Raw genomic sequence first — 50,857 nt, 5'->3', positions numbered from 1 at the left:
AGGTAGGAACTAAACCCAGGACGCTTCAGGTAGATCAGCGCACACATCAGATCCGCTATATGTCTTGCCATATGGCGGGACATATGTTATAGCGTATGTTCCGCCATATACTAAAGCATATGTCCACCCGCATGGACTGCCATGGTTGGTGTGTGCTGGTGAGTGCTCTATATTTCGCGGGGGAGCAGTGGGGCGGCGTGGCTTACCCGCCAGGTGTTGGTGGCGCGGAATGCTTGACCTTGGCGCAAAATCTTGCGTCCAATTTCGCCGCGTTTGAACCCGAACAGGGAGTGGAGCATGTTCACCGTGGCGGTCGCATCGGCTACTGCCGCGTGCGCGTCCGGATTGTCCAGTCCCAGGCGGTCAAGGAGTGCGGGCAGGTTGTAGGGGCCACGGTCAAGCATTTGCTTGGCAAGGTCAATGGTGTCAATGAACGGAAAGAACTCGTCCTCGCCCTCATCATCGTCGACGCCGGACATACGGTCAAACTCAGCAACTATCATTTTCGAGTCAAACGGGGCGTTGTGGGCAAATAGCTGCATACCGTCGATGTAGCTAGTGAAGCCCCCATACACATCATTAAACGTGGGAGCAGTAGCCACCATGTCGTTGGTAATGCCGTGAATGTGGGAGTTTTTAATAGCTTTGCCGTCAGGATTCAGTAGTGTGTGCCAGGAGTCGACGGGGTTGAAATATGCGTCTGCGCGCACGGCAGCAAGTTCAATAATGCGGTCATAGCGCTTGTTAAAGCCGGTGGTTTCGGTGTCAATAACGGCAAAGACCGGCTTGCCTGACATACGTGGGGTATAGCGGTTGAGGAGGTTTTCTAAAAAGCCCATGGCCCCAAGCCTAGAGGCCCATACCGACATGGAAGCCTAAACGCTATCGAACATAACGGCAGCACTGTTTTCTGTGTAGCGCCCCTGGGGCACTTAGTTACCTTTTCTGATTCTTTGCCGCTCTTTTCTTTTCCAAGACAGTCTAGAAGACACAAGGATACGTGGAGGGTCATAGGACTGCGGTTGTGGTGGGGTGTTTTGGTGGCAACCAAATCGCTTGCGATTTGGGCGGCAGCCCAACGAGCCGAAGGCGAGGCGGGAGCCTTTCGGTCTTAAGCTTCTGGCGGTGTTGGTTGATGGATCCCCTGTGGGGATATAGATCTACAGGGATATAGTTATAAGCCACCTGGGAAAATAGATAAACGTGCAGGTAAAACCCTGTGGATAACTGGGTCGGTGAGGGTAAATATGCGCATCCTCTTTTTGAGTGAGGGTAAATATGCGCAGTGTCTGCGAAATGGTTCCCCGGCGGAGAGGTAATTGTTATGACAATGCCGTGATGGAAAACTTCTTTGGCCACTTGAAAGCCGAGATGTATCACGGTGAGAAGTTCGGGTCTGTCAAAGAATTTACCGCTGCGGTAGACGCGTACATCGACTGGTACAACGCGGAAAGACTCCAGCTGGGACTTGATGGTTGCACCCCGATGAAATACCGGGATAAGGCCCTTAAGACGTTAGCCGGGTAGGATTACCCCTAGTCCAACTTTCGGGGGCAAGTTCAGTTTCAGTTCGCGGTTTTCTCGACGCAGGCGCCTGAGTTCTTCTTCCATTGTTTCGCCGCCTGAAGCGTCAGAATTATCGTGTACTGAAGGCTGTCACGGTACCAAGCCCGCAACGTGTGTTGAGATACTCCAAGGAGCTCGCCGACCTCGGTGTAGGCACGTTGCAGTGAGCAAGACTCCAGGCGGACCATTTCAATGATCTGATGGACCGCCTTCTCCTTGAACTCGACGGAATACTTTCTAGGCATAGTTCAATCCTTCCTTAGCTGAGGTAGGAACTAAACCCAGGACGCTTCATTCATCATGCCTTCCACGCTTTCCACGAGTAAACCGTATTCCGCGGAAAATAACGCGCAGAAGCCTTTGGTGTGTGGGGCGCGGTGATTTCCGGTGCGGCAGCGGTCGGACCGCTTGCCGATGGTGCACTGACGGAATGGGTGTCCTGGTATTCGCGATTATCGAGGGCCTGGCCTAGGCTGGTGGGAGCCCCAATCCTCATTCAGCTTCTTTGGCTGGACCTGATTCGAAAACGCGGCTATTTCACCGGTTCCGCTAGGGCTCGCGATCTCGGCCGTGGGCTTCGCGCTTTTTATCAGGTCGGAAGAGCACCGCGAGCGGGGTCACCGCTCGGCGCTGTTGTATCTTGAATTGTTTTTCTTATTCCACGTTCTCGTGGGGCAATATCACCGCTGGTGCGGTAGCAATCGGCGAGTTTGCCATCATCTTCGTGTTGCCGCTGTACCTGATTAATACTTTGGACCTCTGCACGACGTGGTCTGGCCTGGTGCTGGCAGCCATGGCAATCGGTGCATTCTTCTCCGTTGCATCAGCCCTCATGTCGCGGCACGGTACGGGGCGTCTGGCACCGTGCTCATTGGGCTCGGCTTGGAAGCCGTCGGCGTCCTTAGCTTCGTCCTGCTTATGGGGCCGGATACGAATGATTGGATCATCGCCGCGCCGCTGACCCTGTACGGCTTGGGCCTGGGGTTCGCCTCCGCGCAGCTGACCGGCACGATGCTGCGGGATATTCCCGTCGATGACTCCGAGCAAGCCTCCGCAACGCAAACCACCGTGCGCCTGGGGCAGTGGTGTAGGCCTTAAGCGAAGGCATGGCCAACGCCGCGCAGTGGTCGCTCGTAGCCGCTACCGCATTCTTCGCTCTGAGCCTTGTCGGTGCACTTAGGGTGCTCCGTGCTGCGGGGGGAGAGGGGGAGAGAAGGGAGTCCCCCGCAAACAATGCCGATCTCGGTGCCCGCGTTAATCGCGTCCCGAACTGATTTTCCACCCGCTTGCTGCTTTGCGTTGCTGCCAGAAGTGACGGTAGATACCGGGGACATCGGAAAGCTCAGAATGCGTGCCCAGCTGGCTGACTTGCCCGTGTTCATCCAAGACTACGATTTGATCAGCAGATTTGATTGTATCCAGCTTATGGGCGATGACAATAAAAGTAGATTGCTCCCGTAGCTCGTCCATCGCAGCAAGAATGTTTGCCTCATTTTCTGCATCGAGCGCGGAAGTTGCTTCATCAAAGAGGACAATCGGCGCTTGTTTGAGCAGCGCACGAGCAACAGATACGCGCTGGCGCTCGCCGCCGGACAGAAGCCGCCCGCCTTCACCAACAGGAGTATGCCACCCTAGGCGGTTGGCAATAGAAGTCACGCCTGAAAGATCAGCTGCGCGGAAGACTTCCTCATCGGAGGCGTCGGGACGACCAACGCGGATATTAGCGATTAACGAGTCGTCGAAGAGGTAGACGTCCTGAAAGACCATGGACAGTCTGGACATTAACTGTTCGGTTCCAAGCTCGCGGATATCTACGCCGTCAACCATGACCGCCCCGGAATCTACATCCCAGAATCGTGAAATAAGGCGCGCAATTGTGGTCTTTCCGGAGCCAGAAGGACCGACAATGGCGGTAACGGTGCCCGGTTGGGCGTGGAAGGCGACATCGACCAATACCGGCTTATCTACGTACCCAAACGTGACATCGCGCAGCTCAACACTGCCCGAACCGTCTCCTGTGCGCGGAGTAGTGGGTTCTGGCAGGGAAGGGGCATCGGTGATGAGCTCGGTTTCTGCGAGTGCGATACGGCCTGCGTCTAAACCGACGAAACAAGAGCCCAGCTGCTCAAGCGTGCGGGTAAACCTCAAGCTGATTCCGATGATCGCAATTGTTTCTAGTGGCGATAGGGTGCCTTCAACGGCAAGATCCGCGGAGACCATAATGAGAGCCACGATGAAGATCTGTACTACTATGCCGTTGAGTAGCAAAGCTAATGTGGATACCCATAGCTCGCGTATCCGTGCTCTATGATCGATTTCTAGTGCTTGCTCAAGTGGCGCAAACCCTTGTGATTTTCCCGCCGCGCGCAAGGCCGGCTGGCGGTTAGCAAATTCTACGATGCGCTGGGAGAGCTCTTTACTCGGCCCGAGTGCGCGGTTCGATGCTTTCTCACGAATCCATGCAGCCAACTGCATCACCACGAGCGCCAATGGTGCGATGATTAGAAAGACCAATCCCAACCGCGGATTCCAGAAACACGCTCCAACCAACAGGGTCATAAGTGCTGCACCATCGCGGTACACCATGCCTTGAGTATGTGCAAGAGTCTCGGCCGCCACCATAAAACGATCTGAGACGAGACGAGATAGCCCGCCGGTATTAGCCGGTATGAACCAGCCGAGCGGTAGCGTTGCCAATTTATCGCCCACAGTCGTGTGCGCGGTTCGGATGAAATCCAAGGCCGTGTGGTAAGAGGCCATGGTTGCGAAAAATCGTAGCGCAAAAGCTACGAGCGCAATTGCCAAAAGCGTCCACATCCATGGTGCGATCGTCGTATCCCCATCGAGTGCCTTTGTAAGTGGCACGAGCGTGAGAACGGCGAGGCCGTCAAGCACGCCAACGATAAGCGATAGACAAGCATGCCTTTTATTGAGCTTATGACCTACAGGACTTTGCAGCTTTTTGACACTGCGAGTAAGTAACGGATCACGAAGCCGCGAACTAGCAGGCGTGGTGGCATTAGACATGAGAATTATCCTTCACAGGCTTGAGGCGGATTATTTGGTCTGCGCCTTGGATGGACTCTGGCTTGTGGGCGATGACTAAGACGGTCTTGTCTCTGACGAGTGTGGCTAGAGCTGCTTGAATTTCTGCTTCGCAGTCAGGATCAGTTGCCGCAGTAGCTTCATCCAGGATCAAGATTGGGGCATTGGTAATAATTGCCCGGGCAATAGAAATGCGTTGCTGTTGTCCACCGGATAAAGAGATGTCCTCACCAACAACGGTGTCGAGCCCAGCCGGTAAAGCGCGAATATCAGCAGCTATGTGCGCGGCCTCTGCTGCTTGCCAGATCTCTTCATCACGAGCTTCTGGGCGTGCAAGGCGAATGTTTTCCCGAATACTCATTCGCAGTAAGTGAGGATCTTGTAAGACGAAAGCCACAGTGCGGTACAAACTGTCGAAAGTGAGATCACGGATATCCACGTTGTTGATAGTGATTGTGCCCGAATCTGGATCCTGGAAACGCGCCAGCATCGTTGCTGCTGTGGATTTGCCAGACCCGGAGGGGCCAATCAATGCCGTGACAGTGCCTGCGTTTAATTGCGCAGAAAAGTCTTGGAGGACTGGTGTGTCTGGGGCGTAGCTAAAGCTGACCTTATGGAACTCCACCTCCATGTCTTCACTACTGGCATCGAGGCTCTTTTGGCCTTCTTTCACGTGGGAAATTGTCATGACTTCATCAAGGCGCAACGCCGCATTGCCAGCGAGCTGGTAAGACCACATCATGCGGCCGACGGTTTGAATCGTGCCCGGGATCACCAGGGCAATCAATGTTGTGGCGATGACTTCAGCAACCGTGACATAGTCCCCGGCTATTAGCAGAGAACCGACTCCTACATTGATAAGGATGAGCACGGGAACCGCCACCACGGATTCTGAAACTGCGCTAACACGCAGAAGTGGACGTACCCACTCGTAATAGAATTCCGCGAATTTTTGGGCAGCTTCGCGGTACCGCGCGTGAGCTTTACCAACGGTGCCGAAAGCCTTGACGACGGAAATACCTTCGGAGAACTCCACTGCAGTGGCAGAAACCTCTCCAAGATAATCGTCCATTTCCGCAGTTTTTGTGCCCATATCTTTCATTGAATACGCCTGGATTGCTAGGAAAATGGGCACAGTGGCAATAGAAAGTAGGCCAAGGCGCCAATCCAAGATAAAGGCATAAACTAGAAGCGCAAGAGGCGTGAAGATTGCGGCAACTTGCTCTACAGGAGCATGGGCTGTCAGGGTGTGCAGAGTTAGCGTATCGTCCTCGACGGCTTTGCGGACTTTGCCGGAATTAGTCTGGCTAAACCAAGACAGCGGTGCTTTCGCAATAGCGGTAATAATTCGGCGCCGGTTGATCCCCACCAGCTTTGCATCAGCGAAGTGGGTGATCGCAAGGGCAAGGAAATAGAAGAATAGCTGGCCCAAAAATGCTGCAAGCAGCCATTTCACAATGGACGCGACGTCATCAGTATTGCCGTCGATTAGAGCATTTCCCAGTGCCACCAACGCGACGTAGGGTGCTACGGCGAGTACCGAGGATATAAGCGCGAGAAACTGTGCGAAGTAGATGGTTGTTTGCACTGGGGCCAGTAGCTTTTTTAGAGCGACCTGGCCGGCTTTTTGTTTTGCGCGAGCCTCTTCTTCCGGTGACGCATCGTGTGAATCTGGTGCGTGGGTTCCGCTTGATTCTGTGGAACTTTGTTTTACCTCAGACATTTCTTTCTCGATTCTTATTGATTTCCGTCATATCGATGATTCTGGTGACTGATTCTTGGATGAATTCGTGGTCATGGGTGATAACGATGACCACTGCGCCGCTTGCTGCAAGAGATCGAAGCAGCGCAGAGATGGATTGCAGTTGGCGCCAGCCCACTCCAGAGGTAGGTTCATCGAAGATGTAGACCTCTGCTTGCTCGGCTTGGGCTGAAGCTATGGCTAAGCGTTGCCGTTGCCCACCGGACAGAGACTGCGGATGCCGTTGGTCCATCTCTTCCAGATCGAGGCGATGGAGAATCTCGTTGACATCGATGTGGTCCCGCTTCTTCTTTGCCAGTCCGAGCGTGACCTCTTCTTCGGTGGTGGCAGCGAATAGCTGGCGGCCAACATCCTGCATCACCATGTACGCGCTGCGCCTCCGAGCTGCTGCTCCTACTCGTTTGCTGTTCAAACGGAGACTACCGCCGCGTTTGGGAGAAGCAAGACCACAAATGATCCTGGCGAGGGTGGTTTTGCCAACACCGTTGGGCCCAATCAAGGCGGTGACTTCGCCGCTGGGGAAAAATGCGTGGTCAATGTTGAGCACCTCATGCGTGCCATAAGAAAAACGGATATCGCTTAACTCGAGTCCGCTCCGCTGGGGATCGGCGTTTTCGGGCGTGGGTGGTTCGGGCACGCTCGCGGGGAGTGGAACGTGGTGTAAGCTGCGTAGCCCCAATTGTTTGCGTTCGGGTTCGTCTAAGGCATAAAACTCTTGGGCGTGGAAACTGCGCGCTATTTTTCCCTGAGTCAAGTAAATAACTTGGTCAGCGATATCTTTTAAGAAAAAGAGACGGTGATCAGCGATAATGATCGTTGTGCCTAATTCCTTCAAGCGGTGTAGCACGCGTGCAAGAATATCGATGCTTTCCATGGAGAGATTGGACGTGGGTTCATCGAGAAGCACGAGACTGCCCGGGTACACAAGCGCGCATGCGCATGCCACGGTTTGTAACTGCCCACCGGATAATTCTTTGAATCGCCGGCCCCGAAGATCGTTAATGCCTAGCAACTCGACCGCTGATTGAATCCTCGACTCAATTTCTGTGGGATCCACACCAAGGTTTTCTAGCCCGAAGGCCAATTCTGCATTGACGCTTTCAGTGAAAAACTGCGTCCGTGGATTCTGGAATACTGAGGCGCTGAACTCGATGGCGCGGGACAGCGGTTCCTGCGCAGGGTTAAAATCCTGGCCATCCTTTATAATAGTGATGGTGCCTAGTAGCTCTCCTGGATTGAAATGGGGGATGAGTCCGTTGATCAACTTGAGTACCGTGGACTTTCCCGATCCGGAATCACCGGTAATCAGTAGACACTGTCCTGGAGAGACAGAAAAAGACACATCAGATACACCTTGAATGCCTGGCCGAGCGCCCAATGGATATGTAAAAGAAACGTTATGGGCGTTTACACTGGTTGCGACACTGCGTTCGTTCATAAGTGGACCTCCGTGGGAAGCCAGACAGAGGCAACAACGAGGCCCAACCCAGCTATTGCAGTTGCATCGACAAGCTTGAAGGAAAGATCAGCGGTGGTGGTTGGGCGTGCGGGTCCTCCCAATCCGCGGACAAGAGCAGAGGCAGCGAGCTCATCACTAGCGCGGACGACGGCGCCTAACAAGGGGATGATCAACATCGCGGACGATTGTGTGGGCTGTGTGAACCAGCTTTTTACTCCAGGCTGGAGACCCCGAAGGACCATGGCATCGCGGATGGCTTTGGCTTCTGCCACGATGATCGGCAAAACACGCAGAAATACGGCCGGTGGAATGGTGGCCCAGCCTGGTAAACGCAGGTCCCGCAGTGCTGAGGTCAACGTGGATGGTGTGAGAATGAGCAAGCCGAATGCGCCGATGGACATGCTGATGACAAAACGGCTTAGCCACGAAAAAATTGCCGCCGAAAAAGCGAAAAATGTGGAGCCAGGAAGCTGTAATAGGCCCCAATACCCTAGATAGGATAATGCAAAAGCGCACAGGCAAATAAGACCATAGTGTGGCTTTACTGTAGCTAGTGCGATGGAGCTGAAGGCGATAGAAATCAGCAGTGTCGGTAGGTGGCCGTGGCTGAGAGCTACCGCATTGATTACTAGAACAGAAAGCAGCACGGTCCGTGGATCGATCGAAGATCGACGAAGCACGCCCTGTTTTTGCAGGCTCACAGGAGACCAGCGCTTTCAAAGTGTTTGCGGCTGACGCGAACTCCGACCTTTCCTCCGATAAAGCCGACGATGAGCGCACAAATGGCCAGTATTCCAATGGTCCATGGCTGGAAGATATCCGACATAGCATCGGCGTATTCTTGGCCCATTTGGTCTGCGATATCGACGTAGTATGAGTCCGTATCCAGAATTAGCGGGATAAAAGGCAAAGGAACCCAGGCACAGAAGACGCCATAGGCAATAGGGAAGGACTTGGCAATCCCGAGGTGGCTTTTTGTGATAATCAAATCCGCGATAAACCCAAGAATTATGCTTCCCAGCAAGGTCCAGAAGTAGTGCCCGGTGAGCATGAATGCTAATCCGTTAATACCGCCGACAAGGGTGAAAGCGCCCATTTTGGGCGTGCGGGCGGCATAAAGCGCTAGCACGATTCCATTTGCGATTGCCGCGATGAACCAGCCAATGAACATGAATTGTGGTCCTGCGAATCCAACCATCCCGGTTACAAAAGTGATTACAAAGTAAAGCGCAGCAAAGATGCCAGCGTTGATGAGATCTCTGGTGTTTAAACGTGCCGTCGACCCACTGGATGAGCTTGTATTCCGTGCGGGCGTAGAGGACTGTTGGGTCATGGTAAACCTCGATTCATGAACAGTAGGGAAAGTAAGGCTTACCTAAAAGGTGTAATACTGTTTGTAAGGTATTTCTAGTTTTGATCTGAAGATTCACCCTTAATGGGGGCGAATGTAGATAAGCGGACATCAAACCAGAGCACGACTACTGAGGTTACCCTTGTTTAGTGGACACACTATTTGGTGAATAGGGTAGGAGATCTCCCCTCAGTTAGCCGTTGTTTAGTCGAATCACCGTTAGCGGTTTGAGCCTTTAATACTCCTTTTTTGGTTGGCATTGTATTCGATTCGTTATCGGTATAGAAGGAAGTAAGGAAATGACTGGTTTAGGTTGAGCTAGCTTTCAATGGCAACCAAATCTATTGATTTGGGCGGCAGCCCAACGAGTCGCAAGGCGAGGCGGGAGCATAAACAGTAACCCGTAGTGAACGGTTTTGTTGGTTGATCGGCTGGGGGTATAGATCTACAGGGATATAGTTATAAGCCACCTGGGAAAATAGGTAAACCCGCAGGTAAACCCCTGTGGATAACTAGCAAGATGATGGTAGATCAGCGCAGCCTGACCTGGTCTTTTAATTTGTGATGGTAGATCAGCGCAAAGTGCTTTCAGGTAAAAAGAAAGCGCGCCGGAGGGCGCTAGTCTTCTGTGTTCTGTCTAGTCGAGTTCTGGACGAGACGGCCGCTGTCGGACTGAGGTGACTGTCTTGATCAACGTGGCAGCGGCCAGTATTGGAGGTAATTCCAGCGTTAGGCCACACACAGAATGTCATGAATGGCCTTCTTGATTTCGTTGCGTAAGTTTCTTCGCTCTACCGCAGTAGTCGATTTTTTGTCGAAAAGTTGTCGGCGATCATATCCCAGGTGAAGCTGTAGGCTTCGCGATTGTTTTTAGCGGTGCTGTTGCAAAGTTGGGTGGAGAACCGCGAACACTCCTTTCTTCGTCGCCTGGCCAGCATTATGGTCCAGCCTGCTTAGATATTCTGGAAGACCCGGTTGACGATCACCGCGTCCGGGTTCGGTTGCTTGTTGGCAAACATCGCGTCTTGCCCTTTCCGCAATGAGTGCATCGCCTCTATCCCTTTCAACGTCCGATATACAGATGTCCGGTTCTTAAACGCGCCTTTCGACCCGAGGATCCGCTTCAGCCGACCATGATCGCCTTCCAGGATGTTGTTGAGGTATTTCACCTGCCGGTACCACCGTGTTTGCTTGTCCAGCTCAAGGGTGTATTTCTGGACCCAGCGGCAGATCGTGGTGTGATCGACTGGCACGCCCCGCTCGGTCATCATTTCCTCCAGAGCGCGGTAGCTCACCCCGTAGCGGCAGTACCACCGCACCGCCCACAGAATGATGCCACGAGGGGAAATGACAACCGGAGAAGACACCCATGGCTGTGACTATTTCACGTCGCCCTTCCTACTACCCCAACTTTGCAACAGCGCCAGAGAGAGCATAAAAGAAGCGTAGCGGTTAACCGCTACGCTGTGTTGTGGGGCTTTTAACTTTTTTACGGTGCACGTGTTCTAGTTAGTGGTTCGTTTCTTTCCTCGGGTGATTGCGACGGTATTCCTCGACCAAGTGAGCAATACCCGGCGCAGCCTGAGACAACATCCAGCCCATAAGCCCTACGACAAGCCCTATAACGAGAAGGGTGAGAGCCAACCAGCCCAGTGTTGGGCCAATACCGCTGGCCTCCTGGACGTGACCCCACAAGGCAGACACGCCGTCGGGTATGCCGAGCATACTCAGTAGCCCCTTCCCCAAGGCTCCAACGGCAACGAGCGCGATAGCAACGACGAGGACACTGGCTGCAATCCACGAGGCAGACTGGCAGGCCTTAATAAAGTTCGTGTTCGATTTTTCCATGTCGTCGTTATACTGCTTGCGTTCTGCGCGTATCTCCTCCAGCAGCTTTTCGTTGGCCTCCTTCTCCTGGAGCAGAGCGTTGCGAGCCTTCTTAGAGGCTTTTGCTGCCTCGCGCAGGCTTTCAGACTCTTTCGACATTGCCTCAGATACAGCCACCTCTACCAGCGGTTCCAGGCTAGAAGTCAGGCTCGAAGTCATCTGAGCATTCAGGCTCTGGGCTACTGCTTGGCTGGAATCCTTGTCGAGATGGATGGGGCTTTCGGCTGCTTTGAGCACCAGTCGTTGCATCCTTGTCAGGCGCGACATCTGCTCGCTTATCTCGATTAGATACCCTTTCACACCCTCCAGGCCGTTGGGCAGATCCTCGATATTCTTGATCAGACCCGTGATCATCTGCTGCACTTCCATCATCGTTACTTGGAAGTGACTGCTGCTCACGTAGTTCTTGTTTGCGGCGAGATTGCTTTTTACGTTCCTTAATTCGCTTTCCGCTTGCGTCAACCTCGTCGAGAAGTCGCTGGGCAGAGAATTGAGAATGTCCCCTGTATCCTCCGGCAGACTCTTCAGTTTCTCCTGCAGCGTCTTGATAGCCTTCTCCGCCTTGTCCAGGCGCGGGCTGAGAACCTTCAAGACGTTTTCCATCTTGCCCTTCGCCGCTGCTTGGGCTAACTCCGTCATCTGGGTCACTGAGACCATGATTTAATACCTCCTGGGTGTAATAGTTTTCCTCCTCGTCATCGAGAAGGCTGGAGCCGTATTTCGCCTCCAGGTCATCATCAGTTGAATTGGCTTGAAGTGCTGCAAGCTGCCGCGCAAGAAGGGCTGCTTGAGCCTCGTTAACGCGCTCGGTCACGCCCTCTAGCGAGTAGCTGCGGCCCAATTTTGAGCCAGCTTTAGCTGCCTTACGCTTTCGAGTACGCCCGGCCTTCGTGGTGTTCGTGAAGTAGGCATCCTCGCCGTCATCGCCGACCAGGGCCACGGTCAACGACTCGCCTTCAGCCTTTGAATTGGGCTGCACTTTTAGAGACAGGTTGTAATCGCCAGCAACCTCTATCGCCTTCTCCAGTGGGTCGCCAGCATCGGCCACCCGTTCATCCGCGCACAGTTCATCCATGCGCTTACGCGCGAAATCCGCCCACGTGCTTGCGGTCAACTCATCCACCTTCAAGCTGGTCGAGTCTGTGGACTTGCCTTCTTTGTGTGCCCTGCGCTCGGCAGGAAGTAGCGATTTTTCTGGCTCACGTTCTAAGACACGCATCCCCAAATCGCGCATCAACTCGTCGTTGATATTGCGCAACTTGTACCAGTTACGCATGTCCCTCGGCGCAGCCTTCTTTGTACGAGTGTCATGGTTGGCAAAGACAATATGGTTATGGACGCAGCCGCTTTTACTGTCGGTGTGCGTGGCAACGGTAAACGGAACTCCCGTGTCCCGCGTAAGCCGCATCGCCAACTCAGAGCCTGCTGCATTAGCCCGAGCTACATCCGCTGGATCGTCTTTATCTAGCTCGTCTCTAGCCCACGATTGGATATAGATAATTGCTTCATCGGTGCGCTGAGCCGGAGCATAACGCTTCATTTCTTCCACACTGGCCTCCATGAAGTCCACACCCGACCAACGGCCAGCTGTAGCCTGTGGCGAAAACGATTCAGCGCCTGGTTGAACCGTACATAAAGCATCAGCTCGCACCTGACCCTTGCGGGCATTGTCTGCCGTTCCATAGACGGCGTAGACCGTTGCCGCGCGGATGTCCTGGCTGTAGTTAATTTTGATTGTGGACAAAGTCCTTCACCTCTTTTTTAAGAGAAGAAACCTCGCCAGCAATGGTTTCTACAGACTCAGACACGGGTGCAACGCCGTCGATATTCGCGCGGCGAGCCAACTGGTTTAGATTGACACCAATCCGGCGCAGTTGATCGTTCATCTCGTCCAGGCGGCGCAGCGTGTCCGGGGCCAAACGCTTCTGCGTTAGTACGCTCTCCTCCTTTGCGAGGACGTAGAGAGCTTCCCGGAAAACGACGGCTTTTTGAACACCTGCAACCCGTGCGACCTCCTCGACAAATCGGTCTAAATCCTTATCGAGGCGCACGGTGGTGCGCGAATATGTCGAGAACTTGTCTCGCATATCCACCTCCTACTCATTGTGCTTACTGTGGCAGGGTGGCCCCGACTGCTGATGCAGCCAGGGCCACAGTCTGTTTGTAAGGGTCACGCTTCTCCGGTGTCGGCCCCCTGAATCTGCGGGGCAGATTCAGGCGTACTCGCCACCGTCAAAGACGGCCCTCACAAACAGGCGGCAGGCGGCCAGCAAGCCACTCGGGCACCTCCGGTGCCTCGTGGCGCTGGCGAGGGAGATTCTCTCCCTCGACCCTCTGGCCCTACGCTTGCGGGCCATTCTGGCCCGCGTGCTTCGGGCCTGCGGCGGGATTCATTTGACTCTGTGGAGTCCTCTGAATCGACTGCGGAGCCTTTATCGGCTCCTGCGTTCCGCCGCGAGGTGCGCCCTCGTGTCCCTCGGACGCTTCACGGGAGGGGGCCTCCCGTATACCGATTTCTGCGAACAGTTCCCTTACGGAACCGCCGCGAAATTTGGACCACTTGCTTGAAGGCTCATAAGCGCAGGCGTAGAGAACTTCGCCTAATTGACGCTTAAACTCCTCAACCTTCTTGGCTTCTTCGGCTTCTTTTTGCTCCCGCTCCTGGCGGAGAGCTTCAATCTTTTTTACCGACGAAGCGGTCTGAGACTTCGTAATCATAGTTCTGGTTCCCATCCTTTACTGGTGTCTTTTGCTTCTGGTTCATTCTGGAAAAGTGGGGTGAATCGCGGGTTTTTGACCCGAGGGACACGAGGCTTCTTTTTCCGCGGCGGCTGCGGTGGGTAGCCACCTTGATTCTGCTTTTTCCGCCGCGACTGAGCGCGCTCATCGAGGGTTTGCTCTAGCTGATCAAGCTCAGCGTCAACCTTTTCTCCCTCCGCTTTAAGCTGCTCCAAAGACACTTCTTCTTTTGGGGCGTGCTGGGCAAAATCGTCCAGAATCTCCTGGACTCGGTTGGAACGACGGATAATATCGGCGCGGTCTAGACCAACCAAACCGGCGATAAGCCCCTTCGCAGACTCCTCCGCTGCGTACCTGCTCTCCTCCATTTCCGCGCCTGTTTTAGCTCCACTGCGCGGCGCTCGTGGGGCGCTCGGCATCCGTGGTGCTCGGGGCGATTGTGGCTCCATATGTTCCTCCTTATCTTGGGTTGCGGTGTATTGGTGCCATCGGGAACTCGGTCTAAGCACCCGATGGTTCAAGACTTAGCTGGGGTGCTGTTGCTTGCATGGTTAGCGTCTCTGTGACGATAAAAGTGCCTATAGGAGGGCCGCGAGAAAGCTTCATACCAAACCGACTAGGGGGAGGGGTGCTAGACATAGCCATCACCGCGATTCAGCTCATCGGCAAAGGCACGAACAGCATCCATATCGGCATCGCGTAGCACCGTCGAACGCCGAACCTTCTTGCTCATGTGATCCCACTGCGCCCGGGTGAATTCACCCATCCCCAAAGAGGACAACCAACCCACCTTCTGAGCCACGGAAACGCGAACAGCCAAACGGTCAACGACGACAAGACCAGCCTTATGCGCGGCAACGAGTTCGGTGAGTAGGGCACTGTCAGCCGTACGGATACGACGACCCCGAGCAGACTCAAAACGCTTAAACCAGGTCTCCCAATCATGACCCGTGCGCAGACACCCAGTAGGACGGTCAACACCTGTGGTCCCATACCGAACCAACTGCATGTGACCAGCGATCCCACGTGCATGTTTATAGTCGTCGACTGAGTCCCACGCGCAAGTGTCGAACCCCGCCATTTCGTTGCCGTCAATCACATCAACCCGGAGCGTGCCACGTAGAGGCTGCCGTTTTAGGTCAAAGTCCACCGTTGAGACCTCAGGCGTGCGATCCACCGGGTGGAAGTCCAACCGGTTTACGGACCGCGACAACTCCCGAAATGTTGGGAAAGACGTGTAGGGGTTAGGTATCTTTCCCAGGAGTGAAAGAGCGGTATCGCGAAACCAGCGACGCTCCGCGACGGTCCCACGTTCAACCTCCTCAGGAACTTTCAACCCAGCCTTAGCGAGCACACCGTGTTCCAGCAAGGACACATTGCCACGCGTCGAGAAATTCACTAGATCGTCCTGGTAGTGCTTGATCTCCCAGACCGTCGGATCACCTACCAACGCACGACGGGCGGCACGGAACACATTCGCGATGCCAAAGCAATCAAAGTGCTCAATCTCTTCAACAGGCGTGATGAAGCCGTCAGTCGTGACAGACAGAATCGGAATCGTATTGGCCATCGCCAGAAGGAGAGCGCGAACAAGCGACGTTGTCATCGACGCGTGATAGGGAGAGGTTACGGACGACCCACCAATAGACTCCATCTCCTCAGCCCATGCACCCCACCCGTTACGCTCGGAGACGTCCTGAGCCAGCTTCCCGTAGACGGAGTTCGTCGCAACCTTGACAGTCTGCTCTTCCAGCGACCCCTTGCCGAAGATCTTCTTCGCAGTCGCACGATCTTCAACCATCTGTCGGAGGGCGAAGCGCAGTGATCGGGACGGAGTACTACCAGAATGCATACGCAACCTCATGCGATAGCCAATCTGAACACGCACCGTCGCCCCCAGCTTCAACGCAAGGTACAACTCAGGTCCAGCGCACCAAGCACCATGAAACCCGTCATACCCCCCAACATCGTCACCTTGCGCGGCTCCAGCACCGGCAGACGTTCGTGGATACAACACGCAGTCACCGACGACCACCGGCAAGCAAGGCGCAACAACATCATCCGGGAACTTCCAACTCACGTAGGCAACCAACGGGGTAATGGGACCTAACGGAAAGTCGTCCAGCGTAAGTACCCGGTCCTTCACAACCTCCTCGATACAACCGCCCACATAATCCACATCAATCACCGATGCCATCGCAGACGGGTACGCAGATTGAATATCGTGATCGAAGGTCGGGTAAGGATGATGACCAGGAGACAGACAACTGTTCCAGCCACCGTGAAACGCCATTTTCCACGCAGTGTGGGATTGATTGGCATCGCCGTCCACGGGTACCAACTGTCGTGTGGTGTAATACGAAAGCTGGTCATGGTCTAAAAACGGTTCAGGGTCCGTCAACCGCACGAGACCACGAAAGTTGATGAGGAAGTCCTTCAACGCCTTGTCGCCCATGTAACGCATGATTCCGTCGCGGACAGCACTGGCACCCGCACCCGAAAGGGTGACAGGCGGAACGATGTTGAGACCCCACAGCAACGCCAGGTACTCAACAACGATGACAGCGTCATTCACCCCATATTCGAGGAACGTCGTCAGATCGTCACGACGCATTGAGGTCATATTCTCGATTGAGGAACCAACATCAAGCTTGGGAACACCGCAAACATCGCCAAGAGCAGCGAGACTCTTATGACCGGGTGCAGCCTGACACATCGTGTCACGAACGGTCACAGAGAACGGTAACCAGCGATAGCTGTTGGAGCCTTTGCCAGACTTGCGCATGAAGCGGGCAGGTTGCAGCGAAACTAAGCCCCCCGAAGCAGAGGTCACACGACGGAGGATGTCATAATGTTTTTCCCCACCATTGCGCTGCTCGGGAGGGCGGCGAAAAGCGGTCAGATCGGCGTTGCCGAAATGACACGCCAGGACGACGGCAATGCGAGCCTTGAACACCGCATCTCGCGTGGCGGAGTAGTCAAATTTCCCCAGAGGGTTGAGTTTCCTTACATCGCGGACGAGCACGCCACGAGGATCGATAGGCTCCCGAGAGGGTGACAGGACATGCAGACCAGCTGCAAGACTGACGATGTAGAGAGCATCCTCAAGGTAGATGCGATCACCCGCCAGAGGCAACACAACCACCTGTACGAGAACACCATCATCGAGAGCATCAGTACAGGCGAACTGATAGCTATCGATGACGCGCTTAGCGGGGTCATCTTCGCGGTAGGTGAACTCAGTATCAAACCCGATCACTTGAGCCCGGCGACCGCCACTACCCATCGACCTCACAGTTGGTAGCTGGCCGAAACTCTTAACATCGACACCGGCATCAACCCCTGCAACCGCAGCGGCTTCCACCGCTGCTGCTGCTGCGGAGTCACGGTGGCCGGAGTCACGATGGCCGGACTCTCCGGTCCGGCCATTCTGCCTCTCCCCTAGGGGTTTTTGGCCTGAATTGACATTAGGGTCTTGACCAGCAGGAACGTCCGCAGAACAGCCCGAAATCGTGGCTAAGGTCTCGGAGACCTTAGCCACAGATCGAGGTTCACGACGTACCAAAACAGTGAAGTACGACGGGGCAGAACGCCCAGGAACGTCGACGGAAGTGTCGACGAGGCGTGACTGCCACTCGGTGCCATTCACGCCAAGCTCGATGAGTTCATGCTCGTGACGCACCGTGTCGGGCGCGTCCTTGGGGGAGATCTCTATGCTCCACGCCTCGTTCGCTGTTGTCATGGCTTCTCACCACCGACAACATGCTCATCTAGCCACGCCTCAATATCAGCGATTCTGTAGACGACGAGGTTGGTACCCACGCTGGCGTATCTGGGCCCTTTGCCCTGAACACGCCAGTTGTTGAGAGTTTGAGGGGCAATTCCGATCAGGGATGCCGCTACCGAACTTTTAACCGCAATAGGCTCGGCATGATCGACCAGTTTTAAATTAGAAACGCCTTTCAAGGTTTGCTCCAGACATGCTGAAAGGGCCCCGGCCTAGCGGTTATCCGCTTTGGGGGCCTGCATATCCGAGTTGCAAACCTTGGGTTCTTATTCTACCCGGTGCCTCGGTGGCCAACCGTCGCAGGTACGGCTGATTATATTTTAGCCTACTTGTGAGGGAAAATCAAAGACCGGCGGAAACATCGTAGCCACGACACTGTCCGGTACAGGGTCGATAAGATCCATCGTCAGTCCTTCACCTGCGGCGAAGCGTCGTCCTGCGTTAGGCCGATAAAAGGTGAACGGCAACGTTCGATCAGCTTCGTTCTCCAGAAACTCGAGTCGTGCCTGGAGGTGTTTGCGGACAGCGTGCAGACGCGGGTGTCGCTTCTGACGACCTTTCGTATCATTTTTCACAATGGGGTCCAGATACCTTAGTTCACGAGCTACCGCGCGGATTTCACAGTAGGTTTCAAGGGCGGTAAGCAAGAGCTGTGTGACCTCCTCGCGGGAAAGTGGGGGAGTGAACAATTCGCGAGCGTCAACATAAAGCGGGTGATTATCGTCAACCAACGTGCACAACACTTCCTGGCGTCTGCGCGCGACGTCATCGGTAGACCAAATTGGAAGACGTTCTGAAGGATCCATACCAGCAATGATAACAAATTCGAACCTATTGCAAAAGTGGGTCTATAGTGGTGTGTATGTCCAAGCAAATACGTGCCGCCAGAACGAAACTAAGCCTTGGGGAAGATTCCATCGACCGCGTCGTTGATGCTTTACCGCCGCGAGGTCCATACGAAGCGAAAATCACGGTCCGACTATGGGACGGAACGACTTACCGCCCGACAATCCGGGCAAGGACAAAGGGGGAATTCCGGCGAATTGCCGTCGAGAAGCGGGATAGCAAGCTCAACTCGACGTGGACCAATTGGGATAAGAGCAAGAACTTCTCGGCGTTCATTACCGACGTCTCTAAGCCGGCCATCCGGGCGGCACGTCTGCGACCGAACACGCGCGCCCGGTATGAGCTCGCATTAAAGCAGGCCGAAGCACAGCTAGGAAAACACGCCATTGGCGAAGCTGTGAAATTCCGAACTCTCGAACACGCATTGCAGGCCATCGCCACCGCAAACGGGTCGGAATCTGCACGGCAGGCCCGCACCGTCGTGAGCAAGTACATTCTGGATCAGCTCATCCGCGAGGGTGTTATCGACCACAACCCGTTACGCGGAATCAGCATCGACCTCGGCGAGGTCAAGAAGGGCAATAAACCACAAGGTGGTCACGCCCTGACGAACGCCCAATACGACGCCGTTGTAGACCATCTCATTGCACGCGATACCGCCAGACCGTTACCACCGGGCACGGACAGACGAGCAAGCTCCATCGCAAAACATGACAACGTGGTCGCGCTGGCACTACTGCAAGCGGGGACGGGACTTCGCATCTCCGAGGCACTGGCAGTGACGAGGCATTCTGTAAAAGTCGCTAATGGGCAGATCGCTATCAGCATTACATCTGAGCAATCCAAAACGCACAGAGGCCGTTCTATCCCGTTCCTGGACAAGCGTGTCGAAAAGTTCTGGTTAAACCGGCTCGACGGACTAGAAACGACCGATCCACTGATCCCTTCGCCAGGAGACAAGAAGGCGCACTGGCGCACCGACAACGCCGTGAAAGCGTCAGCGGCTCTGTTTAAAGATGTTGGCGCGCAGCTCCAGGACAACCACATCGCTTTAATGAGATCCCATGACTGGCGCACGGTGCTCAATAACCGGGCCATCGCGCGAGGGGTACCCGCCCAGGTGCGTGCAGCCTATTTCGGGCATGACGTCGACGTGAACGCGCGCAACTACACGGATTGGACTGATGTAGACGCTATGCGGGGCGCCTTGAATCTCGGTGAAGAAAGTGGGACTCAAAACGGGACTTAAGAGTTGGTAATCTGCGGTAAAGACCAGTAGGCGCCAGTATACTGATACCTCTCTAAACAGCAGGTAAAAGGGCAATAACTGCAGGTGGCTCGAACATGAGGGTGAGAACCCAGAGGTCGTAGGTTCGAATCCTGCCCCCGCTACCAACTTCTTCGAAGACCCCCTCTCCGGAGGGGGTCTTTTTCGATTACCATTGACCGCCTGGAGATCCCGCTGGAGGTCGTCGGGTTCACCGACGGGCAGCGGGCCTTCAGCCACGTGGACATCGCCTACCTACCTATTGATGTCTGGCAGGAGGTCCACGCCGGCGCCCGCCACGGGGAAGCGGTAGCCCCGAGGCTTATGGAGAAGCCTCCATCATCGCGGCCCGCACTCAATACCAGCCGGATACCGCGGCGCTGTCCGAGTAGGCCGGCCTCGACGTACGAACCTTGGAGGATAGCTTTGATCCCTCGCCGGGCTATGCCGCAGAGACCATGACCCTGACCATGATTACGTGGTTCCTCTACGTCATCGCAGCTCTTGTCACCGGCGCCTTCTTCCTGGTCTGGGCTATCCAGCGCGCCGGGAATATCGCCACGCTACGGGCAATGGGGCGCGACCCGGGGCTTCCTCCTGCGCGACAGCCTGGGCCAGGCCGTGGGGATCCTGGCCGTATCCATCGTGGTGGGGCTGCTGATTGCGGTGGGGCTCGGCAGCCTGCTGGAGCAGACCGCCATGCCGTACGCCACGGAGCTGGGCTCTGTCCTCGGCGGGGGAGCGCTGCTCTTTATCGCCGGCCTAATCGGCGCGATCGTCGCAGTCGTGCGCGTTACCTGAACCAACCCGCTCGCAGCCTTAGGAGAGAATCGATGAGCCCCGCACTGGAATTAACTGACGTCACCGTGAGCTACAGCGACGGCGACTCGCAAGTCACTGCGCTCGACCGGGTGAGTATGAGCGTCGCGCCCGGGGAATTCGTCGCGGTGGTGGGGCCATACGACTCCGGAAATCCACCCTGCTGAACGCCACTATCTTGCGCGCAGCCGAGCAGGCAGATGACCCGGGCATCCAGGAGCAGGCGACAGCCGCCCTGCACGCGATGGCGACCGCGCTGGTGCGCTAAGACCGGGTCGGACAGGGTAGTCCGCTGGGGGTAAGGAATCCCAAATCACATTGCAATCGTTTGCGTGGATATTCCGCCCAGTTATAGCGTAAGTAGGTGGCGCGTATAAAAAATCGCGCAGCACGTGCGTGAAAGGCGCGTGTTCCCTAAAGGCTAGGCCCGCAAAGGCCAAGGTGAGGTACATGTCGGACTCGGCTACTGGCAATCACCCGGTATACGCGCTCGTCGCCGGTGACTACCGCGCGGAGATCGCAGGAGTAGGCGGCGGCATCAAAGCGCTGACCTATAACGGTCGCGACCTGGTGGAAACCTACCCGGACGGCGCAGACGCGCCCGCCGCGTGCGGGGTGGTGCTAGCGCCCTGGCCGAACCGCACCGAAGACGGCCGGTTTGGCTGGAAGGGCGAGCAGTACCAGCTGCCCATTACCGAGCCGGAGCGCAACAACGCCATCCACGGCTTCGTGCACGAGCGCCTCTGGGAATGCGAGTGGGTCGCGGATGGGGCCTCGAATGGGGACGCAGGCGAGGGCGCGGCGTTGCGGCTGCGCACGGACATCGGTCCGCGGCCCGGCTGGCCGTGGCAGATTCGGCTGACCGCTACCTACCGGCTGGGCACAGGCGGCCTTGCTGCCGAATACCGGGCGGAGACCGACGGTTGCCCCGCGCCCTTTGCGCTGGGCGTACACACCTACCTTTCGGCCGGCGGTGACGCTATCGATGACTGCCGCCTTCAGCTGGCGGTTGAAGACAACCTCCCGCTGGGCAGCCGCAATTTGCCCTGCGGGGAGCTGCGGCCGGCCGAGGAGGTACTCCCCGGCGTCGCTAGCGGCGTGCCGCTGGCCGCGGCGGGCGCGCCGGGTACCTGCCGGGATGAGTCCGGGAAGGTGTGGCTCGACCACTGCTTCCGCGGCGCGCACCCAGTAGCGCGCCTGACCCGCCCCGACGGCCACGGTGTCCAGCTCGACCCCGCGCCGGGGAGCCAGCCCGGCATGCGCTGGGTCCAGGTCTATACGGCGCCTGACTTCCCGGATTACCGCACCGGTGGCGACCCTAGCGGACCGCCGCGCCGGGCGCTGGCGGTAGAACCCATGAGCGCGCCGCCGAACGCGCTGGCCAGTGGATGCGATATCACCACGCTGCGGCCGGGCGCCCCGGCGAGCTTCGCGCTGCGTATCAGAGCTTTTTAACTGACAGAAAGGCAACATTATGGATAGTGTGCAGCAAGCACTACGGCTCGACGCCTCGTGGGTCGACTACCTCTTGGTGGCCGTCTACTTCGCGTTCGTGCTGGGCATCGGCTGGGCCGCCAAGGCCCGTGTGTCCTCCTCAATCGACTTCTTCCTCTCCGGGCGCGGCCTGCCCGCGTGGGTGACCGGCCTCGCGTTCGTCTCCGCGAACCTAGGCGCGGTGGAAATCATCGGCATGTCCGCCAACGGCGTGGAATACGGTTTCCAGACCATGCACTATTTCTGGATCGGCGCGGTCCCGGCGATGGTATTCCTGGGCATCGTCATGATGCCCTTCTACTACGGCTCCAAGGTCCGCTCCGTGCCGGAGTTCATGCGCAAGCGCTTCGGCAGCGGCGCGCACCTGGTCAATGCCATCTCCTTTGCGCTTGCGCAGCTGCTCATCGCTGGCGTGAACCTCTTCCTGCTGGCCACCATCGTGGAGGCCCTGCTGGGGTGGCCGCAGTGGGTGGCCCTGGTGATCGCCGGCATCATCGTACTGTCGTATATCTCCCTGGGCGGGCTGTCTGCCGCGATCTACAACGAGGTCCTGCAGTTCTTCGTCATCGTCGCCACCCTGGCGCCGCTGACCATCATCGGCCTGAACCGCGTGGGCGGCTGGCAGGGTCTCAAGGACGCCGTGGCGCAGGAATCCCACTTCCACACCTGGCCGGGCACGGACATCTCCGGCTTCGACTCGCCGTTCTGGTCCGTGGTCGGCATCGTGCTGGGCCTTGGCTTCGTGCTCTCGTTCGGCTACTGGACCACTAACTTCGTCGAGGTCCAGCGCGCCATGGCCTCGGACTCCATCTCCGCCGCCCGTAAGACGCCGATTATCGGCGCCTTCCCGAAGATGTTCATCCCCTTCCTGGTGGTCATCCCCGGCATGGTCGCCTCCGTGCTGGTCGCCGACCTGGTGGAAGGCACAGCCGAGCCGAACGACGCCATCCTGCTGCTCATGCGCGACCTGCTACCCAACGGCCTGCTGGGCGTGGCCATCGCCGGCCTGCTGGCCTCGTTCATGGCGGGCATGGCCGCGAATATCTCCGCGTTCAACACCGTCATCTCCTACGACATCTGGCAGACCTACGTGGTCAAGGACCGGTCGGACGATTACTACCTGCGGTTCGGCCGCTGGGCCACCGTGGGCGCGACCATCATCGCGATGTTCACCGCGCTGCTGGCGCGCAACTTCGGCAACATCATGGACTACCTGCAAACGCTCTTCGGTTTCTTCAACGCGCCGCTGTTTGCCACGTTCATCCTGGGCATGTTCTGGAAGCGGATGACCCCGCACGCCGGCTGGTCCGGCCTGACTGCCGGCACGCTGGCCGCCATCGGCTACTGGTACACCGCCAACTTCACCGACGCGACCGCCACGCTGTTCAACCTGCCCGGCCAGGGCACCGCCTTCGTCGCCGCCGGTATCGCCTTTGCCACCGATATCATTGTCTCCGTGGTGGTCACCCTGTTTACCACCCCGAAGCCGGACCACGAGCTGGTCGGCTTCGTCAGCTCCGTCACGCCCAAGGGCCACTTCGAGGACTACACGGAGGCCTCCCTGCCGTGGTACCAGCGCACCGTGCCACTGGGGATCATCTGCCTGGTCCTCGTCATCGTCCTCAACGTCATCTTCGCCTAGAAAGGGAAGGGGAGTAACTCATCATGACTTCTTCACCCGTGACCCAGAAACCTGACTCCACCTCGCCGACCGGCGCCTTCGACCTGCGCAACGTGATCGCGGCCCTGCTCGGAATCTACGGCGTGGTGCTCATCGGCTGCTACTTCTTCCTCGACCCGGGCATCGATCCGGAAACCGGGGCGCTCAAGGCCGCCACGGACAACCTGTGGATCGGGCTCGCGCTGCTTGCCACCGCCGTGGTCTTTGCCGCCTGGGCTAAGCTGCGGCCTATCGTGGTAAGCGACGCGGCCGCGGCTGAATCCGCCGTGGAAGCAGAACCTCACCCGAAGCACTAGATACTGATCCCGGCGGGGCGATAGCCTCCCGCCGGCGGCAGCATTTATTTAGGAAACGTCAGGAGAACGACGCATGTCCGAAGCACATGTTTCAGTCACGCAAGCCCAGCTGGCAGACGGCCGGGACATCTTCTATTTCGATGACCGCCCGCACGCCGAGGGCGAGCGCGTGTTGACCGACCCGCGCGACTTGCCGCAGGTGCAGCCGACCTCGGAGATGCGCCGGGACCCGCTGACCGGGGACTGGGTCGCCTTCGCCGCCCACCGCATGAGCCGCACGTTCATGCCGCCGGCCAACGAGAACCCGCTGGCGCCGTCGCGCCCGGGCGGCCTGCCCACGGAGGTCCCGTCGCCGACCTACGACGTCGTGGTCTTTGAAAACCGCTTCCCGTCCTTCTCCCTGGCCGCAGAGGCCGGCCCGGATTTTGAGTACGACGTGGACTCGATGGGCCTGGTCCCGCGCCGGCCGGCCCATGCACGCTGCGAGGTGGTCTGCTTCACCGAGGACGCGCACACCTCCTTCAAGGACCTGCCGGTTGGCCGCATCCGCACCGTCATTGAGGCCTGGGCCCACCGGACGGAGGCGCTGGCCGCCATAGAGGGGGTCCAGCAGGTCTTCCCGTTTGAAAACCGCGGGGAGGAAATCGGCGTGACCCTCCAGCACCCGCACGGGCAGATCTATTCCTACCCGTTCCTCTCTCCCCGGCTGAAGGCGATGGTCAACCGCTCGCGGGAGTACCGAAAAGAAACCGGCGGGGATCTCTTCGCCGACGTGCTAGAGCGCGAGCGCGCCGCCGGCACCCGGATCATCGCGGAGACCGAGCACTTCACCGCCTTCGTCCCGGCCGCGGCCAAGTGGCCGGTCGAGGCGATGGTCATGCCCAACACCCCGGCCCGGGACTTCCGGGATCTCAACGACGCCCAGCGCGACGACCTGGCCGCGTTGCTCAAGAAGCTGTATACCGCGGTGGATGAGTTCTTCGAGGGCGTCGACCGGACCCCGTACATCGCCGGCTGGAACCTGGCGCCGGTGGACCCGGCCGCCTGCGGCACCGTGCGCATGCACCTGCAGCTGTTCTCGCTCATGCGCTCGCCGAACCGCATGAAGTTTTTGGCGGGCTCCGAATCCGCGCAGGGAGTGTGGATCAATGACACCACGCCGGAGGCTATCGCCGCCCGCTTCCAGGAGGTCTGGCCGCGTGACTAAGCTCAACTGGCTGCCGCGCCGCAGCGACGCCGCGCTGGCCGATGCCGCCGAGGCCCTTTTCGCCGCGGAGTTTTCCGCCTCGCCGGCCGGGGTATGGGCCGCGCCGGGGCGGGTCAACCTCATCGGCGAGCACATCGACTACGCCGGCGGGGCCTCCATCCCGTTCGCGCTGGAGCACAACACCGCCGTGGCGGTGGCGCCGCGGACCGACGGGCAGCTGCGCATGGTCTCCGCGCAGCCGGGCCAGGACGAACCGGCGCGGTGTGCGATCCCGCTGGCGCAGGTCGGCCCCGGCAACCCGGCGAGCTGGGCCGGTTATATCGCCGGCACCGTCTGGGCGGGGCTGGAATCCGGCGCGATTGCCGAGTGCGCGGGCTTGGACATCGCGGTCGTCTCCGACGTCCCGGTGGGCTCGGGCCTGTCCAGCTCCGCGGCGCTGGAGTGTTCCGTTGCCGTGGCGGCCTACGAGCTGGCCACGGGCCGCCAGCCCGACGACGCGGCGCGCAAGGAGCTGGCACAGGCCTGCATCCGCGCCGAAAACGAGGTGGTGGGTGCGTCCACCGGCGGGCTGGACCAGAACGCGAGCCTACAGTGCACCCGCGGCAAGGCCCTGGTTCTGGACTTTTCCACCGGCGCGGTGGAGCGAGTGCCCTTCGACATCAAGGCGTGCGGCCTGGTACTGCTTATCGCGGACACGAACGCCCCGCACACCTTGAGCGACGGGCAGTACGCCTCCCGCCGCGGGCTTATCGACGATGTGCAGCGCGCCCTAGCGCCCAGTGACAACGGAACGATTCGCGACATCCAGGCCGCCACGGGAGATGCTGTGGCCGTCGCCCGCGCCTGGGCCGCCGACAACGCGGCTGGGAACAGCGCCGACCCGGATCTCGTGGCTCGCCGCGTGGCGCACGTGGTCGAGGAAACGCAGCGCACCCTGGAAGCCGCCCGCGCCCTGCAGGACGGTGATTTCGACACGTTCCGGGCGCTTATGCGCGATTCCCACGTGAGCCTGCGCGACCAGTACGAGGTGACCACTAAGGAGCTCGACCAAGCCTTTAGCGCGGCCGGCGAGGTGGGCGCGCGCATGACCGGCGGCGGCTTCGGCGGCGCGGTGATCGCGCTCATCCCGCGCGACGAGGTGGACACGACCGCCCATGCCATCGCCGCGGCGGCTGCCGATGCCGGTTTCCCTGCGCCGACCTTCCTGCTCGCTGAGCCCGGCGCCGGCGCCCGCCGCCTGCGCTAGGCGCCAGTAAGCGCCGGGCTAGTCCCGCGCCTGGGCGAGCCAGAGGCCGATACCGGCGATGGCGTAGCGGGTGCCGGTATCCAGAGTCGGCTGCAGCGCCGGGTTAAAAGCCGGGGAATGGTTGGCGGGTGCTCCTTCCATCTCCGGGAAACCGCCCCAGCCCCAGTAGCAGTAGGGCACGGACAAAGCGTGCGGGATGATGGGGAAGTCTTCCGAGCCGGTCAGCGGCGCCATGTTGCCGTAGACGGCGTCGGCGCCGAAGAGCTCGGTGAAAAAGTCCACCACTCGCGTGGTGGTGGCCTCCGCCATGAGCGCGCCGGGGCGGGTGGTCATCGCGTAATCCGGGGCGAACGGGCCGACGTGCTGGGCCAGGGCCACGTCTGGTTGCGGGATCAGGTCTGCCAGACCGTCGTCGACCATCTTCTGCGCGCCGCCGCCGGCCTCCTCCCCGGGCTGGAACAAGGCGATGAGCGTGCCCGACCAGGCCTCGGGGTGTTCGGTATAGGCGCGGCTAGCCCCCAACAGGCAGGCGGTGTGGAAGTCGTGCCCGCAGGCGTGCATGAGCCCGCACTCCTTGGCGACCGCGTACTCGAGGCCGGAGTCCTCCGCGATGGGGAGGGCGTCCATGTCGGCCCGGAACAGCACCGTCGGGCCGTCGCCGTTGTGCACAATGCCCACCCGGCCGGTGCCGGCGAGGCTTATAACCTCGCAGCCGTAGGCGCGCAGTTCTTCTTCGACCCGCGCGGCCGTGCGCTCTTCCTGCATGGACAGCTCCGGGTGCTGGTGGAACCAGGTGTAGAGCTCCTCGCGCTCGGTGCGCGTGGCGTCCATGGCGGCAAAGAGTACCTGCAGGTTCTCCGGTACAGTGCCGCTAGTTGTCATGGCGACCATGAAAAGGTTTATGCAGAGCCGGCGGACGCCGTTTGAATTGGCAAGCCCACGCGGCGGTGCAGGGCGCGGGCGATCAACGCGGCGCTGACCAGCCCTAAGGCCACGGCCACGCCTAGGCGCGGGGCGGTCTCCGCGGTCTCGGGCCAGGCGGGCAGGGCTACCACCCACAGGATGGTCTGGGCCAAGACGTCCCCGCCCAGGGTTAGGGATACCACCGTCCAGACGACGGTGACCGCCGCGGCGGTGGCGGCATTGAACCTCGCCACCAGGAACAGGGCCGCCCAGGCCAGTACGGTGCCGACCACGACGCTCAATACCCAGCGGCGCAGTTCGTCGCCGAGGCCGCCGCCGGCAGCCCACGCGGCCCCAGCGGCGAGCCCGGAGATAACCGCGACGAGGCAGGGCAGCCAGCCCAAAAGCCCGGCCACACAACGGCGGTTTTCCACCAGCATCGACGGCCAGGCGCCGCGGAGCGAGGACCAGGCGAGGATCGCCGCGGTGCCAGTACCCAGGGGCAGGACCGCGAAGGTGAAGACCCCGTGGATGTAAGAGGCGGGATAGGTCGCAGCAGTCAGTGCCAGGACGACGGCGGTGGCTACCGCACATCCCAACAGCACTGGGTCGAGGGCCGCGCGATGGACGGCCCGGACCGCCGCGGAGAGCCCGGTCGCGCTGCCGGACTGGGCGGCTCGGTAGGCAATAGGCTGCGCAGCCCGTCGCAGATCGAAGGCGCTCGCAGAGCTGATGGAGTCGGCGGAACTGGCAAAACCGGAAACGTGCTCCGCGGAGCCTGCGGGCTGTTGGCCGCGGCGCGCGGCGCGCAGGACACGCTTGCGGCGGGGCGGGACCCAGCAGGCGGCGAGCGCGCCGGCTACCGCGAGCAGCAGGCAGGAAGCAGCGGCCGGCCAGGGACTTTCCTGCCACAGCGGGTCACCGGGGGCGAGCGGGACGGAGTTGGTGTGGATGCCCAGCACCGGCAGCAGCAGCCGGATGGGCCAGGACGGTGGGAAAAGCCACCAGTTTTCGCCCTCGGTGAGGGAGGCGGGGATCCCCGCGAACTGGAAGGCGAAGGCAGCGGCCAGAGCGGCCGTAAGCCCATACCGGCGGGTAAGGGCGGCGCTTAAACCCGCCACTCCTAAGCTGGCCACCCAGGACCACGCGCCAGCGGTGAGGGCGATGCCCGCGTGGTCTAGGCCCATGAGTACCGCCATGGCCCAAGTCAGGCCGAAGTTGAGGGTGGTGAAGGCGGCTAGCGCCACCCAGACCGCCAAAAGGCGGGCCGCGCGTAGGCGCCGCGGGGAGACCGCCCGCCACAGCAAGCCGCCGTAGCGCGCAGAAAGCTCCCGGGTCTCCGGAACGGCGGCGAAGATGGCGCTCAGGGGTGCGGCCATACCGGTGACGTACATGGACTGCCAGCCCATGAGCGCCCGGGTGCTGCCGTCGGCGCTAGCGAGCTGGGAGAAAAGCAGCGACATGGCGGCTAGTGGGAGGCCCAAGAGCGGTAGCCATTGCAACGCCGAGCCACGCGCGCGGAGGGACTCGGCGCGCAGATAGGCCAGGGGGCTATTCATCACAAGATCCCTCCTGGGTGAGCCGGAGGAATTCCTGCTCCAGGTTCCCGGCGGGGGAGAGCTCGCCCAGCGGGCCGCTGTAGCGCACGCGCCCGGCGGCGATGACGGTGGCATCGTCAGCCAGTTTGGCGACCTCACCCAGCTGGTGGGAGCTGACCACCACCGTGCCGCCATTGTCGGCCCAACCGCGCAGGAAACCGCGCAGATCGGAAATGCCTTGCGGATCTAGTCCGTTCTGGGGCTCATCCAGCAGCAGGATTTCGGGCGAACCCAGCATGGCCTGGGCCAGCGCCAGCCGGGCTTTCATGCCGGTGGAAAAGCTCTTGGCCTTCTTCTTGCCAGCCGAATCCAGCCCGACGAGCGCCAGCACCCGGTCGGCTTCCGCGTCCGGCAGTCCCAGCAGCGTGGTGTGGACCAGCAGGTTGCGGCGGGCGCTCAAGTGCCCGTAGAACAGCGGCCCGTTGACCGAAGCCCCGATGTGGCGGAGGCTTTCGGCGGTGCGGGGAGCGCCCAGCACCTCCACTCTGCCGGCGGCGGGAGCAATGAGCCCCAGGATCGCCGAAAACAGCGTAGACTTGCCGGCCCCGTTGCGGCCTAGCAGCGCGTGGACGCGGCCACGGTTAACCTGCCAGTCCACCCCGCGTAGCACGGAGTGCTCGCCGAAAGCGACGTGGATGTTCTCGCAGGACAGTGCCGGCGTGGGCAGCGTTGGTCCGGTGGGCTGATGGTGGTTCCTAGCGGTGTGCATAGGGCTAATCCTGCTAGCTTCCGGGGGCGAAGGCCTCCGCTCCGGGGCCGAAGTCTGCTAGCGCCTCCTCCTCCCACGGTAGGAGGCGCTCGGGTTTTAGATGTCCAGGTCGCGGGCGAGCAGCGCTAGGGCCACCCGGTCACGGCAGTGCAGCTTGGACAGCAGGCTGGACACGTGGGTCTTGATGGTGGTCTCCGCGAGGACCAGCTCGCGGGCCAGCTCTGGGTTGGTCGCACCCTGGCCAATCAGGTGGAGCACCTCGCGCTCGCGCCGGGTGACCAGGCTCAAACCTTGCAGCTGCTCCGGGGACAGGCGGTCCCGCGCGCTCAGCCCGCGGCGGTAGGACTCCAGCACCGGACCGGTGACCTTCGAGGCCAGCACGGATTCGCCGGCGGCGACGGTGCGCACGGCATCGATGAGCACGCCGGGGTCGGCGTCCTTGAGTAGGAAGCCCTGCGCCTCGGCCGCGATGGCGTCGGCGACCAGCGCGGGTTCGTCGAAGGTGGTCAGCATGATGACCTTGGGCGGGTCCGGCTGCGCCAAGAGCTGGCGGGTTGCCGCGATGCCATCGGTGCCGGGCATGCGGATGTCCAGAACCGCGACGTCGCAGCGGTGTGCGCTGGCGGCTTCGATGGCCTCCTGCCCGTTGCCGGCAGTGGCCACGACCTCGATGTCGGGCGCGGAGTTGAGGATCGTGGCCAGGGCCTGGACTAGCAGCGCCTGGTCGTCGGCCAGCAGCACGCGAATTGGGGTGGTCATGATTCCTCCTGGGCAGGTCGCAGGGGCAGGCGAGCGGTCACGACAAATTCCGCGCCGCGGTGTTCGGCGCTAAAGCTACCACCCAGCAGCCGGACTCTTTCGCGCAGACCGGCCAGGCCTGTGCCGGTGCCCTCGGCACACCGCCCGCGGCCTGGGATATTGGGGACACTACCGGCTGGGCCCCGGGCAGCGGCCTCTTCGGCCGCGGCGGAGGAGACGGTGACGCAAGCCACGGAGCCGTCAAGCGCGACGGATACGTGTGCGGAACTGCGCGGGCCCTGGTGGCGCACCACGTTGTTGAGGGCCTCCGTGACAATCCGGTCGATGGCCAGCTGGGTGACCGTGGCCGCCGACGCCTTGCGCGCGGCGCCTTCGGTGGGCAGCTCGGCCGTGATGCGCAGCCCGGCAGCACGGAACTTGTCCACCACAGCGGGTAGGTCGTCGAGCTGCGGGCCGGGGCGCAACTGCTGTTCCATGGCAGGAAGGGCAGGGGAGTCTTCCCGCAGCATGCCCACGATGTCGCGGACGTCGCGCAGCGCGCTGGCCGCCGAGTCCCGCACCTGGCCTAAGGCCTGCTGGGCCTGGCGCGGATCGGACTGGGAGGCGATAAGACCCGCGTCAGCCTGCACCTTGATCAGGGTGAGCGAGTGGGCCAGCGCGTCGTGGATTTCGCGGGCCAGGTGCAGCCTTTCCTCCTCCCGCGCCGCGCGCAGCAGCTCCTGGTGGGCCGCCTCCCGCAGGCCCCGCTCGGTTTCGCGGGCCCGGTATCGCGTACCCACGGCGTAAGCAAAGCCGAGAACCAGCCAGTGAAACGCCACGGTCACGGCGATGTCCAGCCCGGTGCGGTAATGCAGAACGAGCTCCTCCTCCCACGTCCACATCAGAGGCGAGAGGAAAGACCCGGCCGCGAAGGCGAGGAGATTTGTGCGGGCGAAAAGGCGGTTGCGCTCGTAGCGCGCGACGACGGCGACCGCCATCGGCGCGGTGATAATCCATGGCGTCATCCCGGAGTTTTCCGGCAGGGCCCAGGTAAAAACCGCGGCCCAGCCGCCCAGGAGGACCAAGAACGCCCACACGCTCAACCGCGGCCGCGAACGCCACACGAACGTGGCCGCGGCAAAGCCTATGGACAGCACCGCGTAGGCGATCCCGCTGCCGGAAGTGTCCGTAATGGCCATGAGTACATACACCGCGGCAAGGACGCTGGCTACAACGCCCAAGGCGATATCGCCTGCGCGGAGTCCGCGGCGGGCCGTCAGAGTGAGGTGCTTCATAACAGCCCTGAGTATAGACCGCGCCGCCCGCCTGCCGCCGGGGTACAAGTCCTCCGCAGGGAGGAGGACAGCGCGTGGGGCATCGGATAGTGTGTGCGCTATGAACAGACCGGAAGATAATCGGGAAGACAGTCAGTGGGCCCCACCGAAGGACCCCCGCCGCGCCGGGCAGGGGCCACAGGTGGCCCGCCCGGCGGCGGCCCAGCCGAAAAAGCCCAAGTCGCGCCGGGGCGTGGCCGGGTGGGTCGTGCTGGTAGGCGTCGGGCTGCTTATCGTGGCCGGCCCGCCGCTTCTCCACACCTTTGTGCCGGGGTGGGGGATCCTGGTCCTCCTGCTGGCCGTGGCCCTGGTCGGCGGGGCAGTCGATGCCCAGGTGTTCCGGTTTACCTATTCCTTTCCCATCCTGGTTGGGGTGGCGTACTTCCTCGCGATGAAGATGTACTTCAACCCCGGTACCTGGATTTACCTGCCGGCCATGGTCATCCTGGCCTTTATCGGCGGCGCAATCGCGGACAAGGAGGGCGCGGAGACCGCCTGGGAGGGGGAGGAATAGGTGGAAACCTGGATGCTAGAGCACCCCACCCACGGGCGGATCACCGTCGAATGCGGCTTCGACGCGGAGTTTATCGAGCGCTACCCGGACTGGCCCGCCGAGCGGGACGATGAGACCGGTGAGGTGGCGAACGGCACTTCGCTGCCCGTTGACGCCGGGGCCAAGGAGAGGCTACAGACCTTCGTGGAAAACCCGCCGGTGCGCCTGCAGCTCACCGTGGGTGGGGAGGTGCGCCGGCGCGTGCGCAGTGTGCAAAGCGGTAAGATCCCGCTGAGCAAGAAGCTGGGCTGGGACTCCGAGCCCGCGGGAAACCTGGCGGCCATGGACGGGAAACCGTGCGTGAAGATCTCCGCCAATTTCTTTGACGAGCTCAAGGCCGTGGAGTTCCGCGAGGGCAAGCAGGTCGTCGAGTTCACCCCGCCGCCGGGCAGCCGCGGGGAGAAGCGGGCCCGAGAGATGGAGGAAAGCTCCTTCAAGCGGGTGCTTTATCCCATGCTGGGCGGGCTGGGCAAGAGCGGCTGGGCCATCGCGGTCATCGTTTTGGGCCCGCTGGTCAGCCGGCTCATCGGCTGGCTGCTCGACCTGCTGCCGGAATGGGAGCTTCCCGACTGGCAGCTGCCGGCGATTGCCCTGCCGGTGCCGGACCTTCCCGACATCACCCTGCCGGTGCCCACGTGGCCGGACTGGGATATCCCCTTCCCAGATTTGACCATCCCGGCCTGGCTAGCGTTCCTCCTGGAGTACACGAAGGTGTGGGTGCCGCTGGTCATCGCCGTGGTTCTGGGCTTTATGGCCGTGCGCAATCACCGCAAGTCGGAAGCGGAAAAGCGCCGCTGGGATTCCACCGAGGATGAAACCCGGTCACCCTCCGTTAGGGGTGGCTAGGTAACGCGCCCGGAGGGGCCAGCAAGGGAAAGTCGAGGTCGCGAATTGGAAACTATAACGGCTTGGAAACAGTGTGGGAAAGAGGGTGTTTATAACTAATTTACGTGCCAAGATTAAGGGGCCCTAATGATCCACGATGTGAAAGAAGGCTGTATATGCTTCGCATTCCGCACCTAAAGAAAGTCCTGGTGGGCTCGGCTTTCGCAGGTGCGTTTTTCTTTGCGGCCCCAGCCGCCGGAGCGCAGGAAGCGCCCCAGCCCGGCTTTGATGCCGCGGCGGCTGTGGACCAGGTCCGCTCGGATCTGGCCGACTGGGGAATTTCCACCCCGGAGGTAGACCCGCAGGTGACTGATGCCGTTACCGAGGCTGTCAACCAACACCTGCCGCAGGCCCCGCAGGCCCAACAAGCGGCAGACCAGGCAGCAGCCGTGGCGACCGCACCCCAAACGCACGACTACGCTGACGCGCCGGCGACCAACCCGAACCCGATTGAGCTCGAGGAGACCGTCCGGCAGGCAACGCAGCCCGAGTTCAAGCCCCAGAACATTGACCCGAACTATCAGTGGCGCAACGATATGTTCTCCAAGGTGATGGCTGGCAAGCCCACCAAGGACTTCATCCTGCACCGCGTGCCGGGTTCCTACTTCGACGCCCCGCAGGTGCCGGAGGAGTCCAACGCCGCCTTGACCGAGGGCAAGTCCCTCTATGGTCCGGGCACTCCCATCTACGTCAACGATGAGTCGATGTGCACCCTGACCGCCGCCGGCACGGACAACGCCGGCCGCAAGGTCGGTCTGACCGCCGGCCACTGCGGTGAGGTGGGGCAGTCTGTGGCTTCGGCCGACTCCTGGCAGGTCGGCCCGTCGGGCACCATCGTGGACAAGAACGCCGAGCTGGATTACTCCGTCGTGGAGTTTGGCGCCAACGCGGAAGTCTCCCGCACCTACAACGGCGTGACCGCCAACCGCCTGGGCGGCAACGTCAAGCCGGGCGACATCAGCTGCAAGCGCGGTCTGGCCACCGGGGATACCTGCGGTATGACCCTGGCGACCATCCCGCAGTACCAGTTCACCCAGGTCTGCGCCATGCAGGGCGACTCCGGTGCGCCGCTGTTCAACCGCGGCCGCCTGGTTGGCTCCGTCACCGGCGGCATCAACCCGCCGGGCTTTAACGGTGCCTGCCGCACCCCGCTGCAGGGGGCCGTGCACGTGCCGACCGCGGTGACCAACATGGATGCCATCCTGGCGGATCTGAACCGCCGCGGTGGCGTGGGCGCTGGCTTTAGCCTCCCGGAGAACTAAGACCGCGCGTGGCAAGCAACCGGCGCCTCGGTTAGCCGCTTACTAAAACAGACAAGGTCCCCGCCTGATTTTCAGGCGGGGACCTTGTCGTAGGTTTTTAGGTTTCAGGGGCGGGCCCGCGCTTAGGGGGCCAGGTAACCCAGCGCCTTCTTGTGCAGGTGGCCGTTGGTGGCCAGCGCGGAGCCGTTATTCGGGCCGTTGGTGCCCTCGATACTGGTGAACTTGCCGCCGGCCTCGGTGACCAGCAGGCAGGGGGCGGCCAGGTCCCACAGGGAGACCTCCGGCTCGGCGGCGATATCCACCGCGCCCTCGGCCACGAGGCAGTAGTTCCAGAAGTCGCCGTAGCCGCGCAGGCGCCAGGTCACGTCGGTCAGCTCGAGGACGTTTTCGCGCCGGCCGCGGTCCCGCCAGCCGGACAGGGAAGAAATGCCCACAGAGGCGTCGGCCAGCTCTCCGACGCCGCTGACGTGGAGGCGCTTCGGCTCGCCACCGAAAACACGGAAGGCGCCGCCGCCCTTCGCGGCGTACCAGCGGCGGCGCAGGGCCGGCGCGGAGACGACGGAGACGACCGGCTCGCCGTCCTCCAGCAGCGCGATGAGCGTGGCCCAGACCGGCACGCCGCGCACGAAGTTCTTGGTGCCGTCGATGGGATCGATGACCCACTGGCGGCCGGAGAACTTGGCCTCGCCTCCGAATTCCTCACCCAAGACGTCGTCGTTGGGCCGGGCCTGGGCCAGCTTCGAGCGAATGAGCTTTTCGCAGGCCAGGTCGGCGTCGGTGACCGGGGTCATGTCCGGCTTGGACTTGACCGCCAGATCCGAGCACTCGAAACGGTGCATGGTCACTGCGTCTGCGTGACCAGCGACCTCAAGGGCCAGCCCCAAGTCCTCTTTGTATTTACCCACGCAGCATCTGCTCCATTTCTTTCACTGCCTGTTTATTTCCAGCCAGGCACCATACCACGCCGCCGGCCGAAATCTCTTTCGTCGCGCCGCCGGCGGCCTCTACCAGGGCCTTGCCCGGCAGCCAGTCCCATTCGGCGACGGTGTGCTGCATCCACGCGCCCCAGGTGCCGTCCGCCACGCTGGACAGATCCACCGAACCCGCGCCCAGCATGCGCACGGTGGCAAAGCCGGAGGCTACCTTCTGCCAGGCGGCCCGGATATCCGGGTCCTGGATGGAGGTCGGGTGCAGGTAGGTGGCCAGGGACAACTGCTCGGCCGGGGCATCGGCCAGCGGGGTGACCTCCTTGCCGTCCAGGGAAGTGGGGAAGTCGCGGCCGCCGAACCAGGTGTAGCCCATGGCCGGGCGGTGGACCGCCCCCATGACGGTGCCTTCGGCGTCGCGCAGGGCGAGCGCCGAGCACCAGTAGTCGGAGCCGGAAGAGAAGTTATAGGTCCCGTCCACCGGGTCAATGACCCAGGTGCGGCCCGAGGTCGACTCCTGGGAGGTACCTTCCTCGCCGACCAGGCCGTCCTCGCCGCGCAGCGCCTGCAGCACGGTGGCGACGAAGCGCTCGGCGGCACGGTCGGCTTCCGTGACCACGTCGGACACAGAGGTCTTCTGTTCGATATTGACGCCTTGATCGCGCATGCGCCAGGCCAGGCGGCCGGCGTTGTAGACCAGTGCCTGGGCCAGGTGCGCGTCGGAATCATCCGCGTGCGCGACCATGAAAGTCTTGGCGATGGCGTCGATCATCTCGGGCAAGCTCGGGGTCTGAGTCATAGCCCCTATTGTCGCCCCTGCGGCAGGCGATCGCTAATTGAACACCCCTGCGCTGTAGACTGGGGCGCTATGCACCCGGATAAGACTGCTGCTTTGGACGAGTTGTCCACGACGCTAACCACCATCGAAAAGGTGATGAACCCGGAGGAGCTGAGCGCGCGGGTCCGGGAACTGGAAGCCCAGGCGGGCGATCCGAGTCTCTGGGACGATCCGGCGCACGCGCAGAAAGTCACCTCGGAGCTCTCCGCCGCCCAGGCGAAGCTTCGCAAGCTCGCCGATCTGCGCGGGCGGCTCGATGACATACCGGTGATGTACGAGCTCGCCGAGGAAGAAGGCGACACCGCGCTGGCGGATGAGGAGCTGGCCGCGCTGCGCTCGACTATCGAGGCGCTTGAGGTAACCACCATGCTGTCGGGCGAATACGACGAGCGCGAGGCGGTCATCAACATCCGCTCCGGCGCCGGCGGCGTGGATGCCGCCGACTGGGCGGAGATGCTCATGCGCATGTATATCCGGTGGGCGGAGCACAACGACCACAAGGTCGATGTCTACGACATTTCTTATGCCGAGGAGGCTGGCATCAAGTCCGCGACCTTCGTGGTGCACGGCGAGTATATGTACGGCACGCTCTCGGTGGAGCAGGGCGCGCACCGCCTGGTGCGCATCAGCCCCTTTGACAACCAGGGCCGCCGGCAGACCTCCTTTGCGGAGGTCGAGGTCCTGCCCGTGGTGGAACAGACCGACTCCATCGATATTTCGGACGCTGACGTGCGCGTGGACGTCTACCGCTCCTCCGGCCCGGGCGGGCAGTCCGTCAACACCACCGACTCCGCCGTGCGGCTGACCCATATCCCCACTGGGATTGTGGTGACCTGCCAGAACGAGAAATCCCAGATCCAGAACAAGGCCTCGGCCATGCAGGTCCTGCAGGCCAAGCTGCTGGAGCGCAAGCGCCAGGAAGAGCAGGCCGAGCTGGACGCGCTGGGCGCGGGCGGCAATGCCTCCTGGGGCAACCAGATGCGCTCCTACGTGCTGCACCCGTACCAGATGGTCAAGGACCTGCGTACCGGCTTCGAGGTCGGCGACCCGCAAAAGGTCCTCGACGGCGACCTCGACGGCTTCCTGGAAGCCGGAATCCGCTGGCGCATGGCGCAACGCAACGACAGTGAGGACTAGCCACCCGCCACACCTCTCCGCCAACCACAGCTACTTGCCAACGGTGGCCGTGAACTAACGACGCCAGCCCCGCGCGGAGTATGAAAACAACCGCTGCGGGGCTGGCGTTTGGGTTTTGACGCGGTGGCTACTCGGCCGGGTAGTGCATGGGCGCGCCCGGGCCGAGCGGAATGCCCAGCAGGTACCAGACGACGAAGAAGAGGAACCAGCCGACCAGCATGGCCACGGAGTAGGGCAGGGCCAGCGACATCAGGGTGCCCACCCCGGCGCGCTTGTAGTAGCGCTGCAGGAAGGTCAGGGCCAGGGCGAAGTAGGGCGACATCGGGGTGATGATGTTGGTCGGGGAGTCGCCGATACGGAACAGCATCTGGGCGACCTCCGGGGAGACGTGGACGTACATCATCATCGGGACGATGACCGGGGCCATCAGCGCCCACTGCGCGGAACCGGAGGTGATCAGCAGGTTGAGCAGGGCCACCAGCAGGACCAGCCCGGCGAACATCAGGATGGGCGGCAGGTCCCAGCGCTGGAGGAGTTCGGAGCCGGTAATCGCGGTCCACACGCCCAGGTTGGACCACTCGAACCACGCGAGGAACTGGGCGACGGCAAAGAAGAGCACCAGCATGGGCAGCAGGGTCTTGAGTCCCCGGGCCATGAAGTTCGGGACATCGGAGCCGTCCTTGATGGTGCCGACGACGATGCCGTAGACGATGCCGACCAGCAGGAAGGCCAGGGCGATGGGCACCGCGATGGCGGAGATGAGCGGAGATTCCATGGTCTCCCCGTCCGGGCCGGCCAGCGGCGAGCCCGGGATGAACAGCAGGGCGAAGAAGCCGGCGAGGAAGACTAGCAGTGCGATGCCGGCCCATATCAGGCCCTTGGCCTCCTGACGGGATAGCTTCAGCGCCTCCTCGTCGTCGGTGAAGTCGTAGTCGCTGTCGGAGTCGTCAGCATCCCCTGCATGATCCTCTGCATGCGCATCCACGGCGTCGTCAGCGTTGGCGGAGGACTTCTGCGAGCCGCCGGCGGCCTTGTCGAAGGAGACCTCTTCGTAGTTGATGTGGTCGTGGTTGACCAGTTCGCGGGCCTTGCGGGTGATGAACAGCTCGGTGACCGCAGTGATGATGAGGGCCAGGACAACGGCGGAGGGGATGACGAAGAAGATGTTGGCCAGCGGGCTGACGTGGTAGTCCGGATCGACCATCTGCGCGGCTGGGGTAGAGATGCCGGCCAGCAGCAGGTCGGTGATGTTGAGGATGAGTGAGGCGTTAAACCCGGCCGAGGAGGCGGCGAAGGCCACCATGGCGCCAACGATGGGGGAGCGCCCCAGCGCGTGGAAGGACATCGCGCCCAGTGGGATGAGGATGACGTAGATGGCGTCGGAGGCCACCGAGCCCGTCACGCCGGCCAGGGCGACGGCGAAGGTCAGCGTCGCCGGGGTGACCTTGGCGACCATCGCGCGCACGAGGGCGGACAGCAGGCCGGACTGCTCGGCCACGCCCACGCCCAGCATGACGGCAAGGATGACGCCTAGTGGTGGGAAGGAGGTGAAGTTCTCGACCGCATCCGTGACCATGCGCGAGATGTTTTCCTGGGTGAGCAGGGATTCGACCTCGATGGTCTCATTGGTCTGGGGATCCACGGCGCTCATCCCCGCTAGGGAGCCGAGCCAGGAGGAAACGGCGACGACTCCGGCGAGGACGACGAACAGCCAGAAGGGATCCGGCAGCTTATTGCCCAGCTTTTCGATGGTGCCGAGAAAACCCCCGGGGGATTCTGTCTTCTTCGGCTGGTCTTCGGTAGCGGTTTCTGTCATAAAACGGCACTTTCTGTGTCGAAGAGCCGGGGCTCTTGGTTTTATCCGGGTGCGGCGGTTTTAGGCGGGGCCGGCGGCCGCCGTGCGAGTACTGTCGCCCGGATTTCATGGCAGGTTTTCGAACTTATGGTGTGCGTCACTATAGCGCACACGGAGTTGGGGGCACATAATTTTTAGTCAATTAACGGGTAAAAGAGTTCCAATTGTTATTTCCTGTTGCTAGAGTTGCGGACGTGATCACCTTCGAAAACGTAACCAAGGTCTATCCGACCTCAACGCGACCGGCACTGGATGATGTGTCTTTCCGCATTGAGGACGGCGAGTTCGTCTTTCTCATCGGCCCCTCGGGCTCAGGCAAGTCCACCTTCCTGCAGCTGATGGTGCGCGAGACCAACTTGAGCTCCGGACAGATCCACTTCGATAATTTCCACGTCAATGCGCTCAAAGGCCGCGAGATCAACCGCTTGCGCCAGTCCATCGGCTACGTCTTCCAGGACTTCCGGCTGCTGCCCAAGCTGAACGTCTACCAGAACGTGGCCTTCGCACTGGAGGTCATTGGCAAGAAGAAGCACCGGATTGACAAGGCCGTGCCGGAGGTGCTCGAGATGGTCGGCCTGGGCTCCAAGGCCCACCGCATGCCGAACGAGCTCTCCGGCGGCGAGCAGCAGCGCGTGGCCGTGGCCCGCGCCTTCGTCAACCGCCCGAAGCTGGTGCTCGCGGACGAGCCGACCGGCAACCTGGACCCGGCGACCGCATCGGAGATCATGACCCTACTGTCTAAGATCAACCGCCGCGGCACCACCGTCATCATGTCGACGCACAACGCTCGCGCCGTGAACGAGGCGCGCCAGCGCGTGCTGGAGCTGAGTAACGGCAAGCTCGTGCGCGATGAAACCCACGCCGTTTACGGGGAGGCCTTCTAAGACCATGCAGACAAATTTCGTCTTCCGCGAGGCCGCCAAGGGGCTCGGCCGCAACATCACCATGACTATCGCGCTGATTATCACCACGGCCGTGTCCGTGGGGCTGGTGGTCGCGGGTGTCTTGGTGACCATCCTGACCCAGGACACCAAGGACATCTACCTCGAGCAGGTGGAGGTCATGGTCCAGCTGGATGAGGAGATCTCCGCCAACGACACGGACTGCACGTCGGCGGGCTGTAAGGAGATTAAGGACCAGTTGGAGTCCGACTCCGGCGTGGAGAAGGTCACCTTCCGCTCGCAGGAGGAGTCCTACGAGCGCTTCAAGCAGTATTTCCAGGAGACCGACCCGCTGCTGGTGGAGGAGACTTCCCCAGACGCGCTGCCGGCCGCCCTACACGTGCGCCTGGTGGATCCCGCTGACACCGCGGCTATCGACGTCATCCGGGACCTGCCACAGGTCGATGCCGTCGTCGACCAGGTCGAGGAAGTCGACCGCGCCACCGACAACCTAGACTCCATCCGGAACGCGACCTTCCTGGTCGCCGCTGTCCAGGCCGTGGCGGCCATCTTCCTGATCGCCAACATGGTCCAGATTGCGGCGTACAACCGCTCGACGGAGATGTCCATCATGCGCATGGTGGGCGCTTCCCGCTGGATCACCCAGGCCCCGTTCGTGCTGGAGGCCGTCCTGTCCACGCTCATCGGCGTGGTCGTGGCCGGAATCGGCCTATTTCTCACCAAGTCCTACGTGGTGGACCCGTCGCTGCAGAGCCTCTACCAGGCGCAGCTGCTGGCCCCGCTGCACACCAAGGACATTTGGATAGCCCTGCCAATTGTCGGCGTGGTGGCCATGGCCTTCGCCGCCCTCGCCGCCCAAGTCACGCTGCGGCTCTACGTCAAGAAGTAGCTCGCGCGCCCCACAGTCCCGCCCGAATGCCACTGCCTGCCGCGTGGCCGTCGGGTGGGTTTGTTCGCTCTAGCCTGGGCGGTTAAGCTTGATGGCTATGGCAAAGAAGGGCAAGAAGAAAAAGGGCGCGGTCGACAACAACTCGACCCTCGCCACCAATCGGCGTGCCCGCCATGACTTCAAGATCCTCGACACCTACGAGTGTGGTATCGCGCTCGTCGGTACGGAGATCAAGTCCCTCCGGGAGGGTAAGATTTCCCTGAACGACGCCTTTGCCACCATCGACAAGGGCGAGGTCTGGCTGCGCAACCTCCACATCCCGGAGTACTCCATGGGCACGTGGACCAACCACAGTCCCAAGCGCACCCGCAAGCTGCTGCTGCACCGCCGGGAGATTGACAAGCTCTACGGCCAGGTGCGCTCCGGCAACAAGACGCTCATCCCGCTCAAGGTCTACCTCAAGGACGGCCGGGCCAAGCTGGAACTCGGCCTGGCACAGGGCAAGCAGGACTACGACAAGCGCGAGGACATCAAGCGCCGCGACCAGGACCGGGAGATCTCCCGCGAGCTCGGCCGCCGTGTGAAGGGTATTAACGTCTAGGACTTCGACCGCGGCCTAACCCGCAGTAGGAGGGTTAGGCTGGAAGGCATGATTTACACTTGCAAAGTCCATGACGTGAAAAAGGATCCCAGTGTTGCCTCGGGCACCCGGGTACTGGTGGATCGGATGTGGCCCCGCGGGGTAGCCAAGGACGACTTGGCCTACGACGAATGGTTCAAAGACGTTGCCCCCAGCAGCGAACTGCGCAAGTGGTTCAATCACGACGCCGAACGCTTCGAGGAATTCAGTAGGCGCTACCGCGCGGAGCTGGACGACTCCGACGCCGGGGAGCTGGGCCAGCTCATCGGCCTTGCCAAGGACGGCGATCTCAGCCTGCTGTTCGCCGCCCACGACCGGGAGATCAACCACGCGGTGGTGCTCAAAGAGTGGCTGAACGAGCACTTGAATTAGCACGAGTGGGCGAGTAAAGTAATTCTTCCTATAGGGAATGCGGACGCATCCCGCCCTATAGGCAATGGGGTTGATTTGGTTTCGACTTCGTACATTGAGCCAGGGGAAGCGTGCCGGTGCAGGCTAGAGACCACCGTTAAGCGTCGTAGCACTCAATAAACGCAGAGAAGAACTCTCAGCGTGACTACGCACTTGCTGCCTAATTAGCAATGCGTGTCTGTCAGCCTAGGTTTTGTTCCTGACCTAGTAACTGGCATCGACTAAGGAACTTGCCATCCGGTTGCGTCTTCAGGGCCGGATGGGACCACTACTGGAGACTGGGCCCATCATCCGGACGCGTTCGTCCGATCCGGAGGGCCGAGCAGAGATTCCGCGCGAACTGCGCACGGAGAAGCCCTGGCAAGATGACGAAGGACCCGGGTTCAATTCCCGGCAGCTCCACTACTAAAGCGGGCGCCCACACTCTTCGATAAGGAGGTAGGGCGCCCGCTTTTCTTTGTTGAACCCGTCGCGAGGCATTGCGCGCGGCGGCGGGGATACCCGGGAATTAGTTCAGGCTGCCGGCGGCCTACTAAGCCTTCTTCCGAAGTGAACTTCTCGCCGTAGTCGGAAACCAGCTGGTTATAGATTGCATCCGGGGACATAGCCAGGTGGAGACCCCGTGGCCGCTTGCCCGATTGTTGGGGGTAGAGATGACAGGAAACGTCCAGTATCGGATGCAAGGGTGTCCGGTTGTGGGTGTGGGAGTGTCCGGCTGTGGGGGAGTTTATGGGTTCGTGGCGCCGTTACAAAGTTGTAACCTGTAACACATGGGTATGTGTTGTGAGTTACATTATGCTGTCTGCATACATCCCGTGACGGCAAGGTGACGGGCCGAGACAGGCAGGAGTGGACGCGATGAGTACCCCCATTTCTAACGACGATGAAGGCCTGCGCGCTAAGGCTGTTGCTGACGACGTCGGTAGCGACGTCGGTGGCGGTGGGGCAAGTGCTGCTAATGGTACGGCCGAGGAATCCGGCAGGTCTGAGACCGCGGCGAGTAAGCGGAGTGTGCTGGATAGGTTCTTGTCCGGTGTGGAGTACGTGGGCAACAAGCTGCCCGAGCCGTTTACCATCTTCGTCATCCTGTTTCTGATTACCGGGGTGGCTTCCACTGTGATGGCCTGGATGGGTATCGCGGTCCAGGTGCCGGGATCGGATGAGGTCTCCGAGGTCAACGGCTTGTTTACGGGTGAGGGGCTGGCGTGGCTGACTACCACGATGGCGGAGAACTACATCGGCTTCCCGCCGCTGCTGACGGTGCTGCCCATTCTGCTGGCCGTGGGTGTGGCGGAGCGCTCCGGCATGCTGTCGGCGCTTATCCGCCAGCTGTTCGGTTCGGCGCGGCCGGCCGTGCTTCCGTACGCGGTCGGTGTCATCGGCGTGACCGCCTCGGTCATGGGCGACTCCGCGTTCGTGGTGGTCCCGCCGCTGGCCGCCATGGTCTTCAAGGCGGCCGGGCGCCACCCGGTCGCCGGCCTCATCGGCGGTTTCGCCGCGGTGGGCGCGGGCTATTCCACGGCGTTGGTGCCCACCAGCCTGGACGCGCTGTTCGCCGGTATTACCAACGCGGTCATGGACACCCTGCCCGGGGCGGGCTATTCCACCGTGACGCCGCTGTCGAACTACTTCTTCAACGTGGCCTCCTCCGTGGTGCTGGGCTTGGTGGCCGGCTACATCATCGACCGGATCCTGGAGCCGCGCCTGCGGGCCCAGGACGTGCCGCAGGATGAGTCGGTGGATGCTGCGGATGCCGCGGAGCGCGGCGACCGCGACGCCGAGGGCAACGCCCTGAGCGCCGCTCTGGAGCCGAAGGAGCGCAAGGCGCTGTGGATGTCCCTGCTGGCCGGGCTGGTGCTGACCGCGGTCATCCTGGCCGTGGTGCTCATCCCGGGCTCGCCGTGGCGCAACGGGGAGGGCGGCTTCCTGCCGGAGTCCCCGCTGCTGGATTCCATTGTCTTCATCATCTGCGCCTACTTTTGGGTCTTTGGCATTACCTACGGCGCGGTGGTCGGCACCATCAAGGGCATGGCCGACGTGGTCACCATGATGATGGGTGCGCTCAAGGACATGCTGAGCTTTTTGGTCCTGGCCTTCATCCTGGGCCAGTTCGTCGCCCTGTTCGCCTGGACCGGGATCGGCACCTTTACCGCGGTCAAGGGTGCGGCCTTCCTGGAATCCATCGGGTTGACCGGCTTCCCGGCCATCCTGGCCTTCATCGTGCTGGCCTCCGTTCTGAACCTGTTGATCATCTCGGGCTCGTCCATGTGGACGCTGATGGCCGCGGTCTTCGTGCCCATGTTCGCGCTGCTGGGCTACGAGCCGGCGTTCGTGCAGGCCGCCTTCCGTGTGGGAGACTCCGCTACCCAGATCATCACCCCGCTCAACCCCTACATGATCGTCATGCTAGGCCTGCTGCAGCGCTACGAGCCCCGGGCGGGCCTGGGCACGCTGATGTCGCGTCTTATCCCGTTCGTCATCCCCTTCTTCCTCGTCTGGGCCATCCTGCTGGGGGTGTGGTTCTTCGCCGATATCCCGCTGGGGCCGGGCGACAGCATTATGATTGAGCCCTAATGACAGCTCGCCCAGATAATTGCCATGATTCCTGCCCTCCGCAGCGCCCGGGCGTGACCCCAGAGGCGGCATCGACAAGCTACTTGGACGCCACCTCTGCCGAGGTAGACGCGGCGGTCGAGCGCGCCCAGAAGCGGCAGGAAGGCTCCGGGCAGGCCGCAGAAGCCGCGGTGCCCGAGCACTGGGAGCGCCTGCGCTGCGAGGTGGAAGAATCCGGACTGGCGGCAGATATCCGCCACATCGTCCACGACCTGCACGCGCACCCGGAGACCGCCTTCGAGGAATACCGCAGCCAACAGGTGCTCTGCGATCTCTTGGAAAGGCACGGGCACGACGTGGTGCGCGGGGCCTACGGAGTCGAGACGGCCTTTTCGACGAGCATCAGCTCGCCCGGCTACGAGCCTGGCCGTCACCCGCGGGTGGTCATCATGGCCGAATACGACGCGCTGCCGGGTATCGGGCACGCCTGCGGGCATAACGTCATCGCCGCCGCCGGGGTGGGCGCTTTCCTGGCGGCCGCGCGGGCTATCGATGCCGCCGGGCCCGTGTGCATCGAGCTGCAGGGCACCCCGGCGGAGGAGGGGCACACCGGCAAGGAGTACATGATCCGGGGCGGGAGCCTGGCCGGGGTGGACGCCGCGCTGATGATCCACGGCTTCGGCTACGACATTTCCGAACACGTCTGGGTCGGGCGGCGCTCGGCCACCGTGACCTTCCACGGTACGGCCGCGCATGCGAGCTCGCAGCCGTTTATGGGCAAAAACGCCCTCGATGCCGCCTCCCTGATGTACCAGGGTCTGGGCCTGCACCGGCAGCAAATGCCGCCGAGCGACCGCCTGCACGCCGTCATCGTCGAGGGCGGCACCCGGCCCAGCGTGGTCCCGGATAGGGCAGTGGTCGAGGTTTATGCGCGCTCCCTGCGGACCGGGACCCTGCTGGAGCTCTCCCGCCGGGTCGACGACATCGCCCGGGGCGCGGCTCTGATGGCGGGAGTGGGCGTGGAGATCGCCTGGGACCCGCGCCCGATGTCGCTGCCGGTGCGCAACAACTCCGCGCTGGCCTCCCGGTGGTCCGCCACCCAGCGCCGCCGCGGTCGCGCCCCGCTGCCCGCCGGGATTATCCCGGATACCCTGGCGGCCTCCACGGATTTTGGCAACGTCTCCCACCTGGTGCCGGGCATTCACCCCATGGTGCAGGTCAGCCCGCGGGAAGTGGCCCTGCACACCGAGGCCTTCGCCCACTGGTCGGCCGCGGAAGCCGCGGAGCGCGCCGCCCTCGACTCTGCGTTGGGCCTGGCCCAAGTCGCCTTCGACTACGCCGCGGATCCCCAGCTGCGGGCCGCCGCCCACGCGGAGTTCGCGGAGCTCGGTAAGGTCTCGGTGGAGGGGCTGCTGCGCTCGGAAAACTCCCAATAGTGGGGAGCTGTGGCAAGGACGAGACAGTCCTCCGCGCCTGGGCCGGGCCCGAAGTGGGGGGTGCGTCCTGGGGGTAGGGGATCTAGTTATGAAAATTTCAGGCAAATCGCAGGTGACAGGGTTCTCTAAAACTTAGCTGTGCCTAAACCTTGTCAGGTTAGGGTCTCTTCAGTTAGGTTGTCCTAGGAAAGATAGTTCCGGAATTCCGCAAGGGATTCGTTTCGAAAAAGGATGATTGACAAGCCCATGAAGATTCGTCGTACTCTGGTTGCCTCGGTAGCCGCCGCCTCGCTGCTGCTGACCTCCTGCTCTTCGGCGGAGGATTCCTCCAATTCCGCCGACAGCTCCTCCAACTCCGCTGAGAACACCGCCGCAGACAACGCTGCGAAGGAGTCCGGCGAGCTGAAGCTGGAAGACAACAACGGCGAGCAGACAATCACCCTGCCGGTGGAGAAGCCGGCGGTCACCGACAACCGCGCCTTCGCCGTGCTGGCCGACTGGGGCGTGGAGCTGTCCGCAGCGCCGCTGAACCTCATCCCGGAGTCCCTGGCTGACACCTACAACAAAGACACCGTCGCCGCGGATCTAGGCAGCCACCGCGAGCCGGATCTGGAGGCCCTGGTCGCCGCCGAGCCGGACCTGGTCTGGAACGGCCAGCGCTTCTCCCAGCACCAGGCCGACATCGAAAAGCTGGTGGAAGATAACCCGGTCGTGGACTTCGAACCGCGCGAGGACAAGGACTTCTTCGAAGAGCTCAAGCGCCACACCACCGCCCTGGGCGAGGTCTTCGAGCACGAGGAAGACGCCCAGAAGCTGATCGAGGATCTAGACGCCGCCATTGAGCGCGCCAAGAAGGCCTACGATCCGGAAAAGACCGTCATGGCTGTTAACACCTCCGGCGGCGAGATCGGCTACATCGCTCCGCACGTCGGCCGCACCCTGGGCCCCATCTTCGACCTGCTGGGCATGGAGCCGGCCCTGACCGTCGAAGACGGCAGCAGCAACCACGAGGGCGACGACATCTCCGTCGAGGCCATCGCGGAATCCAACCCGGACTGGATCCTGGTCCTGGACCGCGACGGCGCGGTCAGCTCCGACGAGCCGGACTACACCCCGGGCAAGGACCTGGTGGAAAACAGCGCGGCTCTGAAGAATGTGCAGGCGGTCAAGGACGGCAATGTTTACGTCGCGCCGAAGGACACTTACACTAACGAGTCCATCATTACCTACACGAAGATCCTGAACGAAATGGCTGATGCTTTCGAGAATGCCTAGTACTTTATACAGCACCTTCCGCAAGTAACCGGATAGCTCCTGCGCGCATTTAACCCGCGCGGGGCCTATCCGGCTTTCGGCTATCTACCAAGAATCGGACCTTATGCGACAAACAACACCCAGGCGCTCCCGATCGAAGCTCTTCGACTGGAAGCTTCTGCTCGGCATAGGCGGCATCGTCCTGCTCCTGGCCCTCTCGCTGGCGGTGGGTGAATACGACATCCTGGGCCACGAGGACGGCGGGGAGATGTTCAACACCACCCGCATCCCGCGCACCATCGCGCTGATGCTGGCCGGCGCCGCCATGGCCATGAGCGGGCTGGTCATGCAGCTGCTGACCCAGAACCGCTTCGTGGAACCAACCACCACCGGCACCACCGAGTGGGCCGGGCTCGGCCTGCTGACCACCATGGTGTTGTTTCCTACGTCCACCGTGCTGCAGAAGATGGTGATCGCCGTGGTCTTCTCCTTCGCGGGGACCATGGTCTTCTTCGCGTTCCTGCGGCGGGTGACCCTGCGGTCCTCCCTGATCGTGCCGATTATCGGCATCATGCTGGGCGCGGTCGTCAGCGCCGTTTCTACCTTCATCGCGCTGACCACGGACTCCCTGCAGCAGCTGGGCATCTGGTTCATGGGCTCGTTCACCTCGGTCTACGAGGGGCAGTACGAGGTCCTGTGGCTAGTACTCATCGTGCTCGTCGCGGTCTTTTTCTTCGCGGACAAGCTGACCGTGGCCGGGTTGGGCGAGGAGATCGCCACCAACGTCGGCCTGAATTACAACCGCATGATCCTCATTGGCACCGGGCTCATCGCCGTGGCCACCGGCGTGGTGACCGTGGTGGTGGGTGCCCTGCCGTTTTTGGGGCTTATCGTTCCGAATATCGTGAGCCTGTTCCGCGGCGATGACCTGCGCTCCAACCTGCCGTGGGTCTGTCTGCTGGGGATCGCGACGGTCACCGTCTGCGACCTAGTGGGCCGCACCATCATTTCCCCGTTCGAGATGCCAGTGTCCGTCATCCTGGGGATCATCGGCGCGATCGTTTTCGTGGTCCTGATTGTGAGGTCGACCCGTGGTAAATAAGACTGTTTCTACTGCTGCTTCCGCCCCGGCTACTGCCACCGCCCGCGACGTCGGAGCCTTCCAGTCCGCCGCCGCGCAGCGCAAGTACTGGGTCATCCTGCTCCTGCTGCTGGCCGCCGGCGGGGTCTTCGCCGCCGGGCTGCTGGCGTGGGACAACCCGATGGACTTCGGCACGCGCGGCTTCTGGCTCATCGCCGAGCGACGCGCCGATGCCATCATCGCCATGGCCGTGGTGGCCATCTGCCAGGCGACCGCGACGGTGGCCTTCCACACCGTGACCAACAACCGCATCCTCACCCCGTCGATCATGGGTTTCGAGGCCCTCTACGTGGCCATTAACACCGCGACCATCTTCTTCCTCGGCGCGGCCGGGCTCACCAACGCCCGCAACATCACCACGTTCTTGGTCCAGGTCGCGCTCATGGTTCTGCTGTCGCTGGTGCTCTACTCCTGGCTGCTGACCAACCGCTCCAACAACATGCACGCGATGTTGCTGGTCGGCGTGGTCATCGGCGGCGGGCTGGGCTCGCTGTCGACGTTCATGCAGCGCATGCTGACCCCCTCCGAGTTCGACGTGCTCACGGCCCGCCTGTTCGGCTCCGTCAACAACGCCGACTCGGACTATTACCCGGTGGCCATCCCGCTGATGCTGCTGGCCGCGGCCGCGCTGTATCTCAACTCGCGCCGGCTCAACGTGCTCGCACTCGGCCGCGACGCGGCGACCAACCTGGGCGTGAACCACCGGACGAACGCCATCTTCACGCTGATTATGGTCTCCATCCTCATGGCCGTGACCACCGCCCTGGTGGGCCCGATGACCTTCCTGGGCTTCCTGGTCGCTACGCTGGCATACCAGTTTGCCGAGACCTACGACCACCGCTTCTTGTTCCCGATGGCCGTGACCACCGCCTTTGCTGTGCTCACCGGGGCGTATTTCATCATGCAGCACGTCTTCTACGCCCAGGGCGTGGTCTCCATCATCATTGAGCTGGTCGGCGGTACCGTCTTCCTCTTCGTCATCTTGAGAAAGGGTCGCCTGTGATTTCTCTAAAGCACGTCGCGAAGAGCTACAGCGGCGAGACCAACATCGGTCCCGTCGACCTGGAGATCCCCTCGGGCGGCATCACTTCCCTGGTCGGGCCGAACGGCGCCGGCAAGTCCACCCTGCTGACGATGATCGGCCGTCTGCTGAACATGGACGAGGGAACAATCGAGATTGCCGGCTACGACATCGGGAAGACTAAGTCGAAGGATCTGGCCCGTATTGTCTCCATCCTGCGGCAGGAAAACCACTTCATCACGAAGCTGACGGTTAGGCAGCTGGTGGGCTTCGGCCGCTTCCCGTACTCCCAGGGGCGCCTGACCGAAGAAGACGAGGAGATCATCTCTAAGTACATCGATTTCCTGCACCTGCGGGAATTCGAGGGCCGCTACCTGGACGAGCTCTCCGGCGGCCAGCGGCAGCGCGCGTACGTGGCCATGGTCCTGTGTCAGGAAACCGACTACGTCCTGCTGGACGAGCCGCTCAACAACCTGGACATTTCCCACTCCGTGGAGATGATGCGCCACTTAAAGCAGGCCGCCCGGGAATTCGGCCGCACGATCGTGCTGGTCATCCACGACATTAACTTCGCGGCCAAGTACTCGGACTCGATCTGCGCGGTCAAGGACGGCGAGGTCGTCGCCTTCGGCAGCCCGGAGGAGATCATGAAGGACGAGATCCTCACGCCGATCTTCAACACCCCGATCCAGGTTATCGACGGCCCCGACGGGTTGCTGGCCTGCTACTACTAGCCAAAAACGGGCCGCACATGCAGCGCCCACAACTGAAAATTCAGTGCCCAAAACTGCTGGCCTGACTACTGACCGGAAGCACTGCCGAAGCACTACCGGCGGCGCCGCGGCCGGCGGGGGAGGGGGTGTGTACTTCCCAGTCGCTCCCATGCTGCAGGCGTTCATCGGTCTCATCGTCATCCCCTTCGGCCTGGCCTGGGTAGTGCAACACGCGCGCGCCAAGGACAAAATAGGTAAAGACACCGATGCCTGGAGGGCCCCGGTCATGTGCCTGACCCAGTTCGTCATCGCGACGGTGCATTCGCCGGGACTGGGGGAGAACCTGCCGCGGCTAATGCCGGCACTTGCTTGTTACGTGTTGTTCATCTTCTGCGCGGTAACGCTAACCCTGGCGTTGAGAAGGCGTCTCAACTTCCCGAGGCGGGACCCCATTGCGCTGATGTTGACGGCGATGACCCGCAACCCACTGGTGATTATGTCCTTCGCTTTGGCCCTCCCGGAAGGATTTTCATTCGTCCCGGTCTCCATCATCATGCAGACCGTGGTCGAGCTGGTCGCGCTCAGCGCGATAGTGAAAACAGTGCGCCTACCTGCGAATAAACAATAAGACAGAAGGCGATTTGGTGTCTGGACGAAGAACGCGCTATATTAATTCGAGTCGCCGCGAGGTAGCCGAGAGGTTAACG

General features: G+C 61.4%; 45 protein-coding genes, 1 other RNA gene and 3 pseudogenes. 25 read left to right on the top strand and 24 right to left on the bottom strand.

Going from position 1 to position 50,857, the window contains the following annotated elements:
* Positions 1-167: 167 nt before the first annotated feature.
* Positions 168-839 (bottom strand): 3'-5' exonuclease, encoded by a 672-nt coding sequence (locus HMPREF3067_RS09635; RefSeq protein WP_070769504.1) that lies wholly within the window; start codon positions 837-839, stop codon positions 168-170.
* A 469-nt stretch (positions 840-1,308) separates the two neighbouring features.
* On the opposite strand from HMPREF3067_RS09635, the pseudogene HMPREF3067_RS09630 reads away from it, so the two are divergent.
* Positions 1,309-1,527: pseudogene (locus tag HMPREF3067_RS09630) on the top strand (IS3 family transposase); the annotation flags it as partial.
* A 36-nt stretch (positions 1,528-1,563) separates the two neighbouring features.
* Here the strand turns inward: HMPREF3067_RS09630 and HMPREF3067_RS09625 are convergent.
* Positions 1,564-1,811: pseudogene (locus HMPREF3067_RS09625) on the bottom strand (transposase); the annotation flags it as partial.
* A 619-nt stretch (positions 1,812-2,430) separates the two neighbouring features.
* Between HMPREF3067_RS09625 and HMPREF3067_RS09620 the strand changes: the two are divergent.
* Positions 2,431-2,664, top strand: coding sequence for a hypothetical protein (locus HMPREF3067_RS09620; protein ID WP_070769502.1), 234 nt, complete (start codon positions 2,431-2,433; stop codon positions 2,662-2,664).
* Between the two features lie 156 nt (positions 2,665-2,820).
* Here HMPREF3067_RS09620 and HMPREF3067_RS09615 read toward each other — a convergent pair whose 3' ends face one another.
* From HMPREF3067_RS09615 to HMPREF3067_RS11290, 13 genes and pseudogenes are all read right to left on the bottom strand, one after another.
* The gene (locus HMPREF3067_RS09615; RefSeq protein WP_070769501.1) at positions 2,821-4,593 is read right to left on the bottom strand and encodes an ABC transporter ATP-binding protein; all 1,773 of its coding nucleotides are present in this window, start codon (positions 4,591-4,593) and stop codon (positions 2,821-2,823) included.
* Positions 4,586-6,334, bottom strand: coding sequence for an ABC transporter ATP-binding protein (locus tag HMPREF3067_RS09610; protein ID WP_070769500.1), 1,749 nt, complete (start codon positions 6,332-6,334; stop codon positions 4,586-4,588). Before HMPREF3067_RS09610 ends, HMPREF3067_RS09615 begins: the two co-directional genes overlap by 8 nt.
* The gene (locus HMPREF3067_RS09605; RefSeq protein ID WP_070769499.1) at positions 6,327-7,811 is read right to left on the bottom strand and encodes an ABC transporter ATP-binding protein; all 1,485 of its coding nucleotides are present in this window, start codon (positions 7,809-7,811) and stop codon (positions 6,327-6,329) included. Before HMPREF3067_RS09605 ends, HMPREF3067_RS09610 begins: the two co-directional genes overlap by 8 nt.
* Positions 7,808-8,533: an energy-coupling factor transporter transmembrane component T family protein gene (locus HMPREF3067_RS11145; protein WP_083319254.1), complete on the bottom strand. Its 726-nt coding sequence runs from the start codon at positions 8,531-8,533 to the stop codon at positions 7,808-7,810. The genes HMPREF3067_RS09605 and HMPREF3067_RS11145 overlap by 4 nt, the downstream gene beginning before the upstream one ends.
* Positions 8,530-9,165, bottom strand: coding sequence for an MptD family putative ECF transporter S component (locus tag HMPREF3067_RS09600; protein ID WP_070769498.1), 636 nt, complete (start codon positions 9,163-9,165; stop codon positions 8,530-8,532). Before HMPREF3067_RS09600 ends, HMPREF3067_RS11145 begins: the two co-directional genes overlap by 4 nt.
* Positions 9,166-10,136: 971 nt before the next feature.
* Positions 10,137-10,554: pseudogene (locus HMPREF3067_RS09595) on the bottom strand (DDE-type integrase/transposase/recombinase).
* A gap of 138 nt (positions 10,555-10,692) precedes the next feature.
* Positions 10,693-11,229: a hypothetical protein gene (locus tag HMPREF3067_RS09590; protein WP_246819292.1), complete on the bottom strand. Its 537-nt coding sequence runs from the start codon at positions 11,227-11,229 to the stop codon at positions 10,693-10,695.
* Positions 11,207-12,814: a relaxase/mobilization nuclease domain-containing protein gene (locus HMPREF3067_RS11140; RefSeq protein ID WP_083319253.1), complete on the bottom strand. Its 1,608-nt coding sequence runs from the start codon at positions 12,812-12,814 to the stop codon at positions 11,207-11,209. The genes HMPREF3067_RS09590 and HMPREF3067_RS11140 overlap by 23 nt, the downstream gene beginning before the upstream one ends.
* Complete coding sequence (gene mobC, locus HMPREF3067_RS09585) at positions 12,795-13,157, bottom strand: plasmid mobilization relaxosome protein MobC (RefSeq protein WP_070769497.1); 363 nt, start codon at positions 13,155-13,157, stop codon at positions 12,795-12,797. The genes HMPREF3067_RS11140 and mobC overlap by 20 nt, the downstream gene beginning before the upstream one ends.
* A gap of 253 nt (positions 13,158-13,410) precedes the next feature.
* A complete protein-coding gene (locus tag HMPREF3067_RS09580; protein ID WP_070769496.1) occupies positions 13,411-13,788 on the bottom strand; it encodes a hypothetical protein in 378 nt (125 codons plus the stop codon).
* Entirely contained in the window at positions 13,785-14,177 is a 393-nt protein-coding gene (locus HMPREF3067_RS09575) for a hypothetical protein (RefSeq protein WP_070769495.1), read from the bottom strand. The genes HMPREF3067_RS09580 and HMPREF3067_RS09575 overlap by 4 nt, the downstream gene beginning before the upstream one ends.
* Before the next feature lie 263 nt (positions 14,178-14,440).
* Positions 14,441-17,551: a hypothetical protein gene (locus HMPREF3067_RS11575; protein WP_246819291.1), complete on the bottom strand. Its 3,111-nt coding sequence runs from the start codon at positions 17,549-17,551 to the stop codon at positions 14,441-14,443.
* A 365-nt stretch (positions 17,552-17,916) separates the two neighbouring features.
* Positions 17,917-18,402: a hypothetical protein gene (locus tag HMPREF3067_RS11290; protein WP_141759381.1), complete on the bottom strand. Its 486-nt coding sequence runs from the start codon at positions 18,400-18,402 to the stop codon at positions 17,917-17,919.
* 56 nt (positions 18,403-18,458) lie between these two features.
* On the opposite strand from HMPREF3067_RS11290, the gene HMPREF3067_RS11570 reads away from it, so the two are divergent.
* From HMPREF3067_RS11570 to galK, 7 genes are all read left to right on the top strand, one after another.
* Entirely contained in the window at positions 18,459-19,691 is a 1,233-nt protein-coding gene (locus tag HMPREF3067_RS11570; protein ID WP_246819290.1) for a tyrosine-type recombinase/integrase, read from the top strand.
* A gap of 522 nt (positions 19,692-20,213) precedes the next feature.
* Entirely contained in the window at positions 20,214-20,510 is a 297-nt protein-coding gene (locus HMPREF3067_RS11565; RefSeq protein ID WP_246819289.1) for a hypothetical protein, read from the top strand.
* A gap of 468 nt (positions 20,511-20,978) precedes the next feature.
* Entirely contained in the window at positions 20,979-21,983 is a 1,005-nt protein-coding gene (locus HMPREF3067_RS09545; RefSeq protein ID WP_070769491.1) for an aldose epimerase family protein, read from the top strand.
* 28 nt (positions 21,984-22,011) lie between these two features.
* Positions 22,012-23,664 carry a sodium:solute symporter family protein gene (locus tag HMPREF3067_RS09540; protein ID WP_210400107.1) on the top strand — a complete coding sequence of 551 codons (1,653 nt, stop codon included), beginning with the start codon at positions 22,012-22,014 and terminating at the stop codon, positions 23,662-23,664.
* Between the two features lie 23 nt (positions 23,665-23,687).
* Positions 23,688-23,999 carry a hypothetical protein gene (locus tag HMPREF3067_RS09535; protein WP_070769489.1) on the top strand — a complete coding sequence of 104 codons (312 nt, stop codon included), beginning with the start codon at positions 23,688-23,690 and terminating at the stop codon, positions 23,997-23,999.
* A 73-nt stretch (positions 24,000-24,072) separates the two neighbouring features.
* Positions 24,073-25,206, top strand: coding sequence for a galactose-1-phosphate uridylyltransferase (gene galT / locus HMPREF3067_RS09530; RefSeq protein ID WP_070769488.1), 1,134 nt, complete (start codon positions 24,073-24,075; stop codon positions 25,204-25,206).
* Positions 25,199-26,452 carry a galactokinase gene (gene galK / locus HMPREF3067_RS09525; protein WP_070769487.1) on the top strand — a complete coding sequence of 418 codons (1,254 nt, stop codon included), beginning with the start codon at positions 25,199-25,201 and terminating at the stop codon, positions 26,450-26,452. The genes galT and galK overlap by 8 nt, the downstream gene beginning before the upstream one ends.
* A gap of 18 nt (positions 26,453-26,470) precedes the next feature.
* Here the strand turns inward: galK and HMPREF3067_RS09520 are convergent, their stop codons facing one another.
* The 5 genes from HMPREF3067_RS09520 to HMPREF3067_RS09500 all read right to left on the bottom strand — a co-directional run bounded on the left by HMPREF3067_RS09520 (position 26,471) and on the right by HMPREF3067_RS09500 (position 31,695).
* A complete protein-coding gene (locus tag HMPREF3067_RS09520) occupies positions 26,471-27,334 on the bottom strand; it encodes a M20/M25/M40 family metallo-hydrolase (protein WP_083319259.1) in 864 nt (287 codons plus the stop codon).
* A 17-nt stretch (positions 27,335-27,351) separates the two neighbouring features.
* The gene (locus HMPREF3067_RS09515) at positions 27,352-28,914 is read right to left on the bottom strand and encodes an ABC-2 family transporter permease (protein WP_083319251.1); all 1,563 of its coding nucleotides are present in this window, start codon (positions 28,912-28,914) and stop codon (positions 27,352-27,354) included.
* Positions 28,907-29,662 carry an ATP-binding cassette domain-containing protein gene (locus HMPREF3067_RS09510; RefSeq protein WP_070769485.1) on the bottom strand — a complete coding sequence of 252 codons (756 nt, stop codon included), beginning with the start codon at positions 29,660-29,662 and terminating at the stop codon, positions 28,907-28,909. Before HMPREF3067_RS09510 ends, HMPREF3067_RS09515 begins: the two co-directional genes overlap by 8 nt.
* Before the next feature lie 96 nt (positions 29,663-29,758).
* Entirely contained in the window at positions 29,759-30,421 is a 663-nt protein-coding gene (locus HMPREF3067_RS09505) for a response regulator transcription factor (protein ID WP_070769484.1), read from the bottom strand.
* Entirely contained in the window at positions 30,418-31,695 is a 1,278-nt protein-coding gene (locus tag HMPREF3067_RS09500; protein WP_070769483.1) for a sensor histidine kinase, read from the bottom strand. Before HMPREF3067_RS09500 ends, HMPREF3067_RS09505 begins: the two co-directional genes overlap by 4 nt.
* 100 nt (positions 31,696-31,795) lie before the next feature.
* On the opposite strand from HMPREF3067_RS09500, the gene HMPREF3067_RS09495 reads away from it, so the two are divergent.
* From HMPREF3067_RS09495 to HMPREF3067_RS09485, 3 genes are all read left to right on the top strand, one after another.
* Positions 31,796-32,248, top strand: a complete 453-nt coding sequence (locus HMPREF3067_RS09495; protein WP_246819288.1) for a hypothetical protein — start codon at positions 31,796-31,798, stop codon at positions 32,246-32,248.
* A 12-nt stretch (positions 32,249-32,260) separates the two neighbouring features.
* Complete coding sequence (locus tag HMPREF3067_RS09490) at positions 32,261-33,133, top strand: hypothetical protein (RefSeq protein ID WP_246819287.1); 873 nt, start codon at positions 32,261-32,263, stop codon at positions 33,131-33,133.
* Positions 33,134-33,288: 155 nt separating this feature from the next.
* Positions 33,289-34,434 (top strand): S1 family peptidase, encoded by a 1,146-nt coding sequence (locus HMPREF3067_RS09485; RefSeq protein WP_070769481.1) that lies wholly within the window; start codon positions 33,289-33,291, stop codon positions 34,432-34,434.
* A gap of 122 nt (positions 34,435-34,556) precedes the next feature.
* Here the strand turns inward: HMPREF3067_RS09485 and hisN are convergent, their stop codons facing one another.
* Both hisN and HMPREF3067_RS09475 read right to left on the bottom strand, forming a co-directional pair.
* Positions 34,557-35,339 carry a histidinol-phosphatase gene (gene hisN, locus HMPREF3067_RS09480; protein ID WP_070769480.1) on the bottom strand — a complete coding sequence of 261 codons (783 nt, stop codon included), beginning with the start codon at positions 35,337-35,339 and terminating at the stop codon, positions 34,557-34,559.
* Positions 35,332-36,159 (bottom strand): inositol monophosphatase family protein, encoded by an 828-nt coding sequence (locus HMPREF3067_RS09475; protein WP_070769479.1) that lies wholly within the window; start codon positions 36,157-36,159, stop codon positions 35,332-35,334. The genes hisN and HMPREF3067_RS09475 overlap by 8 nt, the downstream gene beginning before the upstream one ends.
* A 69-nt stretch (positions 36,160-36,228) precedes the next feature.
* Between HMPREF3067_RS09475 and prfB the strand changes: the two genes are divergently transcribed.
* Positions 36,229-37,335 (top strand): peptide chain release factor 2, encoded by a 1,107-nt coding sequence (gene prfB, locus HMPREF3067_RS09470; protein WP_070769478.1) that lies wholly within the window; start codon positions 36,229-36,231, stop codon positions 37,333-37,335.
* Between the two features lie 127 nt (positions 37,336-37,462).
* On the opposite strand, the gene HMPREF3067_RS09465 is transcribed toward prfB, so the two are convergent.
* The gene (locus HMPREF3067_RS09465) at positions 37,463-39,151 is read right to left on the bottom strand and encodes an AbgT family transporter (RefSeq protein WP_070769477.1); all 1,689 of its coding nucleotides are present in this window, start codon (positions 39,149-39,151) and stop codon (positions 37,463-37,465) included.
* A 233-nt stretch (positions 39,152-39,384) separates the two neighbouring features.
* On the opposite strand from HMPREF3067_RS09465, the gene ftsE reads away from it, so the two are divergent.
* The 5 genes from ftsE to ssrA all read left to right on the top strand — a co-directional run bounded on the left by ftsE (position 39,385) and on the right by ssrA (position 42,437).
* Entirely contained in the window at positions 39,385-40,074 is a 690-nt protein-coding gene (gene ftsE, locus HMPREF3067_RS09460) for a cell division ATP-binding protein FtsE (protein ID WP_070769476.1), read from the top strand.
* Between the two features lie 4 nt (positions 40,075-40,078).
* Positions 40,079-40,981: a permease-like cell division protein FtsX gene (gene ftsX / locus HMPREF3067_RS09455; protein ID WP_070769475.1), complete on the top strand. Its 903-nt coding sequence runs from the start codon at positions 40,079-40,081 to the stop codon at positions 40,979-40,981.
* A gap of 97 nt (positions 40,982-41,078) precedes the next feature.
* Positions 41,079-41,582, top strand: coding sequence for an SsrA-binding protein SmpB (gene smpB / locus HMPREF3067_RS09450; protein WP_070769505.1), 504 nt, complete (start codon positions 41,079-41,081; stop codon positions 41,580-41,582).
* A gap of 48 nt (positions 41,583-41,630) precedes the next feature.
* The gene (locus HMPREF3067_RS09445; RefSeq protein WP_070769474.1) at positions 41,631-41,993 is read left to right on the top strand and encodes a DUF488 domain-containing protein; all 363 of its coding nucleotides are present in this window, start codon (positions 41,631-41,633) and stop codon (positions 41,991-41,993) included.
* 66 nt (positions 41,994-42,059) lie between these two features.
* Positions 42,060-42,437, top strand: a transfer-messenger RNA (tmRNA) gene (gene ssrA / locus HMPREF3067_RS09440).
* On the opposite strand, the gene HMPREF3067_RS11560 is transcribed toward ssrA, so the two are convergent.
* Complete coding sequence (locus HMPREF3067_RS11560; RefSeq protein ID WP_168166968.1) at positions 42,416-42,637, bottom strand: Ltp family lipoprotein; 222 nt, start codon at positions 42,635-42,637, stop codon at positions 42,416-42,418. The two genes, ssrA and HMPREF3067_RS11560, sit on opposite strands and share 22 nt — an antisense overlap.
* Positions 42,638-42,890: 253 nt before the next feature.
* Here HMPREF3067_RS11560 and HMPREF3067_RS09435 point away from each other — a divergent pair, with 253 nt between their 5' ends.
* The 7 genes from HMPREF3067_RS09435 (at position 42,891) to HMPREF3067_RS09405 (ending at position 50,778) form a co-directional block, all read left to right on the top strand.
* Positions 42,891-44,606, top strand: a complete 1,716-nt coding sequence (locus HMPREF3067_RS09435) for an AbgT family transporter (RefSeq protein WP_083319250.1) — start codon at positions 42,891-42,893, stop codon at positions 44,604-44,606.
* Positions 44,606-46,021: an amidohydrolase gene (locus HMPREF3067_RS09430; RefSeq protein WP_083319249.1), complete on the top strand. Its 1,416-nt coding sequence runs from the start codon at positions 44,606-44,608 to the stop codon at positions 46,019-46,021. Before HMPREF3067_RS09435 ends, HMPREF3067_RS09430 begins: the two co-directional genes overlap by 1 nt.
* A gap of 231 nt (positions 46,022-46,252) precedes the next feature.
* Entirely contained in the window at positions 46,253-47,296 is a 1,044-nt protein-coding gene (locus HMPREF3067_RS09425) for a siderophore ABC transporter substrate-binding protein (protein WP_070769471.1), read from the top strand.
* 103 nt (positions 47,297-47,399) lie between these two features.
* Positions 47,400-48,377: an iron chelate uptake ABC transporter family permease subunit gene (locus HMPREF3067_RS09420; protein WP_070769470.1), complete on the top strand. Its 978-nt coding sequence runs from the start codon at positions 47,400-47,402 to the stop codon at positions 48,375-48,377.
* Positions 48,367-49,419, top strand: a complete 1,053-nt coding sequence (locus HMPREF3067_RS09415) for an iron chelate uptake ABC transporter family permease subunit (protein WP_070769469.1) — start codon at positions 48,367-48,369, stop codon at positions 49,417-49,419. Before HMPREF3067_RS09420 ends, HMPREF3067_RS09415 begins: the two co-directional genes overlap by 11 nt.
* Positions 49,416-50,171, top strand: coding sequence for an iron ABC transporter ATP-binding protein (locus HMPREF3067_RS09410; protein WP_070769468.1), 756 nt, complete (start codon positions 49,416-49,418; stop codon positions 50,169-50,171). The genes HMPREF3067_RS09415 and HMPREF3067_RS09410 overlap by 4 nt, the downstream gene beginning before the upstream one ends.
* Before the next feature lie 127 nt (positions 50,172-50,298).
* Complete coding sequence (locus HMPREF3067_RS09405; RefSeq protein ID WP_141759380.1) at positions 50,299-50,778, top strand: hypothetical protein; 480 nt, start codon at positions 50,299-50,301, stop codon at positions 50,776-50,778.
* Positions 50,779-50,857: the final 79 nt, after the last annotated feature.

Origin of the sequence: Corynebacterium sp. HMSC04H06 (assembly GCF_001815935.1) — a bacterium.
GTDB lineage: Bacteria > Actinomycetota > Actinomycetes > Mycobacteriales > Mycobacteriaceae > Corynebacterium.
The sequence above is the reverse complement of the archived record's forward strand: the minus strand, read 5'-3'. Positions and strand labels throughout refer to the sequence as shown.

What these genes read in the sequence shown, in the direction of transcription:
- HMPREF3067_RS09605 (WP_070769499.1), bottom strand. Translation starts at nt 7,811, where the DNA reads ATGAACGAACGCAGTGTCGCAACCAGTGTAAACGCCCATAACGTTTCT.
- HMPREF3067_RS09475 (WP_070769479.1), bottom strand. Translation starts at nt 36,159, where the DNA reads ATGACTCAGACCCCGAGCTTGCCCGAGATGATCGACGCCATCGCCAAG.
- HMPREF3067_RS09535 (WP_070769489.1), top strand. Translation starts at nt 23,688, where the DNA reads ATGACTTCTTCACCCGTGACCCAGAAACCTGACTCCACCTCGCCGACC.
- HMPREF3067_RS09465 (WP_070769477.1), bottom strand. Translation starts at nt 39,151, where the DNA reads ATGACAGAAACCGCTACCGAAGACCAGCCGAAGAAGACAGAATCCCCC.
- HMPREF3067_RS09435 (WP_083319250.1), top strand. Translation starts at nt 42,891, where the DNA reads ATGAGTACCCCCATTTCTAACGACGATGAAGGCCTGCGCGCTAAGGCT.
- galT (WP_070769488.1), top strand. Translation starts at nt 24,073, where the DNA reads ATGTCCGAAGCACATGTTTCAGTCACGCAAGCCCAGCTGGCAGACGGC.
- HMPREF3067_RS09575 (WP_070769495.1), bottom strand. Translation starts at nt 14,177, where the DNA reads ATGGAGGAGAGCAGGTACGCAGCGGAGGAGTCTGCGAAGGGGCTTATC.
- HMPREF3067_RS09505 (WP_070769484.1), bottom strand. Translation starts at nt 30,421, where the DNA reads ATGACCACCCCAATTCGCGTGCTGCTGGCCGACGACCAGGCGCTGCTA.
- HMPREF3067_RS09615 (WP_070769501.1), bottom strand. Translation starts at nt 4,593, where the DNA reads ATGTCTAATGCCACCACGCCTGCTAGTTCGCGGCTTCGTGATCCGTTA.
- HMPREF3067_RS09425 (WP_070769471.1), top strand. Translation starts at nt 46,253, where the DNA reads ATGATTGACAAGCCCATGAAGATTCGTCGTACTCTGGTTGCCTCGGTA.
- HMPREF3067_RS11575 (WP_246819291.1), bottom strand. Translation starts at nt 17,551, where the DNA reads ATGACAACAGCGAACGAGGCGTGGAGCATAGAGATCTCCCCCAAGGAC.
- HMPREF3067_RS09500 (WP_070769483.1), bottom strand. Translation starts at nt 31,695, where the DNA reads ATGAAGCACCTCACTCTGACGGCCCGCCGCGGACTCCGCGCAGGCGAT.
- HMPREF3067_RS11570 (WP_246819290.1), top strand. Translation starts at nt 18,459, where the DNA reads ATGTCCAAGCAAATACGTGCCGCCAGAACGAAACTAAGCCTTGGGGAA.
- HMPREF3067_RS09520 (WP_083319259.1), bottom strand. Translation starts at nt 27,334, where the DNA reads ATGACAACTAGCGGCACTGTACCGGAGAACCTGCAGGTACTCTTTGCC.
- HMPREF3067_RS09485 (WP_070769481.1), top strand. Translation starts at nt 33,289, where the DNA reads ATGCTTCGCATTCCGCACCTAAAGAAAGTCCTGGTGGGCTCGGCTTTC.
- HMPREF3067_RS09545 (WP_070769491.1), top strand. Translation starts at nt 20,979, where the DNA reads ATGTCGGACTCGGCTACTGGCAATCACCCGGTATACGCGCTCGTCGCC.
- HMPREF3067_RS09600 (WP_070769498.1), bottom strand. Translation starts at nt 9,165, where the DNA reads ATGACCCAACAGTCCTCTACGCCCGCACGGAATACAAGCTCATCCAGT.
- smpB (WP_070769505.1), top strand. Translation starts at nt 41,079, where the DNA reads ATGGCAAAGAAGGGCAAGAAGAAAAAGGGCGCGGTCGACAACAACTCG.
- HMPREF3067_RS09430 (WP_083319249.1), top strand. Translation starts at nt 44,606, where the DNA reads ATGACAGCTCGCCCAGATAATTGCCATGATTCCTGCCCTCCGCAGCGC.
- HMPREF3067_RS09610 (WP_070769500.1), bottom strand. Translation starts at nt 6,334, where the DNA reads ATGTCTGAGGTAAAACAAAGTTCCACAGAATCAAGCGGAACCCACGCA.
- mobC (WP_070769497.1), bottom strand. Translation starts at nt 13,157, where the DNA reads ATGCGAGACAAGTTCTCGACATATTCGCGCACCACCGTGCGCCTCGAT.
- HMPREF3067_RS09580 (WP_070769496.1), bottom strand. Translation starts at nt 13,788, where the DNA reads ATGATTACGAAGTCTCAGACCGCTTCGTCGGTAAAAAAGATTGAAGCT.
- HMPREF3067_RS09490 (WP_246819287.1), top strand. Translation starts at nt 32,261, where the DNA reads ATGCTAGAGCACCCCACCCACGGGCGGATCACCGTCGAATGCGGCTTC.
- HMPREF3067_RS09495 (WP_246819288.1), top strand. Translation starts at nt 31,796, where the DNA reads ATGAACAGACCGGAAGATAATCGGGAAGACAGTCAGTGGGCCCCACCG.
- HMPREF3067_RS09445 (WP_070769474.1), top strand. Translation starts at nt 41,631, where the DNA reads ATGATTTACACTTGCAAAGTCCATGACGTGAAAAAGGATCCCAGTGTT.
- HMPREF3067_RS11290 (WP_141759381.1), bottom strand. Translation starts at nt 18,402, where the DNA reads ATGGATCCTTCAGAACGTCTTCCAATTTGGTCTACCGATGACGTCGCG.
- HMPREF3067_RS09635 (WP_070769504.1), bottom strand. Translation starts at nt 839, where the DNA reads ATGGGCTTTTTAGAAAACCTCCTCAACCGCTATACCCCACGTATGTCA.
- HMPREF3067_RS09420 (WP_070769470.1), top strand. Translation starts at nt 47,400, where the DNA reads ATGCGACAAACAACACCCAGGCGCTCCCGATCGAAGCTCTTCGACTGG.
- ftsX (WP_070769475.1), top strand. Translation starts at nt 40,079, where the DNA reads ATGCAGACAAATTTCGTCTTCCGCGAGGCCGCCAAGGGGCTCGGCCGC.
- prfB (WP_070769478.1), top strand. Translation starts at nt 36,229, where the DNA reads ATGCACCCGGATAAGACTGCTGCTTTGGACGAGTTGTCCACGACGCTA.
- HMPREF3067_RS09515 (WP_083319251.1), bottom strand. Translation starts at nt 28,914, where the DNA reads ATGAATAGCCCCCTGGCCTATCTGCGCGCCGAGTCCCTCCGCGCGCGT.
- HMPREF3067_RS09510 (WP_070769485.1), bottom strand. Translation starts at nt 29,662, where the DNA reads ATGCACACCGCTAGGAACCACCATCAGCCCACCGGACCAACGCTGCCC.
- HMPREF3067_RS11560 (WP_168166968.1), bottom strand. Translation starts at nt 42,637, where the DNA reads ATGTCCCCGGATGCAATCTATAACCAGCTGGTTTCCGACTACGGCGAG.
- HMPREF3067_RS09590 (WP_246819292.1), bottom strand. Translation starts at nt 11,229, where the DNA reads ATGACTTCGAGCCTGACTTCTAGCCTGGAACCGCTGGTAGAGGTGGCT.